Source organism: Azoarcus sp. Soil_N_20 (assembly GCF_057656155.1).
The window spans coordinates 1-54,839 of record NZ_JBDGKX010000022.1 but is presented as its reverse complement, the minus strand read 5'-3'; the positions used below and the strand labels follow the sequence as shown (position 1 = coordinate 54,839).

The following is a 54,839-nucleotide window of genomic DNA, read 5'->3' as shown; positions in this document are numbered from 1 at the left end:
CGAAGCGAAGGTGGCGGAGCAGGTCGATGAACCGCTGATGCGCGCGGATGCCGACTTCGTGCGCGCGGCGACCGGTTATGCCATCGGCGGGGTCGCGCCGATCGGTCATGCGCAGCCGGTCAGGCTGCTGCTCGACGAGGACCTGCAACGCTTCGCCACCGTGTGGGCCGCCGCCGGCACGCCATTTTCGGTGTTTCCCCTCGAACCCGGACAACTCCAGCGCCTGACCGGTGCCGAGTGGGCCGACATCAAGCAGTAGCCCCGGCCGTTCGCGCCGTGCGGGCGCGATGGGCATCGTCCATGACGCCCCGCCGCGGCATTCAGCGGCGATAGTCGCGGTAATCGCGATCCCGCTTTCCATCCCCATGACGCCAGCGTCCGTAGTCGCCGCCGCCGTCATGATGTTGCCTGTCGATGTGGTGCCCATGTCCATGGCCGCTGCGATGGCCATAGCCCAATGGAGCGACGACACAGCCGCCGAGCAGGGCGCTGGCGAACAGCACGATGATGTATCGGGACATGGCGCTTCTCCTCGTCGATCGATGCGAATTCGACCGGATGGCGCGCGCTTCGTCATCGCCGGCGTTGTAAATGTGTGTACTCGGCAAGGCCGCACGGAATCGTAGCGGACAGGGTTGCCGCCACGGCGACGGTCTGCCGATGCCTCATCGCCGGGCCACCCTGTTCGGCGCATGCGCTAGTCCGGAATCTCCGGCTCGACAAGTTTCGCCAGAAAAACGAGCGAATCCTGCCAGCCGAGATAGCACTCCTCGACGGGAATGACGTCGGGGATGCCTTCCTGCACGACGTTCAACTCAGTCCCGCAGCTCACGTCCTTCAGGCTTATCGTCGTTTGCATGTCCCCGGCCAGGTTCGGGTCGTCGAATTTCGCGCTGTAACGGATACGGCTGTGTGGCTCGAGTTCGAGATAGGTGCCGCCGAACGCGTGGACATGGCCCGTGGTGAAGTTGGTAAACGACATCCGGTAGGTGCCACCGACCTTTGCGTCCATCTGGAAAACCTTGGCGGTGAAGCCGTTCGGTGGCAGCCACCTTGCCATTGCGTCCGGGTCGAGGAAGGCGCGGTAGATCTTCTCGGGGGTCGTGCGCAGTACGCGGTGCAGCCGGATGGTGTTCGTGGTCATGAGCGTGTCTCCTTACGTGCTGAGTATGGTCCGCGAAGCGGACGAACGCCTGGAGGGGCATGGGGTCGACGGACGGACAGGTCCGATATCGACAGTCTTGGAGACAGATGTCGAAATCGCAAGGGCCGGATCGTCGTAGGGGTGAAGCACGACTGTTCCGCAACCACACGCAAGGAGAGCGACATGCGATTCATGGTACTGGTCAAGGCCGACCGCAACAGCGAGGCGGGCGTGATGCCCAGCGAACAACAGCTCACCGAGATGGGCCAGTTCAACGAGGAACTGGTCAAGGCTGGGGTGATGGAGGCCGGCGAGGGCCTGCACCCCAGTTCGAAGGGCGCCCGCGTGCGCTTCTCGGGCAAGGACCGCGAGGTGACCAACGGGCCGTTTGCCGAGCTCAGGGAGCTGCTCGCCGGCTTCTGGATCTGGAAGTGCGCGTCGTTGCAGGAGGCGATCGACTGGGTCAAGCGCTGTCCCAACCCGATGCCGGGCGAGTCGGAGATCGAGATCAGGCAGATCTTCGACGCCGAGGACTTCGGCGAGGCGTTCACGCCCGAACTGCGCGAGCAGGAAGAGCGGCTGCGCGCTCAGCTCGCCGCGCAGGCCGACGATCAGTCCATGGCTCCGGGTGCCTGACCGGGAAGGCGATCAACGCGCCTTCGTTTCGCTCGCCTGGGCGACCGCGGCGCCGACGCCGTCGGGGCGGCAAGGACGGGGTGACGGGATGCCGCTCGGGAAGCCTTGGGCGGCGCGCCGTGGCGGACCGGCATGGACTCAGCCCGGAGGCGAATGGCAGGCCACACAGAGCTTGTTGCCGTCGGGATCGCGGAAGTATGCGCCGTAGTAGTGTTCGTGATACTCGGGCCTCATGCCTGGCGCACCTTCCGACGTGCCACCGTGCGCAAGTGCAACCGCATAGACCTCGTCGACGATGGCCCGGCTTTCTGCAAGAAACGCAACCATCTGGCCGTTTCCGCGCTGATGGGGCTGATCGTCGTGGGGTTTGCCAATGAGGAAGAGCGGCCTTGGACCAGGCGTCGACTGCCAGCCCGCCCAGGGACGCTCCCGTTCGCAGAAGCGCGGCTCGATGCCAAGCGCGGCCATCAACGGCTTGTAGAAGGCGAGGGCGCGGTCGAAGTCGGTGACGCCGACGAAGATGTGTGAAAACACGCTGTACGCTCGCAGGGGGTGGTTCGACGCCTGGCGTTCGACCCAGAGGACGTCTCGCCGGCCTGGCGCAAGACGTCCCCGTGACGGACGGGCTAGGTGTTGTCCTTGATCGTCGTGCTCACCCCGCTGGTCTTGACCGAGGCGATGCCGCCTTCGCGCGCTGATTCGGACGCGTACATCTGACTCGTTCCGATCACCTGGCCGTTGCCAGCCTTGAGATTGAAGTAGAACTTGCCGTTGGTGGACGCCTTCTTCTCGTATCGCTCATCGGTGGCGCAATTGGCCTGCACCGATGCGATGCCGCCTTCAACGGAAGCCTTGGTTCGATAAAGTTCACTCGTGAGTATCGTTTCTGCATTTCCCGCCTTGAGAACAAAGCGGAACTGACCATCCGAGCTCTTGCTCATTTCGAAACAACTTGCCATTTTTGTCTCCTCCCTGAATGCGGGTGGCACTCGGCGCCGCTTGAAGAAACCGGGACACCCGACGTTAACGTAAGCGGATGGCAAGATGCGCCGACCTTCAGTGGGTCCGCTCGACTGACTGCAAAGAGACTTCCCGTTTCCGCCGGTGCGCTGTTCAGCCCGGCAGCGAAGTGCCAGGACCGGGTTGTTGACGTTCAATCCGGAAGGGCGAAAGGGCAAGTCCAAATGAATGCTACGACGATTGGAATCGATCTGGCAAAGAACTTGTTTGTGCCGCGCAGCCCGCGTCGTCTACTCCCTGGGAAACGGCAGGTATCCCTTGCGGGCGAGTATCCAGCAGCTAGCGCCGTAGCCGAGTCCCAGTCCTGCGTACACGCACAGCACCCATCCAAAGCCCATGCGCGGTGACAGGGCGCCCACGATCGTACCGGCGAACAAACAGACCACCAACGCGACCGGCACAAAAGCCGACGAGCCCGGGGGGATGGCGGCCTTGAAGTTCTTTTCCGCGGTCGCGGGCGAACGATCGCGCTGCAGAACCCGCAGCACGAGTCTTCGAACCGCAGCAGGGATTGCCGCCCCTGCCCAGGCCATCATGCCGATGACAAATGCGGCAGGGAGGGTGAGGAAGCTGACGAATTCGGCCACTCCCGAGTCAGGGGCCAGCACGCGCGACACCTGTATTCCGAGGTAGCCACCGCCAAAAAAGAGCCCGAAGAAGATTGGCACGGTGAGCCATTGAGAAGGGAGGCTATCGGGACGCATGGATTCTCCGCAATCGTTTCAGGGCCCTCGCTCGCGTTTTGACGCCGGCGGCGACCGTCAGGCGCAGGCCGAACGCCGTTTGCCGGACGGGCTTGCGGTCGGCTTCATTCCGCCCCCAGCGCCTTGCCGCCGTCACCCTTTGCCTGCGCGATGAGGACGATGCCCACAACCCCTGCGACGACGAGGCCGAGGTCTTGCGGTACGCCGAGCAGGAAGGCCGCCTGGCCACCGACCAGAGACCACAGAACCGGCACCAACAGCGGGCTGCGCGGACAGGGACGGACGGCAAAGCTCAGTAGACCGATGGTAAAGATCGTGGTGGGACAGGGCAAGCCGAAGGTCGGCAGTTCCGGATAGCCGTGCCCCACGGAGTACGACCATGCCGGGTAAATGGCCAGCGCGAACACGACCAGCACGAGACCGACCGCCGTGCGCGCATCGGCGCCCAGACGAAACGCGAGGGCGCGGCGCACGACACCCTGCCAAAGGAATACCAGCGAACCCAGCACCGAGACGGCGGCAAACCCGTAGGCCAGGGGATTGATCGCGGTGAAAAACGCGAGGTGATAGGCGACCCCGAGCCAGGCCCACAGAAAGGCAAGGACGAGCGACACGGCCACGCCCGACCATCGCCGCGGATTGGCGACCGCGACCAGGGCCGCCAACGCGAGCACGAGCAGCGCGACCTGGGCCGGCCAGACGGTCGTGTTGTACTCACGGAATACGGCGAAAAACTGCTCGACGGTGAACGGGATCTGCATTGGTGTGACCGACGGCTCGATTATCTGACTCGGAGGCTGTCGGACTTGAGCGATCGTCGCGAGCCGAGTGGGGAAGCGAGGACAGATTCAGCCGTTTTTTGAGGCGCGTAGTCATTCTATGCAACGAAAAAACGGGCGGATATGGACCGCTTCTTTCACTGGCGCAGTAGATCAGCCTCAAGTCCGACAGCCTCCTCGGGAACAGACCATGGCTTGATTCAAACAGGATACTCGATACCGGCGCGTCATCCGGATGCGACACCATGATCGCGTGCCGGATGATCGAAGACGACGGGCTATCCAGGGTCGGTCAAGCGCGTGCTCGGTCTCGTCGGCGGATCGCAAGCGCGCTTCGCCCTCCGGTGACGGCGGACGCCAACCAGGACGTGACGACGGCGGGTCGAAGTCCGCCGCCTGGATGCATCGCCCCTGTCACCGGATGGCGGATTGGGCCACGAAACCGATGGCTGGCAATCCGCTGCGGGAGATCAGAACCTGAGGCTCGCCACGACCGACACCTGATGGGCCTCGTAACTGCTTTGATTCCACTTGTAGTCGTAGAGTCCCTTGACCGTCCAGGGATTCCCGCCGCATTTGCATGAGAGGAAGGAGACGCCTGCGCCGACATTGAACAGATCGCGGTCCTGCTTCACCCCTTCCGTGGTAAATCGTGCGCTGCCGGTGAATGTCGCGTCCTGCTCCATGCTCGTCGATTTGAAATCGTGCATCCAGTTGAAGTGCATTTCGGGGTAGAAGTTGCCCTTGGCCGACCGCATGGTGCGCTCCGCCTTGACCCCCAGGCTTGATTGAAGGAAGTCATAGTCCTGGCTCTTCACGCGCAGATTCAGGTCGCCGGCGCCCTTTTCCGTATAGCCGTCGACATGGATGCGCGTGGCCCGCAATGATGCGGTCGGCGTGACAATGGTCGTTTGATCGACAAGGAAATGCTTGCCTGCGGCGACGATGGCGGAATACTGGTGGCCGTCGTAGTCGACGCTCGCCTTGCGATTGACGCCCGGAAACACGATGGATCGCGAGCCGTCGTATTGGTCTATCCCTGCTGTCACGGCCCCGTTGATGAACCAGGGCTCCGGCGCATGACTGAAATAGCCGGTCACGTGATAGGAGTCGATCTTCGTTTTGCCGCTCGAATGATTCCCGTCGACGGTGGTGTTCGCATAGCCGGCGCCAAAACCGATGCGGGTCTCGTTGTTCAAGGGCCGGTCGTAGGCCAGCATCACACCCAGCGCTTCGGTCTTGTATCCGCTCATGTTGTCTTCGTCGCCCTGGCGACCGAAGTTTCCGAAGCCCTTGGTCCACCACTTGCCTTGCTGCTCTGCGTCCTTGCACGTGTGCGTATTGACCGACGCGGCCGAGCCCTTGGGCTCACAGTTCGTGTCACAACACAGGTTCTGGACCTCGTCGATGCGGGCCATCCACAGATCGTCGAAGAGTCGCGCGGTCTGCCCGGCGACCCGCGGCGCCGCGAGATGTCCTGTGCCCGGCGCAAGCTGCACCAGCGCGCTGTCGATCGCTGCGGTACTGGCCAGCACCGCAATGGCGTCCTGGATGATCTGCAGGTCCGAGCCCACCGGCGCATTCACCTCCAGTACCGGCGCGACTGCGGCCGCAGCCGGTGCGGTCACGAGGGCTGCCAGCGGCACGACGTTGGTCAACAGGATGTTCACGTCGCCGGTGGTGGTCGGCACGCCGGCAAAGGTATAGCGCGGGTTGTTATTGACGACATTCACCACGGCCCCGATCGTGCCGGCCGGCGCATCGACGATCCTGAAATTCGTTCCGTTCGTCAGCACGCCGGTCACGGTCGGGACCACCGTAATTCCGCCGGCATTGATGTTGGAGGTGTCGACGCGGATCTTGCCGAACACGGCATCGCTGACGAGCGTGGTCGAGATCGTCCCGCCGGCGTTGGTCGTCAATGCGCCGGTAATGGTCAGGGTATTCGCGCCGAGACTGAACCCCTGCGCCTGGACTGCGCCGGTGATTGCGGCATTGCCGCCGACCACGTTGATCTGCTTGAGCCCGTTTGCGCCGCCTATCGCACCGGTCACGCTGCTGCCGCCATTGAGCGTCAGGGTTCCGGTATTCGCGGTGGTGGTCGTGATCGCGCCGATCAGCGACCGGCCCGCACCCAGATTGATGAAACCGTCAGCGGTAAAGACAGGGGCACCGATGACGTCGCCGTTGAAGTTGAGCGTTCCCGTCCCGCTGACGCTGATGGTCGTGGAAAACACCGCCCCGTTGAAATCTACCGTCGTTCCGGCCGCTCCGGCGCTGAGATTGAGATAGTTGATTCCGGATTGACCGGTGTTGCCGGTGACCGTCGAGTTGCCGAGAAACAGGATGCTGCCTTCGTTGTTGGTGGAAGTCCTGAAGGCCCCGCCAAGGTCGTTGTTCGTGTTGATATTCTGATTGTTCCCGACGGTCAGGGTCGCGTTACCCGTCGTATCGACGCCATTCAGCTCACCTTCCGCGCCGACGACACCCGGCAGGGCGACCGCTTCGCGGGCCGAGCCGAGCGGTGCCCAGGCTGCAAGAACAGCGCCCACGGACGCCGCAATCATTCTGATTTTCATGGAATATCCGCCTGAGTAATTGAACTGCAACGGCGCGATGGGAATGTCGCGGGCGGAGGTTGCCGGAATATATGCATCGCGTCTGTACGACGGCACACATTCGGAAGCGACCTCGACCGTCGACAACCTGGCGGAATGCGCACCGCGGGACGACAGGGGCGCGAGGCTGGGTTGGACCCAGCGAAATGACACCTATCGTGCGCACGAACATCGTGATCGACGACAAGCTCATGAACGAAGCGCTCCGTGCGACCGGATTGAAGGCCGGCCCTCCGCCTTACTCCACGTAGTGCCTGGTCTCGCGCCGCCGTCCCGGTCTGACCTTCTGGATCACGACCCCACGCACCGGCGCCAGGTCGGCGCAGGCAAGCGCCGGGTAGGCCGGATTGAGCGCGCACAGCAGCCAGCCGGCGCCGTCGCGGACGAGCTGGCGCAGCATCCAGTCGCCGTCGATCCGGGCCAGGACGTAGGTGCCGTCGGTGGCCTTGCCGTCGGGTTCGATGACGATGATTTCGCCTTCGGCGAACTCGGGCAGCATGGCGTCGCCGAGCACCATCAGGGCGAAGGACTCGGCGCCGGTGCAGGCGCCATCCTCGTGCTGTGCGGCGGGCCGGATCGGGATCGTGCGGGCCATCTCAGGCGCCGCTGGCGGCAAGGTCGGGGCGGACCGCCGATGTCGCGCCCGGTGCGCCCCCGATCGCCGTGGCGACGCCATCCCAGAAGCGCAGGCGGGCGGTGATCGCGTCGTGGGCGGCTGCCCGCGCTTCGGCGCCGCGCTGCGCATCGTCGCCGCACAGGCTGTCGAGCAGGCGCAAGGACATGGGGGCGTGGAAGTCCTGGTCGAGGTGGATGTGGCGCTTCAGATAGAAGTGGAAGCGCGGGGCCTGCGCTTCGGCGACACCGAGTTCGCGCAGCACGGCGCGGAACATGCCGGGGATCACGTGCTCGCGGCCGTGGGCGAGGGCGGCGGCGACCACGTGCGTTTTGCCGGTGGCGATGAAGGCAAAGGTGGTCCGCATGAATTCGCGCGCGGGCTCGGGGATCTCGCCTTCATCGAGGGCGGCGGCGATGCCGCGGGCGGCGACCCGTTCGATGAAGCGTAGCGCCGGCCCGGGGTCGGCGCCGATCTCGCGCATGGCCGCGCAATAGAGTTCGAAATGGCTCAGAAAGGTGGTGCCGTCGGCGTCGCCGAGGTCGGATTCCTCTTCGAGCACGATGCTGTTGATGAAGCGGCGCAGCGCCGGATCGCCGCCCGGCCGCCACGGCACCCGGGTCGGCGCCACCGCCGCCTGCAGCGACTTGACCAGCGACATGAAGTCCCACACCGAATAGATGTGGTGTTCCATGAAGCGGCGCAACTCGTCCGTGGTGCGCAGCATCGCGTACACCGGGTGCCCGTTCAGTCGTGTCTGGCGCGCGAGCCCGTCGCTGCGCATCACATCGTCCTGCGTCATGAAACCTCCCGGCCGCCGGCCCGTGGATGGGAAACGATGCCGATTATGGAAGGCGGCTCAGCGGCCGACTACTACCGCTAAGGGTTAGTGTCCGTCGCCGCACGCCCGTGCTCCGCGCCCCTTACCCATGAGGGCTAGGTGGGATTACCCGATGCGGTAATAGACGCAGGCCGCCCCCCGCCAGCCTAATAGCTGCGTGCCCGGCGAGCGCCGAACCGACCGACATGGCGACCGGGCAGGGGATGCCGCCCACGGCACCTGTGCCCAACACTGCGACCCGAATTCAGCTCACTTCATGGAGATACCAGGATGAACCACGACAAGGAACTCGACGCGCGCGGCATGTCCTGCCCGCTGCCCATCGTCAAGACCAAGAAGTTTCTCAACGGCATGACCGCCGGGCAGGTGTTGAAGGTGATCGCGACCGATCTGGGCGCGGTCAAGGACATGGAAGCCTTCGCCAACCAGACCGGCAACGAACTCATTGCATCCAGCGAGGAAGGCAAGGAGTTCTTCTTCTATCTGCGCAAGGGCTGAGCGCCGGGTCCCCGGCGGAATGTGCCGCCGGTCCCGTCGCGGAAGTCAGCGCTAACCGGGTTTGCCGTAACCGACGCAGCGGCCGCATGACGGCCGGCGCGCAAGGAGAGACTGTGGAAGCAAAGAAGATGGCCATCATCGCGACCAAGGGCACGCTCGACATGGCCTACCCGCCCTTCATCCTCGCCTCGACCGCGGCGTCGCTCGGCTACGACGTGCAGGTGTTCTTCACCTTCTACGGCCTGCAACTGCTGCGCAAGGATCTGTCGAGCGTGAAGATCAGCCCGCTCGCCAACCCGGCCATGCCGATGCCGGTGCCGATGCCGGTCATGGTGCAGATGCTGCCGGGCATGGAATCGATGGCGACGATGATGATGAAGAACAAGCTCAGGTCCAAGGGCGTGGCCTCGCTCGAAGAACTGCGCGAGCTCTGCCTCGAGGCCGACGTGAAGTTCATCGCCTGCCAGATGACCGTGGATCTGTTCGAGTTCGACCGCAAGGAGTTCATCGGCGAGGTCGAGTACGGCGGCGCATCGACCTTCATGGAGTTTGCCGGCAAGACGGATATCTGCTTGTTCGTCTGACGCCCGCGACAGAAGTCCCCGCCAACGTAGCGGGAGGCGACGCACAGCAGCAATGAAGACATGGAAGGAGACCGTCGATGAATACGCACTTGCTCACATTCCGCGGCAGCCCGGCGCCTGCCTGTTTCCCGCCACCGTGCCTGTCGCGGACCTTCCGGGGAGCGCGCCATGGATGACATCCAGATCGTGGCGCCGGCCACCATTGCATGGCTCGGTGCCGGCCTCGGTGCGGTGTTCGGCCTCGTCGGCAATCGCAGCAACTTCTGCACCATGGGGGCGGTGGCCGACGTCGTGAACATGGGGGCGTGGATGCGCATGCGGATGTGGATCTTCGCCATTGGGGTCGCCATTCTCGGCACCGGCGCACTGCAACTGAGCGGCGCGATCGACGTCGCCAAGACCATCTATACCGCGCCCCGCCTGCTGTGGTTGTCGCACATCGTCGGCGGGCTGCTGTTCGGGGTGGGGATGACGCTGGCCGGCGGCTGCGGCGCACGGACCCTGATCCGTCTCGGCAGCGGCAGCCTGAAGTCGCTGGTGGTGTTCGTGTTCGTCGCGATCGCCGGCTACATGACGTTGAAGGGGCTGTTCGGGGTGTGGCGGGTGAGTCTGATCGACCCTGTCGCGGTCACGCTGCCGGCCCAGCAGGACCTGCCCTCGCTGCTCGCCGGCACCCTCGGCGTGGAGCGTCCGACCGCGCTGATGTTGTTGATGGCGATCGTCGGCGGCGGGGCGGCGGCGTTCGCGCTTGCCGGGCGCGAGTTCCGCAAGGCCGATCCGCTGCTCGGCGGCCTGCTGATCGGACTGGTGGTGGTCGGCGGCTGGTACGTCAGCGGCCACCTCGGCTACGTCGCCGAGCACCCGGACACGCTGGAGGAGGCCTTCATCGCCACCAACACCGGCCGCGCCGAATCGCTGAGCTTCATCGCCCCCTACGCATTCACGATGGAGCTGCTGACCATGTGGAGCGACACCAGCCGCATCGTCACCTTCGGCATCGCGTCGGCGCTGGGGGTCATCGCCGGCTCGGCGATCTATGCGCTGGCCTCGGGCCGGTTCCGCGTCGAGGGCTTCCGCGATGCCACCGACCTCGGCCGCCACCTCGTCGGCGCGATGCTGATGGGTTTCGGCGGGGTCACCGCGCTGGGGTGTTCGATCGGGCAGTCGATCACCGGACTGTCCACGCTGTCGATCGGCTCGCTGCTCACCGCCCTCGCCATCGTGCTCGGGGCCACGCTTACCGTGAAGTGGGATTACTGGCGGGCGATGGCGGACTGAGGTCGATGCCTGAGGTCGATGCCACAGGCCGCGACGCGGACTCGATAACGACTATGCGGCCGGCGTCGTTCCGGCCGCGCCCCAGGAGGATCGCATGTATCGTCTTGCTTCGACGGGCACGCTGCTGGCCGTCACTTTCAGCCCGCTGTGCCACGCCACCCACGGCATGAACCTCGATGCCTACGGCGCCAAGGCCGGCGGCATGGGCGGTGCCGCGATGGCCTACGATTCCGGCAACTCGGCGGTGATGAACAACCCCGCGACCCTGGGGTTCAAGCCCGCGGGCCGGACCGATGTCGGCATCGGCCTGACGGTGCTGAGACCGGACGTGAAGGCGAGCCATCCGGTCGCCGGCAAGTCGTCCTCCGACGGCGATGCCTACTACATGCCTTCGGTATCGTGGATTCACCGCCAGGAGGATTTCACCTACGGCGTCGCACTGCTGGCGCAGGGCGGCATGGGCACCGAATACGGCGAGGGTGCCGCGCTGTTCGCCGGCGGGATCTCGCTGATGGGGAGCCCGGCGCCGCTGTCGGGCGAGGACATCCGCTCCGAGGTCGGCTTCGGGCGGCTGATGTTCCCGCTCGCGTGGCAGGCCACCGAGCGGCTCATGCTGGCCGCCCAGTTCGATGTGGTGTGGGCCACGATGGACGTGCGCATGGATATCGACGGTCGCACCTTCGGACGCCTGGTCGCCGCGGAACCGGGCATCGGCAGCGCCTCCGGCTCGCTGGTCACCGCCTTCCAGGGCGCGATGGGCGCGGGCATGATCACCGACGTCAATTACGCCCGCTTCGACTTCTCCGACAGCAACGACTTTTCCGGCGAGGCCAGGGGCGCCGGTACCGCGTTCAAGCTCGGCATGGTGTACCGCGCGAGCGACACGCTCAGCGTCGGCGCGTCGTATCACAGCAAGACGCGGATCAGCGATCTCAAGGGCGATAGCGCCACCGTGCAGATGGGCGTCGAGACCCCCGGGGGCACGATGGACGTGCCGGTGAGCGGAAAGATTCGCGTGGTCGATTTCCAGTGGCCGGAGACCTACGGCATCGGCATCGCCTGGAACGCCACTCCGCGCCTGATGCTGGTGGCCGACGTCAAGCATCTGCGCTGGTCCGAGGCGATGAAGGATTTCACCCTGCGCTTCGACGCCGACGCCACCCAGGCCAACCCGCTCGCCGCCGGCCTCGTCGCCATGGGCGGCACCCGGCTGCTGGCGACCATGGTGGAGGACTGGAAGGACCAGACCGTGGCCATGCTCGGCGGCCAATACATGCTCACCCCGACCTTTGCGCTGCGGCTCGGTGCCAGCCACGCCGACAATCCGGTGCCGGCCCACGACCTCAATCCGCTGTTCCCGGCGATCATCAAGACCCACTACACCGTCGGCTTCGGCTGGCGCAACGGCAGCGCCCACAGCTTGTCCGCGGCGCTGTCGATCTCGCCGCGGGTCAAGCAGACCAACTCGGAAACCGGAATCACCGCCACCCACCGCCAGCAGACCATTCGGCTGAACTACAACTACAGCTTCTGATCCGGAGGTGCATCGGCGTCGCCGGTTTCGTAGGGCCGGGTTCATCCGGCCGCCTTTGCGCCGGGGGGGGCGCAACACTACACGAGGCCGTGCCGTTTCCGCGCAGGGGCGCAGACGCGATCAGGGATGCACGACCAGCACCGGTCCTTCGGCGAGGCCGATGACCTTTTGCGCGGTCGCGCCCAGCAGCGGGCGGTCGAGTGCGGTTTCGCCGCGCTGGCCAATCACGATCAGGTCGGCGCCGTTGCCGCTGGCGTGGCCGAGGATCTGTTCGAAGGGCTTGCCGACCAGGACCCGGGTGGCGACCGCGGCGCCGATGGCGGCGACGCCCCGCGCCAGCGCGGCCGCGGCGCGCTCGCGCAGCGCCGGCACGTCCTCGCTCGCCACGCTCACGAGCAGCAGCGGCAGGCTGCAGCGCGTGGCCACCGCGGCCGCCACTGCAGCCACCTGCCCGGTGCAGTCCGATCCATCCACCGCCGCCACCACGCCGCGGCGCCACATCTCGCCATTGCGCGGGGTCATCAGGACCGAACAGGGCGCGTGGCCGGCCACCTTACTCACCATGTCGCCGACCAGCAGGCGGGCGAGAAATCCGCGTTTGCCGCGACGGCGTACGATCACCAGATCGGCCTGGCGTTCGCTCGCCTCGGCGACGATGTCGCGCCATGCCTCCTCTCCCCGGCGCACCCGGACATCGAGGACCACGCCGGCCGCATGAGCGGCCGCACGCAGCGCGGCAATGTGCTCGGCGGCACTGCGATCGGCACGTGCCGACAGGGCGGGGGCAACCGCCTCGTACTCCGGATTGCTCACCACCGGCACCACCGCCATCAGCGGGATCTGGCAGCGATGGGCGAGTTCGAGCGCGACGCGTTCGGCGCCGGTGTCGAACTCCGTATGTTCGGTGGCGAGCAGGATGCGATGGAAGGGATGGTCCAAGGGGAGTCCTCGAGCAGGATCGGGTGCGTCGCGTACGGTAATGGTTCAGTGTGCCGCAGTCAGGATCCCCGATGCGGCCAGGGTGAGCACCAGCACCTCGGCCACGCACACGGCGAGGTAGGTCCGGTCGCGCTGCGCCGCATACAAGGGCATGACCGCGATCAGGCACAGCACCGAGACGCCTGCCAGCATGCCGATGCCGATCAGGTTCGCGATATCGCCCTTGCCGACCAGCGCCAGCCAGCCCCAGCCGGTCGGCACGCCGGAGGCGCGCAGATAGTCGTCGACCGGCAGGCTCCACAGTTGCGCCAGTTGCTCGTGTCCGACGTGCGCCGGCAGCCAACCCGCGACATAGGCCAGGTAGCTTGCGGCGAGCACCATGAAGCCCACCCGCGTGCCCCACTCCAACACCCGCGCATAGCGCAGCTGCTCGCGCGGGGCATAGACGCTGGAGGTGCCGACCGCTCGGTGGTCGGTCCTCGCGGGTTCGTCCTTGGTGTCGGGTCTATCGCTCAGATCCATATGCCCAGCCCCTTGAGGATGGCCCGCAGGCCAGCGAACAGCAGCAGCGTGATCACCAGCCGCCGCACCACCGATGCCTTGAGCACGTGCAGCAGGCGCGCACCGATCCTGGCCCCCAGCATCATGCCCATCACCGAGGGCACGGCGATCGCCGCCAGGACCGCGCCCTTGTTCAGATAGACCCACGCCGCCGAGGAATCGACCAGCGACAGGATGAAGCTCGACGAGCCCGCGGAGATCTTGAGCGGCGCGCCCATCAGCAGGTTGAGCACGGGCACGTTGGCCCAGCCCGCGCCCAGCCCGAACATGCCGGCGAGCATCCCGATCAGCACGAACAGGGCGAGACCGGCCGGCGTCCGGTGCACCTGCCAGGCGATGTCGCGCGACGACGCCACGTCGTGGAAAATGCCGTGCATGCGGAACGCCGTGGCCAGCCGGTCGGGCGCGGGCACGTGCGGAAACTCCGATTTCTTCGCCAGCGCCATCAGCACCACGATACCGAGGATGGTGGTGCCGAGCGCGACGTTGATCACATTGGTCGGCAGCGCCAGCCCGATCATGGCGCCGCCGATCGAGCTCGCCGAGGCCAGCAGGGCGAGCGGCAGCGCAAGGCGCAGGCTGGCCAGGCCGTTGCGCAGCAGCGACGGCCCCGCGGCCAGCGCGCTCGCCAGCGCCACCATCAATCCGGCGCCGCGCACGAAGTCGAGGTGAAAGGGAAAGAAGCCGCCGACGATGGGCACGAACAGCACGCCGCCGCCCACCCCGGCCGGTACCGCAACGATGCCGAGCAGGAAGCACACCACGAACAGGGCGAGAGGCCAGATCCACCACGCGGTCGCGACCGCCGTGGCGGCAAGGGCGGTGGCACCTGGTGCGACCAGCCCCGACACCGTGGTCGCCGCCGCGCCGGTGCCCACGGTAACCGCAACCTTGGTCGCCGCGATGGCTGCGGGGGCGGTGGCCGCGGTGCCGAGCTCGGCCGCCGCTGCCGGCGCGAGCAGCAGGGTCAGCGTCATCAGTGCCGCGCCGGCCAGGGTCAGCGCGCGAGAGGGGGGAGCCGGATTGTTCACGTCAGGCGATCGAACGGTAGTAGATATTCTGCGGATGGTTCGCCTGGGCGAAGAAATACCAGCGCTCGGCGAGCAGGCCGAGGTACTGGACGACGAAGGCGGCGCCGAACAGCGCCGCCGAGGCCGGGGCCCAGCCGAGCGCGAGCAGCAGCAGCGGCAGTGGAAAGGCGAGCAGCAGGAAGGTCCACTTGATCGCACGGACCTTGCGGGCGGTCGCGCCATGGAAGAACTCGCGGGTGTTGTAGCTGCCGCCCATCGCCCCCTGCGCCTTCTGCACGATGCGCGGGTGTTTGATCCCGATCGCGCTTTGCGGCGTGGACCGGGGGCGCAGCCGCGCATTGCGCGCCAGGCTCGCGCCGCGCAGGGCGAAGGCCGCCACCGTGAGCACGCCGGCGGCGATCGCATAGGGCCGCGCGAGCGCCTCCAGCATGAGGCCGGCGAGCGCGGTGGCGAGGGTGAAGCCCGAGGCGGTGCCGAGCACGAAGTAGTTGGCGACGGTGAGCGGGCTGGCCCATTCCTGGATCACCCTGACCGACGCGTAGATCATGCCGGTGCACACGAACAGCGCCGCGCACAGCACGGTCGCCAGCGCGCCCAGCACCAGTGTGCCCGCGGCGCCGGTGTAATGCGCGAGGCCGTAGGCGAACACCGCGGCCATGAAGGCCGGCAGCACGATCACCTCGCGCGACAGCCACGAGGTGCGCCAGCCGGCCGCCGCCCGCCACGCGCGCTCGGGATGGCCGAGGTGGAAGAAGGAGGCGATCAGCCCGAGCCCGTTCAGCAGCAGGGCGAGCGCGCAGCCGGCGAGCACGAAGCGGCGCAGCGCGGGGTCGGGTGCGGCGACCGCGCCGTCGAGCACGCCGAGGAGCTCGGCCGCGTAGCTGCCGAGGAACACACCCTGGCCGGCGCCGATCAGGGTGGTGAGGAAGATGACGGATAGGGCCGGATGCATGGGGTGCTCCTTCAGTGTTCCCTTAGTGTTCCCAATCGGCCCCGAGGGGCTCCAGGTGTTCGTAGTCCGGTTCGCGGCCATCGACCTTGAGCGGGTTGTCGCGGCGCACCAGCTGGTCGTCGCGGATAGCCATCACGGTGGGGCGCCGCGGCAGGTAGTGGTTGGCGGGCTGGGTGCCCCATTCGGGCATCAGGGTGTAGCCGCCGCGCTCGCGGATCGCCTTCGATACTTCGGACTCGGGGTCGTGCACATCGCCGAACAGGCGTGCATTGGCCGGGCAGGCGAGCACGCACGAGGGTTTGCGTTCGGCCTCGGGCAGTGCCGGGTTGTAGATGCGGTCCACGCACAGGGTGCATTTGGTCATCACCTTGCGCACCTCGTCGAACTCGCGCACGCCGTACGGACAGGCCCACGAACAGTACTTGCAACCGATGCATTTGTCGTAGTCGACGAGCACCAGGCCGTCCTCGGCGCGCTTGTAGCTGGCGCCGGTGGGGCACACCGGCACGCACGGCGGATCCTCGCAGTGCAGGCAGGACTTGGGAAAATGCACCGTCTGGGTGGCCGGGAACTCGCCGACCTCGAAGGTCTGCACGCGGTTGAAGAAGGTGCCGCTGGGGTCGGCGCCGTAGGGATTGAGGTCGGCCAGCGGGCCGGCCGCGCCCGAGGTGTTCCACTGCTTGCAGTTGGTCACGCAGCTATGGCAACCGACGCAGACGTTGAGATCGACGACGAGGGCGAGCTGGGTCATTTGGCCTCTCCCTTCCATGCGCCGCTGCCGGCGAAGAACGCGCGCCAGCGCGACGGTGGTCGCTCCATCCCGGGCAGGCGCTGCAAGGCCTCGAACTGGGGCCAGGTGTGGCGGGGCTCGCTTGCGTCCGCCTTGCGGATGCGCACCTTGACGTCGAACCACGCGGCCTGGCCGGTGACCGGATCGGAGTTGGAGAAGCGCTGGCCGTCGCTCCCGGCCGGCAGTTCCTCGCTGATCAGGTGGTTGAGCAGGAAACCCTTCTGCGATTCGTCGGCGTCGGCGTCGAGGCTCCAGGCTCCGCTCGCCTTGCCGATCGCGTTCCAGGTCCACACTGTGCCGGGCTCGACCGCTTCGGAATGGCGGCACATGCAGCGCACCTTGCCCCAGCGCGATTCGGCCCACATCCAGTCGCCGTCGCCGATGCCCTGGGCGTTCGCGGTGCGCGGATTGACGAACAGGTAGTTGTGGCTGTGGATCTGGCGCAGCCAGGCGTTCTGCGAGTCCCACGAGTGGTACATCGCCATCGGGCGCTGGGTGAGCGCGTTGAGCGGGTAGTGGGCGGCATCGGTCTGTTGCGCCTCGATCGGTGCGTACCAGAACGGCAGCGGATCGAAGTAGGTCGCCACGCGTTCGCGCAGGCGCTCCGGCGGTTGCTTGCCGGCGCGTTTGCCCTGGGCGGCGAGGCGGAAGCGCTGGAGGAACTCGGAATAGAGATGGATCACGATCGGGTCGTTGTCGCGGCGCAGTCCGACCTGCTGGGCCCACTCCAGGTAGCCCTTGTTCCAGTTGCGCATGTACTGGTGCGAGGGCGGAAGGTGATGCTGATGCACGCAGTTGTTGGCGGCGTACATCTCCCACTGGCGCGGGTTGGGCTCGCCGCGCATCGACTTGTCGCCGTCCTTGCCGCGCCAGCCGCTGAGAAAGCCGATGCCCGAGCCCGGTGCGGTCTCGTAATTGACGATGAAATCGGGGTAGTCGCGGAACTTGCGGCTGCCGTCGGCATGGGTGAAGGCGGGCAGGCCGAGGCGGCCGCCGAGTTCGATCAGCACTTCCTGGAACGGCTTGCATTCGCCGCGCGGCGCCACCACCGGGATGCGCACCGCGTCCACCGGGCCCTCGAACTCGGAGATCGGGCGGTCGAGCATCGACATCACGTCGTGGCGTTCGAGATAGGTGGTGTCGGGCAGCACCAGGTCGGCGAAGGCGGTGGTCTCCGACTGGAAGGTGTCGCACACCGCGATGAAGGGGATGCGGTAGTGGCCGTCGGCGTCCTTGTCGGCCAGCATGCGGCGCACTTCGCCGGTGTTCATGCTCGAGTTCCACGCCATGTTGGCCATGAACAGGAACAGGGTGTCGATCGGGTAGGGGTCGCCGCGCCAGGCGTTGGTGATGACGTTCTGCATCATGCCGTGGGCCGACAGCGGGAATTCCCACGAGAAGCCCTTGTCGATGCGCACCGGCTCGCCGTTCTCGTCCACGAACAGGTCGTCGGGGCTCTCCGGCCAGCCCAGCGGCGCGCCGTCGAGCGGGGTGTCGGGCCTGACCGCCTGCGGCCCCTTGGGCGGGCGCGCGTTGGGCGGAACCGCGCGCGGGTAGGGGGCGCGGTGGCGGAAGCCGCCCGGACGGTCGATGGTGCCCAGCAGCGACATCAGGATCGCCAGTGCACGGATGGTGTGGAAGCCGTTGGAATGGGCGGCCAGCCCGCGCATGGCGTGGAAGGACACCGGATTGCCGGTGACGCTCTGGTGCTCGGCGCCCCAGCAGTCGGTCCATGCGATCGGCAGCTCGATCTTGTGGTCGCGCGCGGTGACGCCCATCTCGTGGGCGAGGCGGCGGATGGTGGCGGCAGGGATTCCGGTGATCCCGGCCGCCCACTCCGGCGTGCATTCGCGCACGCGTTCCTCGAGCAGCTGGAAGGCGGGCTTGGCCGGGGTGCCGTCGGGCATGGTGAAGCTGCCGAGCAGCGCCGGGTCGGTGCCGTCGGCGTGGTCGGCCACCGCGCGATCGGTGAGCCGGTCCCACCAGTAGAAGTTGTGCGGGCGCAGCGGGTTGACCACGTCGCCGGCGAGGTTGCGCAGCATCAGGCCGAACTCGTCGCTCGCCTCGTCGAGGTTCACCAGCTGCCCGGCGTTGGTGTAGCGTGCCAGGAACTCGCGGTCGTACAGGCCCAGCGCGATGATCTCGTGGATGATCGCGAGCAGCAACGCGCCGTCGGTGCCGGGCTTGATCGGCACCCACTCGTCGGCGATCGCGGCGTAGCCGGTGCGGATCGGGTTGATCGCGACGAAGCGGCCGCCGTTGCGCTTGAATTTGGCGAGCTCGTTCTTGAGCGGGTTGGAGTGGTGGTCCTCGGCGGTGCCGATCATGAAGAACAGTTTCGAGCGCTCGAGGTCGGGGCCGCCGAACTCCCAGAACGAGCCGCCGATGGTGTAGATCATCCCGGCGGCCATGTTCACCGAGCAGAAGCCGCCGTGGGCGGCATAGTTGGGGGTGCCGAACTGGCGCGCGAACAAGCCGGTGAGGGCCTGCATCTGGTCGCGGCCGGTAAACAGCGCAAACTTTTTCGGATCGGTTGCGCGCAGGGTCTTGAGCCGGGTCGCGAGGATGGAGAACGCCTCCTCCCACTCGATCTCCTCGAACTCGGCCGCGCCGCGCGCGCTGCCCGGCTTGCGCCGCAGCGGCCGGGTGAGGCGGGCGGGCGAGTACTGCTTCATGATCCCCGACGAGCCCTTGGCGCAGATCACGCCCTTGTTCAGCGGGTGCTCGGGGTTGCCTTCGATATAGCGCACCTCGCCGTCGCGCAGATGCACGCGGATGCCGCAGCGGCACGCGCACATGTAGCAGGTGGTGATCCGCGTCTCGGTCGCGGCGTCGGGCAGCGGTGAGCGGATGGGGTCGTGCAGGGGAGTCGGGGGCATAGTGTCGTCCGCGTAAGGGAAGTCATGCGCGCGTTGGAATATGAGCAGGCCCTTATTAGGCGCAAGCAGGCGGGGCAGCGTCTATAACCGGATCGGCGTGGCGCCACTCCCCCATCCGGGTAGCTTTGTTCCCCGCGGCGCCAACGCGGTACACTAGGCGCGGATTTCATCTCTGTTAGACAGAGCTAAAGTAGTCAGGCAGTAGTAGCCAGAGCCGTCGCCGTGCTGCGCAACTTCCTGCGCGTGGTGGAGCGCTGCCTGCGGGAACACAGCCCCGGATGCAGCACCTCGGCGCGCATCGGGGCGGTGGCCTTCATCCACCGTTTCGGGTCGTCGCTGAACGAGCATTTGCATTTCCGCTGCGGCATCATTGATGGCGTGTTCGAGCCCGCCGCCGACACGGACGACGAGGAGCGTGTGGCTTTTCATGCCGCGTCTGGCCTTGATGCGGTCGCTATCGCCGACGTGCAAACTCTCGTGCGCAAGCGGATTCTGCGTGCCTTCGTGCGGCGCAGCCTGATCGATCCCCCCAATGCATCCTTGCGGGCAGCCGTCACGGCCCTGGGACCGGTGGCGGTGATCGTGCCATCACCTGGACCGGCCACCAACGCCGCCGCGACCGAGGAACCACCGCACCGCGCCGCGGCCCGATATCTGTGGGCGATGTTGCTGGCGCGCATCTATGAAGCCCTGCCGCTGAGTTGCCCGATCTGCCCCAGTCAGACGCGCATCATCGCCTTCATCAACGAGGTCGGCACAGTAAACAAGATCCTAGACCACATCGGCGAATCCACTCGGCCGCCGAGAATCGCCCCAGCGCGTGGGCCACCGTTGGGGAGGTGGCAGCGGCGGCTGAACAGGCGCGCGACGACCCGCAGTGGGATTCGTCCGCCCAGCCTGCACCCGAGATCGAGTTCGATCAGCGCGTCGCCTGGTAGGCGAAAACAAGACGAGCTGCCGCTTGTCATGGGGTGACTCATGCCTGTGGTGCCATTCGGGGGGTTTCTGCAAAACTTGACGCATGGCGGCCCGAAATCGACGGTTGACTGCGGCCCCCGGCGTCAGCCCTACTCCTCCCCCGAAGGTCTTTTGGATTTCCTATCCTTCCCAAGGCATTGTCGTTTGATCTGGCGCGTCCGGAAATCATCAAAATGAGCGGTACGCAATTCGATCCGGTGGTGGTGCAGGCATTTCCGGCAGAAGAGACTATATTGCGTGAAATGGTCGCAGCCAAATGCATGCAGCCGAACGTTCCCGATATTTTCGAAGGAACAGAGCACTTGATTCACACACTTGAAAGGAATAAATCATGAGCGTCAGCACCGATCCGGTATGCGGCATGAAAGTCGACAGCGATTCTGGACGCAGCATGGAGTATGCGGGTGAGCGCTATTATTTTTGTTCGCAACATTGCCTGGAAAGATTTCAGGAAAATCCCGCTGAGCACCTCAAGGCGGTTGTGGCGTTCACCGCGACCCAAGCAGCAGGGATGTACACCTGCCCGATGCATCCAGAAGTGCGTCAGACCACACCCGGTTCGTGCCCGAAGTGCGGCATGGTTCTTGAGGCAGTATCGGAAGTATCGCCAGATGGAGTGGCAACGCAAATCGCCGGGCCGCTCCTGTTTGGAACCGGAGCGCTGGTGTTATTGCTCGCCATCTATTTCGGGGTGGTCAGCCTGATTTCCGGGATGGAATTCGCGCTCGGGCAGTTCGCAACGTTCTGGTATTTCATTATTCCTCTTGCGCTGGGCTTCGGCATTCAGGTCGGGCTTTACACCTACCTCAAGAATCTTGTCGGGCGACATGGCGCGTCAGGCAAGGTGGTCGCGGTATCCGGCACGACATCTACAGTCGCGATGGTTTCATGCTGCTCGCATTACATGGTCAATCTCTTGCCCGTACTGGGGGTCACCGGCTTTCTTGCGGTGGTTGCGGAATATCAGATCGAGTTGTTCTGGGTTGGCCTGGCATTTAACGCTGCCGGGATTTTGTATGTTTCGTCGAAAGTCGTTAAAGCTACCAGGGAGCATAAAAATGCGTAAACAATTCATAATCGGTTTGTTCTTTGCGGCAATTTCCGCTTATTCCTGCATCGACGGCATTGAGTTCATTGCGGTGAGCAACGCTGCGGAGCCTGGGTATGCCCCACAGGTGAGCAATGAGCGGGAAATAAAAGTTACGGCCACATTGCAACGCATCCCGAACGAAGCGAAAACATGGGACTTCGAGGTGGTGCTGGAAACCCATACCAAGGCCTTGAACGATGACATGGCCAAATCTTCGGCGCTTATTGCGGATGGCAAAAAATACATGCCCTTGGGATGGGAAGGCGCGCCGCCGGGTGGCCATCATCGCAAGGGCAAGCTCCGCTTCAAGGCGATTTCCCCGTCACCGGCGGCAGTGGAATTGCAGATACGTCTGGCAGGCGACCCGTCCCCGAGACGTTTCAAATGGTTGTTGAAGTGAGCGTGGGGCCAAGCGGCATGTTTGTCCACCATTTGAAAGGAGCATGAAATGGCAACCGATCCCGTGTGTGGTATGACGGTATCCCCCGATAGCCGCTTTCGCCATCTGCATGATGGGCAGGCCAGGGCAATCGAACCTACTTTGCATAGCATCACATGAAATCCTGTTAACTTTCCTTATCTTGCGAAGCCCCTTTTCACAACGTTATAAGTTGTGTAGTTTCCTACCTTTTTTTTGGGCATCCCATGAAGGCAGGAAACGTCAGCATAAAGACCAAGCGGCTGCTTGCCGCCACCTCTGACGAGTATCGCGACGAGTTGCTTGGCTTCGACATCGAGAAAGAGGACGACGATGATTGATGTCATGTGCGTAGCTGCGGGAGCCCTGTGTTCCCCTGCTGATTTCTCCATACAGCTACTCCACCTATCACGGTAGCTGACCACGACAGTACGCGGCGGAAGCTTCTCAGGCGCTACGCTCGCTGCTCAAGGCCAAAGGACACGCGACCGCCGTCGGTGATGAAGGCGTATTCGCCCCCAAGCTGCCCTGCAATGCGGCCGCTTGCGAGCTGATCGTGACTGCAATCGAGCGGGCCGGTTACCCATCTTATGGAAAGCTTTCCATAAGATGGAGTTATGTCATCTCGCATCGATCGGGGGATACCGAAAACACGTTCATAGCCGACTTCGTCGTAGCCATGCCCGGTAGGCAGATTAAAGCAGGCTCGCTTTGTCGAGGCGAGCGGATTGCCAAGTACAATCGTCTTCTCGAGATCGAATGGCAGCTTGGCAGCGCCGCCGTGTTCGGAAACCTGCTCGTGCAGCACCATGCTTGATTTCGACACGTCGCGGCCGCGCGGGCGGCTGAACGTGGTGCCGATTGAGTCGGCGTGCTGCTCGTGGGCTAATATATAAATGGCCCACATGCTTAATCGAGATTAAATAAAGGGATAGAGCGCGGCTGCGATCATCTTCTGGCAACGACCTCGGCATGACGGGCAAACGGCGCCGCTCCCGCGGAGCCAAGCAGTGACCACGTCTGCGGCAACGGTGTGCACCCGTGCCATATGCGGCGTCGAACACTGGGAGGGAGGACCGTATGACCGCCGACGCTCCACACGTGATCTGGTTCGAGGCCCTAGGGCGCGGCGACGTGGCGCGCGTCGGCGGCAAGAATGCCTCTCTCGGCGAGATGGTGGGCCATCTCGGCGCGGAAGGCGTCAGTGTGCCGCCCGGATTTGCGACCACGGCCGACGCCTATTGGCGCTTCGTCGAGGCGAACCGGCTCAAGGAGACGATCGAAAGGGCTCTGGTCGACTTCAAGGCAGGCAAGGCGTCTCTCCAAGAGACCGGCCAGGACATCCGGCGTGCCTTCCTGCGCGGCGACTGGCCCGACGCGACTGCCCAGCAGATCCGCGAGGCCTATCGGCAACTCTCCAAGCGCTCCGGCGCCGCCGACACGGACGTGGCGGTCCGCTCGAGCGCGACGGCCGAGGACCTGCCGGACGCGAGCTTCGCCGGCCAGCAGGAGTCCTTCCTCAATATTCACGGCGAAGCGGCACTGCTCGATGCCTGCCGGCGCTGCTACGCCTCGCTGTTCACCGACCGGGCGATCAGCTACCGCGAGGCCAAAGGTTTCGAGCACCTCAAGGTGGCGCTGTCGGTCGGCGTCCAGAAGATGGTGCGGTCGGATCTCGGCGGCGCCGGCGTCATGTTCTCGATCGATACGGAGACCGGTTTCGACAAGGTCGTCGTCCTGGATGCCGCCTGGGGGCTGGGAGAGAATGTCGTGCAAGGGACGGTCGACCCGGACGAGTACCAGGTGTTCAAGCCGCTCCTCGGCGATGCGGCTCTCGCGCCGATCATCGAGAAAAGGCTCGGCGGCAAGACGCTCAAAATGCTCTATGCGACCGGCGCCGAGCACGCCACGCGCAACGTGCCCACCTCGAAGGCGGAACGCGCGTCCTTCGTGCTGGACGATCAGGAGATCCTCCAGCTCGCGCGCTGGGCATGCACGATCGAGGCGCATTACGGCATGCCGATGGACATGGAGTGGGCCAAGGACGGCAACTCAGGCAAGCTTTACATCGTCCAGGCTCGGCCCGAGACCGTTCAGTCGCGCAAGGAGGCGGGGGTCCTCAAGTCGTACCGCATCAAGAGTAAGGGAGCGAAGCTCGTCGAAGGTCTGAGCATTGGCGACGCCGTCGTCACCGGGAAGGCCTGCCTCATCCGCAGCGCCCAGGAGATTGAGCGGTTCGTGGACGGCGCCATCCTCGTCACCGAGTCGACGGACCCCGACTGGATGCCGATCATGAAACGGGCAGCCGCGATCGTCACCGACCACGGCGGGCGTACCTCGCATGCGGCGATCGTCAGCCGCGAACTCGGACTACCGGCGATCGTCGGCACCGGCAATGCGACCGAGATCCTGCATGACGACCAAGACGTGACGGTTTCCTGCGCCGAGGGCGATGAGGGCTTCGTCTACGCGGGTATCGGCGAGTTCGAGGTCAAGACCCTCTCGCTCGACGACATCCCGAAAACCCGCACCGCGGTCATGCTCAACCTGGCCAACCCGGCAGCCGCGCTCCGCTGGTGGCGGCTACCGGCCGACGGTGTCGGCCTGGCCCGGATGGAGTTCGTGGTGAGCAACCACATCAAGGTTCACCCGATGGCGCTTGTTCGCTTCGACACACTGCGGGATGAAGAGGCCAAGCGCCGGATCGCCGAGCTGACGCGCGGCTACGCCGACAAGACCGAATACTTCGTCGACCGGCTCGCACGCGGGCTGGCGCGGATCGCGGCCGCCCATCATCCGAAGCCGGTGATCGTGCGTATGAGCGACTTCAAGACCAACGAGTATGCCAATTTGATCGGCGGCGCCGAGTTCGAGCCCAAGGAGGAGAACCCGATGCTCGGCTTTCGCGGCGCCTCGCGCTACTACTCGCCACGCTACCGTGAGGGCTTCGCGCTGGAGTGCCGTGCCATTCGGCGCCTGCGCGAGGCGATGGGCTTCACGAACGTCGTGGTGATGATCCCCTTCTGCCGCTCGACCAAGGAAGCCGACCGGGTGCTCGAGGTGATGGCGGAAAACGGGCTCAGGCGCGGGGAGAACGGGCTCGAGGTCTACGTCATGTGCGAGATCCCCTCCAACGTGGTGCTGGCCAAGGCGTTCGCCGAGCGGTTCGACGGCTTCTCCATCGGCTCCAATGACCTGACCCAGCTCACGCTCGGCGTCGACCGCGACTCGGTCGAGCTCGCCGAGCTGTTCGATGAGCAGGACGAAGCGGTCAAGTGGATGATCCGCACCGTGATCGAGGCCGCGCACCGCTCCGGCGCCAAGGTCGGCCTGTGCGGTCAGGCGCCCAGCGACCACCCGGCCTTCGCCGAATTCCTCGTCGAATGCGGCATCGACTCGATGTCCGTGAGCCCCGACAGCTTCATGGCCGTCAAGCGCCGCGTCGCCGCGGCCGAAGAGCGACAGGACGCGCAGGCTGGCTCGACGCAGGCGCCAGCGTCGTGAAGAAGTCGGCCCGACCCTCACCACGGCGCTGCGCGACTATTGCCCGCCCGTCTGCCAAGGCGCCATCCGCTCGGGCCGCGGGGCGGCAGGGCGTGCCTGGCGCCGATACCGGCGTGCGTGTGGAGGATTTCGCCGCCGCCATCTTCGACCTCGACGGGGTCGTGACGCGGACCGCCCGGGTGCATGCCGCAAGCTGGAAGCGCCTCTTCGACGAGTACCTCCGCCAGCGCGCCGCGAAGACCGGGGAGCCATTGCGCCCGTTCGATATCGAGCGCGACTACCGGCGTTATGTCGACGGCAAGCCGCGCTACGACGGCGTCGAGAGTTTTCTGCAGGCCCGCAGCATAACCCTGCCGAGAGGAGAGCCGTCCGACCCGCCCGACCGCGAGACGGTCTGTGGCCTCGGCAATCGCAAGAACCAGTACTTCCACGAGAGCCTGCAACAGGATGGGGTCGAGGTCTTCGACAGTGCCGTTGTGCTCATCCAGCAGCTGCGCAATCGGCGCATCGGCACGGCGCTGGTGTCGTCGAGCCGCAACGCGCGCGCGGTGCTCGAGGTCGCCGGCCTGGTGGATCTGTTCGACATCTGCCTCGACGGCAACGACGTCGCGCGACTCGGTCTGAAGGGCAAGCCGGCGCCGGACCTGTTCGTCAAGGCAGCCGAGCTCCTCGGCGTCGATCCGCAGCGCGCCATCGTCTTTGAAGACGCGGTCAGCGGCGTGCAGGCGGGACGCGCCGGCGGCTTTGGCCTGGTGGTCGGCATCAGTCGCGCAGACCAGGCAACCGAGCTCAAGGCGAAGGGGGCGGACATCGTGGTCGCTGATCTCGCCGATCTCGCCGATCTGCACCTCCATGTCCCTCCGCACGCGGTCTTGCGCGCCGTGGCCGTGGTTCCGCGGGCGCTCGAACAGTATGCGCAGATCGAGCGCGAGCTGAGCGCCAGGCGGGCGGCGGTGTTCCTCGACTATGACGGGACGCTGACACCGATCGTCGAACGGCCGGATCTGGCGGTTCTATCCGAGGCTATGCGGGCGACCGTCAAGGCACTTGCCGGCCTTTGTCGCGTGGCCATCATCTCTGGGCGTGACCGTGCCGACGTCAAGCGGCTCGTCGGTCTCGACGAACTGGTCTATGCCGGCAGCCACGGCTTCGACATCGCCGGGCCTGACGGTCTCGAGCTCCAGCACGAGCAAGGCGAGGCGTTCGCGGCAGTCGTTGATCGCGCTGCCGAGCGCTTGCGTGAAGCGGTCGCGCCGATCCAAGGGGCGCTTGTCGAGCCGAAGCGCTTCGCGGTTGCCGTTCATTACCGCCAAGTTGCCGAGGGCGAGGTAGCGAGGGTCGAGGCCGCCGTCGACCAGTTGCTCGCCGAAACGCCCGATCTGCGCAAGACCCTCGGCAAGAAGGTCTTCGAGCTCCGCCCTCGCTTCGACTGGGACAAGGGCAAGGCCGTGTCCTGGCTGCTGGAGGCGCTCGGGCTGCACGGCCCCGACGTGCTGCCCTTCTACCTCGGCGACGACACGACCGACGAGGACGCCTTCGTGGCGCTGGCCGAGCGCGGCATCGGCATCCTGGTGGGGTGCTCGGCGCGTGAGACCGCCGCCCGCTACGTGCTGGACCGGCCCGCCGACGTCCAGCGCTTCCTGCGTAATCTCGTCGGCACGCTGGAGGGCAGGCGCCATGGTGGATAGCGGCTGGAAACTCGCCTATGAAGGATTCGAGCCCGCGCAGGAGGGACTCCGTGAGGCGCTTTGCACCCTGGGCAACGGCTACTTCGCGACGCGCGGCGCAGCGGGAGAGGTCGAGGCGGACGACGTCCACTACCCCGGCACCTATCTCGCCGGCGGCTACAATCGGCTGCAGACCGATATCGCCGGGCGAGTCATCGAGAACGAAGATCTCGTCAACCTGCCGAACTGGCTGCCGCTGACCTTCCGCCCCGAGGACGGCGACTGGTTCAACCACCGGCGCATCGAGATCCTCGCCTACAGGCTGGAGCTCGATCTTGAGCGCGGCCTGCTCGAGCGACGCATGCGGGTCCGCGATGCCCAAGGCCGGGAAACATCGCTTGTGAGTCGCAGGCTCGTGCACATGGGCCTACCCCACCTCGCGGCGATAGAAGTCACCCTGTGTCCGGAAAACTGGTCGGGCAGGATCGTGGTGCGAACCGCGCTCGACGGGCGAGTCATCAATGCCGGGGTCGAGCGTTACCGGCAACTCAACAACAAGCACCTGACTGCGCTGGAAAGCCGCACGTTGGGCGAAGACGCGATCCTGCTCGTCGTCGAGACAAACCAGTCGCGGCTGCGCATCGCCGAGGCGGCACGTACCCGTATTGTGCAAGGCGGCGAACCGCTCGCAGCCACACGCGCGGTACTCGAAGAGGAGGGGTTCGTCGCCCAGGATATTACGTTCGCCGCGACGAAGGGGCAGGCGGTCACGCTTGAGAAGGTGGTCGCGCTCTTCACCTCGAGGGACCGCGCGATCTCCGAGCCTCTCGACGCGGCGGCCAGAGAAATCAGCGAAGCGGGATCTTTCGATGATCTCCTCGGCTCCCATGTCCGAGCGTGGCTGGCGTTGTGGGATCGGTGCGACGTGGTCATCGAAGGCCACGCGCGCACGCAGATGATCCTGCGGCTGCATATATTTCATCTTCTGCAGACGGCTTCGCCCCATACGGTCGACTGCGACACCGGAATTCCTGCCCGTGGCCTGCATGGCGAGGCCTACCGTGGTCACATCTTCTGGGACGAACTGTTCATCTTCCCGTTCCTGAACTTCCGCCTTCCCGAGATCACAAGGGCGCTGCTGCTCTATCGCTACCGACGCCTCCCCGAGGCGCGGCGGCTCGCGCGGGAGGTGGCCTGCCGCGGCGCGATGTACCCCTGGCAGAGTGGCTCCAGCGGGCGCGAGGAGAGCCAGGTGCTGCACCTCAATCCCCGCTCGGGTCGCTGGACGCCGGACAGTACGCACCTGCAGCGGCATGTGAGCGCCGCCGTCGGCTACAACGTATGGCGCTACTGGCAAACGACTGGCGACCGGGAGTTCCTGTCTTTCTACGGCGCCGAGATGCTCGTGGAGATTGCCCGCTTCTGGGCGAGCGTCGCGTCCTACAACGAGGAACTTGGCCGCTATGAGATCCGCGGGGTCATGGGCCCCGACGAGTTCCACGACCGCTACCCGTGGCGGGAAGAGCCTGGCCTCGACAACAACGGCTATACCAACCTCATGGCGGCCTGGGTGCTGCTTCGCGCGGCGGAAACCCTCGACAGCCTTGGGGGCGAGCGCCGTCGTGAGCTCGAAGTCCTGCTGGGCCTGCAGGTAGAAGAGATCGCCCATTGGCAGAACGTCAGCCGCAGGATGCGGGTCGACTTTTTGGACGACGGCATCATCGCCCAGTTCGAAGGTTACGACCGCCTGGAGGAGCTGGACTGGGACGCCTACCGCGAGAAGTACGGCGATATCCACCGGCTCGATCGCATCCTCGAGGCCGAAGGCGATACGGTCAACCGGTACAAGGTGTCCAAGCAGGCCGACGTGTTGATGCTCTTCTATCTCTTCTCCTTCGAGGAACTGCGCGAGCTGATGAGCGAGCTCGGCTATCCCCTGGAGGCGGATACCGTTCGCAAGACGATTGATTATTACGTGCCACGGACCTCCGATGGCTCTACGCTGAGCCGCGTCGTTCATTCCTGGGTGGAGGCCCGCAGTAACCGGCCCCGGTCGTGGTCGCTGCTTGCCGAGGCGCTGGAGAGCGACATTGCCGACATCCAGGGCGGCACGACCCCCGAAGGAATACACCTTGGGGCCATGGCGGGCACCATCGACCTGATCCAGCGGGGCCAGACCGCACTCGAGTTCCGCGATGACACGATCTGGATCAGCCCGTGCCTGCCGACGGAACTGCAAGGGCTTCACCTCAAGCTGCTTTATCGCGGCTATTGGCTTTACCTGGACATCGGCTGCGACAAACTGACTGTTTCCGCGCCGCACGGATGGGCCGGACCGGGCCGCATTGGCGTGCACAACCAGGTGCGTCTGTTCAAGGCAGGCGAAGTCCTGGAGTTTGGCTGTCACCTCGGCGAAGGCGGCTGGCGCCCGGGCTCACGGGCGCCTACGCATGCCCCGGCCGGCGCATCGGACGCGGATGTCGCGCCCGCGCGCAACGATACGGGAGACGCCGTGCCATGAAGATCGCCGTGTTCGAAGCAGAGGCGCTCCGATACGCCTTCGTCGGTTCCGGCGAGACCGGCTTGCCAACGCTGAGGATCGCCTGGAAGAACAGGGACGGACGACGCCGAAGAGAAGACGAGGACAGATGCAAGCGCGCCCACCAACCACGGCGTGGCCGGCATCAAACCGAGCGTCTCGCGGTACAGGAACAGTGAGCCGGCAAGCCCCCCGAGACCCGTTGCGCTTGAGGCGGCGATCCATAGTCCTTGCGCATGGCGTACCGCCTGCGGCGAGTAGCGCCCTACGGGTCTGGCCGCCCTGCGGGCGCGGAAAGGTTCGGTCGCCTCAGCGCGTGGCCATCCAGATCAGCAAGCCGGCCTGGAACATGAAAAACGCCACCAGGCAGGCGATGGTGAAGCGCAGGCTGCTGTCTTCGCGGCGGAACAGTTCGAGGCGCAATTCCAGCTTGCGCAGCCTGACGTCCTGCCCGCGCAGGTTGTGGTCGGCTTGTTGCAACATGGCCGCGGCATCGAGCAGGTCGACAACCTTGACCTTTGAAGCCCTTGTCGATGCGCACCGGCGCTCGCCGTGCTCGTCCACGAACAGGTCGTCGGGGCTCTCGGGCCTGACCGCCTGCGGCCCCTTGGGCGAGCGCGCGTTGGGCGGCACCGCGCGCGGGTAGGGGGTGCGGTGGCGGAAGCCGCCCGGACGGTCGATGGTGCCCAGCAGCGACATCAGGATCGCCAGCGCGCGGATGGTGTGGAAGCCGTTGGAATGGGCGGCCAGCCCGCGCATGGCGTGGAAGGACACCGGATTGCCGGTGACGCTCTGGTGCTCGGCGCCCCAGCAGTCGGTCCACGCTATCGGCAGCTCGATCTTGTGGTCGTGCGCGGTGACGCCCATCTCGTGGGCGAGGCGGCGGATGGTGGCGGCGGGGATGCCGGTGATCCCGGCCGCCCACTCCGGCGTGCATTCGCGCACGCGCTCCGGATCGGCGTGACGCAGCTCCCCCATCCGGGTAGCTTTGTTCCCCCCGCGGCGCCAACGCGGTACACACTCGGCGCGGATTTCATCTATATTAGACAGAGCTAAAGTAGTCAGGCAGTCTTAGCCAGAGCCGTCGCCGTGCGTCGCACGAGCAAAGCGGCCAGCGTGGAGGAGATGATCGATGAGCATCCGGCTGCAACCTGGGCGGGAGATTCGGCCGCCCGCCGAGCATGTGCACGCCGGCGATCCGCTGGCGTGCATGGACGGTGAAGCGGAACTGCGAGGGCCGCTCGAACAGCTGCTCGGTGCCGTGGTCGCACTGTGCGGCGCGAGCGCTGCGAGCGTGCGCGTGCTCGAAGACGACACTCACCAGCTCCGGCTGGTGGGCGCGGTGGGCATCCCCGCGAGCCTGTGGGAGTGCAGCCGCAGCGTGGCCGACTCCTGTGGCGTGTGCGGCGACACCATCGACAGCGACGATGCGCGCTGGTCGCCCGCGGCCTGCGACTGCGTGCGCGAGATCCGCAAATGTGCCGGTGCCGGGCAGGGCCATCGTCATCGCGTGTTTGCCGTGCCCCTGCACTACCGGGGCGGCGCGTGCGGCGTGCTGAACCTGTTCCTGCCCGACGAGCGCGAGCCGCCCGCCGCGCTGTCGCCGCTGCTCGCCGCCCTCGGCAACATGCTCGGACTGAGCCTGGAAAACGCCCTGCTGACGCAGAAGAACCTGCAGGCGAGCGTCACCCACGAGCGCCAGATGCTCGCCAACGAGGTGCACGATTCGCTGGCGCAGAACCTCACCTCGATGCGCATGCGCACCGTCCTGCTGCACGATGCCATCGAGCGCCACGACGACGGGCGTGCGTTCAAGTACCTCGGCGAGATCCATGATGCGCTGGCGGTTTCACATCGGCGGGTGCGTGAGCTGATCACGCATTTCCGCAGCCAGATGGATCCTCGGGGCCTGCTTCACGCGCTGCATGAGGCGGGCGCCGCACTCGAGGAACCCGGTGGCACCGAGTTCCGTTTCGACAACCGGATCGACCAGCTGCAGCTGTCGTCCGAGCAGGAAATGCAGGTCTTCCATATCGCCCGCGAAGCGCTGGCCAACATCGCCAAGCATGCGCGCGCGCGCCACTGCCGCTTGAGCCTGGAAGAGCAGCGCGGGGTCTTCCTGGTCACCGTGGAGGACGACGGCGTCGGCCTCGTGGCCAATCGCGACGCGCTCGGCGAGCAGGGCCATTTCGGTCTCAACATCATGCAGGAGCGTGCCGAGCGGCTGGGCGGACGCATCGACATCGACAGCCCCGGGGGTGCGGGCACCCGGATACGCCTGAGCTTTCCCGTCGCGACATCCCACAGGAGGCAAGACCATGAATGAACAGATCGGCGTCGTACTGGTGGACGACCACGGGCTGTGCCGCCGTGGCTTGACGGAGCTGCTGGAACGGCGTGCCGACATCCGCGTGCTGGGCGCCACCGGCGACCCGGCGCAGGCGATCGAGCTCGTCCAGCAGCAGACCCCCGACCTGGTGGTCATGGACCTGCGCATGCCGGCGATGGACGGCATCTCGCTGCTGCGCAAGCTGCGCGACGAGGGCTGCGACGTGCCGGTGGTGATCCTCAGCATGAGCGACGCCCAGGAGGACATGGCCAATGCGCTGCGCGCCGGCGCGCGCGGCTACCTGCTCAAGGACATGGACCCGGACGACGTGATCGACTCGATCCGGCGCGTGGCGCGCGGCGAAATGGTGGTGGCGCCGGTGATGTCGGCGAAGCTGGCCAAAATCCTGCAGGGCGGCGAGCCCGCCCGCCACGGCGAGAAGACGGTCAAGCTCACCGCGCGCGAGCAGGAGATCCTGCAGTACCTCGCGAGCGGCAAGAGCAACAAGGTCATCGCCCGCGACCTCAGCATCAGCCACGACACGGTCAAACTGCACGTGCGCCACATCCTGGCCAAGCTCAACTTCACCACCCGGGTCGAGGCCGCGGTGTTCGCCGTCGAGCACGGCGTCGGCAGCTGTCCGGGCGCGCCCGGCAGCGGGCGCGCCACCGAGTATCCGATGCCGACTGCACGGCACACCGCCGCCGCATCCGGCTGAGCCCGCCCGGCGCCGGTCGGGCTCCCCGCATGCCGACCGCGGTCGCGGATCAGCCGAAGGTGTCGGCAGTGATGTTGCGGAACCAGGAGTGGGCGTAGGCGACCTCGCGCCGCATCGCCTCGTCGCTGGCATCGGCCGGGGTCAGGCCGCCCGCACCCTTCACCGCGGCAATGGCGCCGTCGCCGCCCAGTTGATATACGGCCGCGACCGAGATCGCCTGGTCGGGGGTGACCATGCTGTAGCAGGTATTGACGTAGGCCGGCTCCGGCACCGGCTTGCCGTCGAGCAGGGCCACGATCGCCGCCGCGCAGACCTTGGCCTGCGAATTGGCCGAGTAGCCGGATTTCGGCATCGGCCCGGCCATGCTGGCGTCGCCGATGACGTGGATGCCGGGGCGGATCGTGGATTCGAAGCTGGCCTGATCGACCGGGCACCAGCCCTTGGCATCGACCAGCCCCGCCGCAAACGCGATCCTGCCCGCCTTCTGCGGTGGAATCAGGTTGATCACGTCGGCCTGGTAGCGCTCGACCGTGCCCTGCACGCTGCGCCCGGCCACGTCCACCGACTCGATCCGGCCGCCCTTCGAGGCGCTTACCCACTCGATCATGTCCCCGTAGTGCTTTTTCCAGCCGGCGACGAACAGCCCCTGTTTGGCGAAGTCGTCCTTGCCGTCGAGGATGAGGATCTTGGACCGCGGCTTGTGTGTCTTCAGGTAGTGCGCGATCAGCGACGCGCGCTCGTACGGCCCGGGCGGGCAGCGGAAGGGATTGGCCGGGGGGGCGACGATCACCGTGCCGCCATCGGCCATCGCCTCGAGCTGTTTGCGCAGGAGCAGGGTCTGCGGGCCGGCCTTCCAGGCGTGGGGCAGGGTCTCGGCCACCTTCTCGTCATAGCCGTCGATCGCATCCCAGCGGAAATCGACCCCGGGCGAAACCACGCAGCGATCGTAGGCGAAGCTGTGCCCGCCGGCGGTGGTGACCGTGCGCGCGGTGGCGTCGATCGCGGTGACCGTGTCGGTGACCACCCGCACGCCGTGTGCGGCGAGCGCCGTGTAGTCGAACCTGAGCGACTCCAGCTTGCGCTCGCCGCCGATCACCTCGTTGCTCATGAAGCAGGTGAAATAGTCCTTGTTGGGCTCGATCAGGGTGACCTCGATCGACGCGTCGGTGCGGCGCAGGTATCTGGCCACGGTGGCGCCGCTGATGCCGCCGCCGACCACCACCACCTTGCGTACCGCGCCGCCATGGGCGACGAACGGGAAGCCCAGCGCGCCGAGGGCGACGGTGCCGCCGGCGATCCGGATGAAATCTCTGCGATTGATGTGACTCATGATCTGCCTCCTCCCCGTGCTCACTTCTGGCTGCCGTAGAAATGGACGAGCTGTTCGATGCCGTCCGTGCCGGTCTTCTGCAGCATCTCGTCCACCTTGGTCTTCATCTTCTCGGGCATTTCCCGCCGGCCACTGGTGAAGTCGTCGAAGCTGTAGCGCAGATAGGGCATCCACTGCCCGGCGAGGATGCCGCCGTCGTCGGCCTGGCGCCCGCCGTCCTCGTGACACTTCTCGCAGTAGCGTTCGTGCACGCGTTTGCCCTGGCGTACCAGTTTGGTATCGGTGTCCTGATCGACGCGGACGAACTTCTGGCCGGCGAAGAAGTCCGCCATGCGCTTGATCTCGTCGTCGCCATAGCCCTTGGCGATACGGCTCATCACTGTTGCCGGCCGTCCGCCGTTCTTGTAGGCGGTCATCGACTCGATGAAGTATTCGCTGTTCATGCCGGCCAGCGACGGCGTCGCCGGCCCCAGGCTGGCGCCGTCGGTGCCGTGACAGCCCGCGCAGGTGTTGCCCAGCATGGCTGCGCTCGGGCCGGCGGCCACGGCGGCACCCCCGCTCGCGACGGCGCCTGCCAGGGCCAGCTGGCCCAGGATCGTGTTCAGTTTCATGTCACCTCCTCCGTTCTGCTCTTGTTGTGAAGCTTCCATCGCACTGCTCGTCACCGCCCCGTTGCCGCCGCACACCCGGCACCTGCCGGTCCGACAGCCTCCTAGGCCTCGTCGTCCTGCGCTTCGTCGCCGTCCGCGACCTCGCCGTCCGTTTCATCGGGCTCGTCCGGCAGTTGATGCACGACGCCCTTGTGGCAATCGATGCAGGTCTTGCCGTTCGCCGGTGCCTGCTCGTGGCGCTTGCGTGCGCTGCGGCTCTGCTCGCCCAGCGCCATGTTCTGCAGCTGGTGGCAGCTGCGGCATTCGCGCGAGTCGCTCGCCTTCATCCGCGCCCACACCCGGTTGGCCATGTCCCAGCGCCGCGCTTCGAACTTGTCCCGGGTGTCGACCGTGCCCACCAGCTGGTGGTAGATGTCCTTGACCGCATTGACCTTGGCCGCGAGCCGGGGCAGGAAATCGACCGGAACATGGCAGTCGGCGCACTGCGTTTGCACGCCGGACCGGTTCTTGTAATGGACGGTTTCCCGATACTCGTCGTGGTTGCCCTGCATGGTGTGGCACGAGATGCAGAATTCCGTCGTATTGGTATGGACGAAGAATCCGTTGACGCCGGCCAGGGCGAGGGCGCCGGTGGCGAGGAGGGCGAGCCCGACCAGATACTTCTTCATGCGTGCCCGCTCGTCGCGGCCACTTCTTCCGACCCGAACCAATGCAGTTTCTCGCGCAGGCGCACGACCTCGCCGACGATGATCAGGGTGGGCGACTTCAGGTGCGCCCGCGCCACCAGGTCCGGCAGCGTGGCCAGGGTGCCGGTGACCACGCGCTGCCTGCAGGTGGTGCCCTCCTGCACCACCGCGGCCGGCATGTCCGGTGACTGGCCGTGTTCGATCAGCCGCGCGCACAGCGTCGGCAGGCCGAGCAGGCCCATGTACACGACGACGGTGTGATGCGGGCGGGTCAGCGCGGGCCAGTCGAGGTCCATGCTGCCGTCCTTGAGGTGGCCGGTGACGAAGGTGCACGCCTGGGCATGATCGCGGTGGGTCAGCGGAATGCCGGCGTACGAGGCCACCCCCAGCGCCGCGGTGATGCCCGGCACCACCTGGAAGGGGACGCCGTGGGCGGACAGGGTTTCGATCTCCTCGCCGCCGCGACCGAACACGAAGGGGTCGCCGCCCTTGAGCCGCAGCACCCGCCGGCCGGCGCGCGCGAGGCGCACCATCATGTCGTTGATCGCCTCCTGGCGGAAGGTATGGTGGTTGCGCTCCTTGCCGACGTAGATGCGCTCCACCCCGGGTGGCAGCAAGTGCATGATCGGGTCGGCCACCAGATGGTCGTACAGCACCACGTCGGCCTGCTGCATCAGGCGCAGCGCGCGGATGGTCAGCAGCTCCGGATCTCCGGGGCCGGTGCCGACCAGGAAGACCTCGCCGCGGCGCGCCGGGTCCGCAGGGCCGTTGAGGAAGTTCAGTACCGTGCTCATGTCCATTTGGTCACTCCTGGTGGTCGCTCCGGGTGGTCGGGCCGTGGGGTGTCGCGGCGGTCGTTCAGCGCGTGCCGCTGCAGCCGCTGCAGCCGCCGCCGGCGCAGGACGAATGCGGCGCGGACGCGTCCTGCGCGTCGGACGGGATGAAGATGAAGCGGAAGTCGCCGGGTTCGTACTCGACGTAATCGAGCACGGTGCCGACCAGGAAGACACGGCTGGGCGCGCCGATCAGCAGGTCCACGCCCTCGACGCAGAGGGCGAGGTCGCCCTCGCGCTCCTCGTCGAAGCCCATGCCGTAGTCCACCGAGCCGTCGGGCGCCGGCCACGCCGCGACGCGCAGTGCGAGTTCGTTTTCGGCGGCGGCGTCGTCATGGTCGCGATCTTCGCCGTGGTGGCGGGCGGCGAGCTGGATCTGTCGTGCTGCGGCCGGGGTCAGTTCGATCATGGGGAGGCTCCTTCAGAGGGTGGTAACTGCCGCGGGCAGGCAGCAGGCGAACTCGGGGCAGGCCTGGTCGTCGCGCTGCTGCCGGACCTGGCGCGCGAAATCGACGAAGCGCCGGGCCCAGTCGCAGCCGCCGACGCTGCGCAGGTGGGTGTAGGAGGCGAGCACGTTGCGGTGGATCAGTCCGTCGTGGTGACCGTCGATGCCGTGACCACGCGTGACCCGCCACGCGAAGCGCACCTCCGGGCCGAGGTTTTCGAGGCTGGAGTAGTGGAACTCGTGGGCGCGCACGCGCGCGTCCGCGTCCGAATCTGCCCGGCGCGGCCACGGCGCGGCGGCGGTTTCGACCAGCTCGACGTAGCCGCGCCCGACCGGGCGGCGGTGCATCACCACGTCGCCCGGGATCGCCCCGACCATCGCGTGGCGGCGGCCGTCGGCCTCCAGTGTGCGGGCGAGATATATCAGCCCGCCGCATTCGGCATACACCGGCAGGCCGTCCTCGACCGCGGCGCGGATCTCGGCGCGCAGCACGGCGTTCGCTTCCAGTTCGGCGGCGCAGGTTTCGGGAAAGCCGCCGCCGATGAAGAGCGCGTCGACCTCGGGCAGTCGCCGGTCATGCAGGGTGTCGAAGGGCAGCAGCTCGGCGCCCGCGGCGCGCAGCGCGGCGAGATCGTCGGCGTAGTAGAAGCCGAAGGCGCGATCCATCGCCACCCCCACGCGCACCCGGCGCGCGTTGCGTTGCGGCAGTTGCGCGATCGTCGCGGTGGGCGCGAGCGGCGCCGAGTGACAGGCGACGTCGAACAGGCGATCGACATCGACCTGGTCGGCGATCGCGCTGCCGATGGCCGCGATCCGCGCCTGCGCCTCGCCCGCTTCGTTGGCCGGGATCAGGCCGAGATGGCGTTCGACGATCGCCAGGCGGTCGTCGCAATGCACCGCGCCCAGCACCGGGATGTCGGTGTAGTGCTCGACCACCGCGCGCAGCTTGGCTTCGTGGCGCGCACCACCGAGCCGGTTGAGGATCACCCCGGCGATGCGGATGGTCGGATCGAAGGCCTGGTAGCCGAGCAGCAGCGGCGCGATCCCGCGGGTCATGCCCTGGGCGTCGATCACCAGCACCACCGGCAGCCCGAGCTGGGCAGCGAGCGCGGCGTTGCTGTTGCTGCCGTCGAGCGCGAGGCCGTCGTAGAGCCCCTTGTTGCCTTCCACCAGGCACAGGTCGCTGCCGGCGGCGTGGCGGCGGAACAGGGTGTCGATCTCGCAGGCGCGCATCAGGAAGGGATCGAGGTTGTAGCAGTCGCGCCCGCAGGCGCGCGTGAGCCACATCGGGTCGATGTAGTCGGGGCCCTTCTTGAACGGCTGCACCGCCAGCCCGCGTGCGGCGAGCGCGGCGCACAGGCCGATGCTGACCGTGGTCTTGCCCGAAGACTTGTGTGCGGCGGCGATCAGCATCCGGGCCATGGCGGCATCCTCCGGTGGGGGTCAGGCAGCAGATTCGGCTACGGCGGCGGCAGGGGCGGCGGGGAGGTCGGCCAAGCCGGCGCCCCCGGCGCTCGCACGTTGCCGCCACAATTCGCGGGCGAGCGCCTCGGCCGCGGCGACGGTGGTGGCCTTGCCGAGGGTGCGGAGCGCGATCGCGGCGCTGCCGATCACCGCCGCCTCGCCGTATTCGTCGCTGCACTCGCCGCGCCACACCGCGGCCAGGTGGCGCACGTCCATGGCCTCGTCGCGCAGGTGGCGCGGACCGTCGAACATCGGCGGCCATTCCTCCGCCTTCATGTGGCCGTCGATCACCGAGCGCACCACGCACGCGCCGTCCGGATTGCGCTCCGCCTCGCCGCCCTCGCCCTTGAACACGGCAGTGCGACCGATGCCGAGCAGGCTCGCCGCACCCTGGTGGATGTCGGCGTAGCCGGGGTGGAAGATGCCCTGCAGCACCGCCCGGGCGCGCAGCGGATTGAGCATGCGCACCACGCTGTGCACCGGCGAACGCAGGCCCAGCAGCGGGCGCAATTGCATCAGCCGGTCCAGCGCCGGGCTCAGGTCGGTAAGTGCGATAAAGGCAAAACGGTGGGTGGCGATGCGCTGTGCAGCTTCGCCGAGCGAGCGCGATTGCGCCACCCCCAGCGCGTCCAGTGCCTGCGGCACGAACACCCGGCCGGGGTCGAAGCCGGCACTGCCATGCATCAGCACCGGCATGCCGTGGGCCGCGAGCAACAGCGCGGAGAGCACGAACCATGGCAACTGGCGGCGCTTGCCGGCATAGGCGGGCCAGTCCAGGCGCACCGCCGGGGCTTGCGGCGGCAGCGCGATCGAGGCCTGCGCGGCGCGCGCGAAGCCGGCGAGCTCGGCCGCGGTTTCCTCCTTGACCCGCATCAGCATCAGGAAGGCGCCGATCTGCATCGGCTCGGCCTCGCCGGCGAGGATCATGCGCATCGCCTCGAAGGCCTCGACCTCGCTCAGTGCGCGGGCGCCGTTGCGGCCCTTGCCGAGGGCGCGGATGTAGGGAGCAAAGGGGTGTTCGACTGGATGTTCAACAGGATGCACATTGTTCATGGCGGGTCTCGGTGGGGAGTCGGTGGTTCGTCGATGCGGCTCTGCGATCAGTGCCCGTCCGCCGCGCCGGCTGGGGACCGGACGTCGGGCTGTACGTCGTGCCGAACGTCGTCCTGCGGCATGAAGCGGAGGACGCGCACGCCCACCGCCGTGGCCAGAAAGGCGAGGCCGAGCCCACCCACGCCGAGCAGGATCTCGGGCAGGCTGGGGCGGTAGCCGGTCACCGCGCCGTCGAAGAAGCTGCTGCTCGCGCTGAAGCCGGGAAAGAGTTCGAGCGGCCAGGCCTGCCCGCCGATGATGAAGACATACAGCTGGGCGAAGGCGCCGAGCACCACCAGCGCGGCGGCGGCCACGGTCGCGCGCGGCCCGGCGAGCCGCGGGTGATACAGCAGCGCGAGCGGCAGCACGCTGCCGGCGAGCACATAGCCGCCCCAGAACAGCAGCGGGTGGACGCCGCCGTCGACCAGGATGAAGCGCTCGAATTCGGTTTGCTGGGCGAAGTACAGGTTGGTGAGGTGATGGACCGCCACCAGGTACATGACCCCGGCCACGAACACCCCGAGCAGCCGCGCCATGCGGCGCTCGATCGCCGGGTCGGGCTCGATCCGGTTCCACGCGAACAGGGACGCCTGCACGATCAGGAACACCGCCAGCCCCCAGGCGAAGGACATGACGATGAACAGCGGCGCCAACAGCGCGCTGTGGTAGGCCTGGCGTGCGACCAGGAAAGCGAAGATCGAGCCGGTGCCGGTGGTGAGCACGAAGCGCCAGACGAAGGTGGCCAGCCCCGCCGCCTTCGCGTAGCGGTGCATGCGCCGCTCCATCAGCGTCCACAGGTACACGCCGACGATCGCGAACAGCCCGGAGTAGAGGAACACGTTCCAGGCGAACACCGAGCTGAAGTTGAAATGGGTCGCGGCCACCATCACCCGGTCGGGGCGGCCGAGGTCGAGCATCAGCACCATCAGACCACCGGCCAGCAGCGCGAGCGACAGCAGGCCGGCGAGCGGCGCACGCGCCTTGTACGCCGGCTTGCCGAATACCGAGCCGATCGAGGCCACGTTGAGCACGCCGGACGCGGCCACGATCATGAAGATCGCAAACACGTGCGGCACGCCCCATACCACCTGGTTGTTCATGCCGGTCACGACGTGGCCGTGGGTCTCCATGTAGTGCGCGGCGGCGAGGCCGATCGCCACCAGCACCGCGCCGAGCGCGGCCACCAGGTAGAAGTTGCGGGTTTCCGCGGCGGGGCGGGAAAGCGGAACGAAGCGGGATGCATCGAGGGCGGGCATGTTCATATCCCCTGGTAACGGACGCCGGAGTCGAGGCGCAGGTCGGCGCGCACCTGGGTGCTGGCTACCGCGCGGATGCGGCGGGAGATTTCGCTGTGCGGGTCGTTGAGGTCGCCGAACACGATGGCGCCGTGCCCCGCCTCGGCGCAAGCCTCGACGCAAGCCGGTTGCTCGCCGCGGTCCACGCGATGCACGCACAGCGTGCACCCTTCGACGCAGCCCTTGCCGCGCGGCACCTCGGGGTTCTGCGCGGTGAGCGGCGCATGCACGAAGGAGCGTGCCTTGTACGGGCAGGCCATCATGCAGTAGCGGCAGCCGATGCAGATGTGGCGATCGACGAGCACGATGCCGTCGGCGCGCTTGAACGAGGCCCCGGTGGGGCACACGTCGACGCAGGGCGGATGGGCGCAGTGCTGGCACATCATCGGCGCCGACACGGTGCGCCCGGTGCGCACCTCCTTCAGTTCGATCTTGCGCAGCCACTGCGGCCGCTGGGCCTCGCCGACGTTCGCGGCGGTGGCGGACTCCAGGGCGTTCTCGCGCTCGCAGGCGCTGATGCAGGCGGTGCAGCCGGCGTCGCAGCGCGTGGTGTCGATCAGCATGCCCCAGCGCACCGTGTTCGAGGCCGCTTCACCGGCGGGGCGTGCCGCGGCGATTTCGACCACGCGGATGCCCGGTGCGATCATGACCCCGGCCAGCGCCGCGACCGACGCGGCGAAGAAGGCGCGCCGCGACGGCACCGGCGCCTGAGGGGGGTTCGTGTCGGGCGTGCTCATTTCGCCCCTCCCGAAGTGGGGCGGAAAGGCGCAGCGCCTTCCGCCGCATTGCCGATCGCGCCCGCCGACTTTCCCGCGCTCTTTCCCGGCGTCGCCTGGTGGCACTCGAAGCAGTCGAGCTTCACCGCGGCAAAGCTGTGGCAGCTCTGGCAGAAGTTCTCGCCGGTGCCGATCACCGAGCCGTTCTTGCTGCTCGCATGGCAGGAGATGCAGCCGTTGAGGCTCACCGGTGCGCCGCGCACGCCCTCGCGCAGGGTCCGGTCGCGCTGGTGCGACAGCAGGTCCATGTGATTGCGGCGCATCTCGGCGGGCGAGGCGACGCAGCCCTCCTGCTTCTCGATCACCACCGCCGGCTTCGGCGTACGCCCGCCGTCGAAGGCGAACGCCGCCGCGGCGGCGGTGCCGAGCAGCACGGCGAGAAGGAGGTGGCGGGGTCTCACTCGCCGAGCCCCATCTGGATGTAGCCGGTCGGGCACACGTCGTGACAGATGTGGCAGCCGATGCAGCGACTGTAATCCGTATAGACGTAGCGCCCGGTGGTCGCTTCCTTCTTCGGCACGCGCTTGACCGCGGTCTGCGGGCAATACACCACGCAGTTGTCGCATTCGAAGCACATCCCGCAGCTCATGCAGCGCTTGGCCTCGCCCACTGCCTCCGCTTCGCTCAGCGCCTCGATGCGCTCCTCGAAGTTGCCCAGCGCCTGCTCGCGGCTGAGGGTGACGATCTTGCGCCGGAAGCGCGGGGTGTAGGCGAAGTGGCCGAGGAAGAGCTCGTCGTGCGGGATGATGTAGCGGTCGGAGCGGTTCTCGTAGTTGTGGATGCCGACGTCGCTGTCGCAGGTGCCGCGGATCGGCTCGGACACGCCGGAAAACGACAGACCCTTCTCGACCATCTTGCGCCGCAGGTCGAAGGCGTGGACGTCGATCTTCGGCCGCTTCTCGAGGTCTTCGCTGCGCACGTAGCGGTCGATGCCGTCGGCGGCGATGGCGCCGTGGCCAATCGCGGTGGTGAGCAGGTGGGGGCGGATCACGTCGCCGCCGGCGAAGGTGCCGGGTTTGCCCTGCACCTGGTAGTTGCGGTCCGCGGTGACGGTGCCGCGGCCGTTGTCGAATTCCTCGAGGCCGGTGAAATCCACCGCCTGGCCGATCGCGGACACGATCAGGTCGGCTTCGATGTCGTGCTCGGTGCCCTCGATCGCCTTGATCTCGAGCTTGCCGCCGGCCAGCGTTGCCTCGCATTCGACCACCCGCAGCGCGGTGGCGCGGCCGTCCGCATCGCGAACCAGTCCGGTCGGCATCAGGCCGCCGCGGATCGCGATCCCTTCGGCCAGCGCCTGCTCGATCTCGTGGCGGTTGGCCTGCATCCGGTCTACCGGGAAGACCGAGGTCAGGGTCACTTCCGAACCCTGTTTGGCCGACACCTCGGCCACGTCATGGGCCATCCGCCCGCCGATCGCCTCTTCGAAGTCGGTCGGCTTGGCGTGCTCGATATGGCCCAGGCGGCGGGCCACGGTGGCGACGTCGATCGAGGTGTCGCCGCCGCCGACCACCACCACGCGCTTGCCCACGTATTGCAGCCGGCCGTCGTTGAACGCGCGCAGGAAGGCGGTGGCGGTGACCACGTTGGGCGCCTCCCCGTCCTGAAGCGGCAGCGCGCGGCCGGATTGCGCACCCATGCCGAGGAAGACCGCGTCGAATTCGTCGCGGATCTGCTCGAGGCTGAAGTCGCGGCCGACGTGGCAGTTCATCCGCGTGTGCACGCCGAGATCGAGAATGCGCTGGATCTCGGCGTCGAGCACATTGCGCGGGGTGCGGAAACCCGGGATGCCGTAGCGCATCATGCCGCCGAGCAGGGCGTGCTCGTCGAAGATGGTGACCTCGTGGCCGCGCAGCGCGAGCTGGTAGGCGCACGACAGGCCGGCCGGGCCGCCGCCGAGCACCGCCACCTTCTTGCCGCTGCGGGTCTGCGGGGCGACAAACTTCAAGTTGTTGGCGATCGCATACTCGCCGAGGAAATGCTCGACCGAATTGATGCCGACATGGTCCTCGACCTCGTTGCGGTTGCAGCCGGTCTCGCACGGCGCCGGGCACACCCGGCCCATCACCGCGGGGAAGGGATTGGCCGCGGTCAGGCGACGCCAGGCGTATTCCTGCCATGGCACGCCTGCGGGCGGCTTCTCGGTACCGCGCACGATGGCGAGGTAGCCGCGGATGTCCTCGCCGGCCGGGCAGCTGCCCTGACAGGGCGGGGTCGACTGCACGTAGGTCGGGCACTTGTGCGAGTAGCTCGCCTGGAAGATCTTGTCGCGGAAGGACTCGACCGCCGCATCGCCTTCGCGGTAGCGGCGGAACGTCAGCCTGTTGTCGGGGGTTTCCGTAGTACCTGACATCGCTTGTCTCCGAATGCGCGTGTGCGGGTTAGTCGTTCGCGTCCAGCCGGATGGCGGTGCTCACCAGCTGGTGCACACCGCCGACCATGCTCATCTTGAAACCGTAGTAAGGCAGCACCTTGCTGAACTGCGCCTTGCAGATCGCGCAGATCGTGGCCATGAAGTTCACGCCGTGGCCGTCGACGACCTGCTGCAGCGTTTCCATGCGCGGCAGCGCGCCCTTGACCCGCAGCTCCATCAACTCGTCGGTGAGCAGGCCGCCGCCGCCGCCGCAGCAGTAGGTCTTCTCGCGGATCGCCTCGGGCGCCATCTCGACGTAGTGGTTGGCGACCGCGCGGATGATGTTGCGCGGGATCTCGAACTGCCCGCCGGGCAGCTCGCCCATGCGCGAGCCGCGGGCGACGTTGCACGAGTCGTGGAAGGTGACGATGCGGTGGTCGTTCGCCGCCTTGTCGAAGCGCAGTGCGCCGCGCTCGATCAGGTCCCAGGTGAATTCGCAGATGTGCATCGGCTGGCGGTAGCGGCCGTCGAGCTGGCGCTGCAGCTGCACCGCGAACGGGTCGTTTGCGCCGGCGCCGATGCCGACCAGGGTGTTCCAGAAGCTGTAGGCGACGCGCCAGGCGTGGCCGCATTCGCCGACCACGATGCGCTTGACGCCCAGTTCGAGCGCCGCCTCGCGGATGCGCAGCGCGATCGTGCGCAGCTGCTCGTAGTTGCCGATGAACATGCCGAAGTTGCCGGCTTCCGAGGCCTTCGACGACAGTGTCCAGCTCACCCCGGCGGCGTGGAAGACCTTGCCGTAGCCGATCAGGCTCTCCACGTGCGGCTCGGCAAAGAAGTCGGCCGAGGGCGTGATCAGCAGCACCTCGGCACCCTTCTGGTCGAGCGGGTAGCGCACGTCGGCGCCGGTCTCTTCCTTGACGTCCTCTTCCAGCCCGAGCAGCGTGTCGAGCAGCGCCGGTCCGGGCAGGCCGAGGTTGTTGCCGATACGGTGCACCTTGCCGATGATCTCGTTGGAGTACTTCTGGCCGATCCCGACCGTGGCGAGGATCTCGCGCCCGGCCATGGTGATCTCGGCGGTGTCGATGCCGTAGGGGCAATACACCGAGCAGCGCCGGCACTCGGAGCACTGGTGGTAGTAGTTGAACCACTGGTCGAGCACTTCGCGGGTCAGGTCGCGCGCGCCGACCAGGCCGGGCACGAGCTTGCCCGCCAGGGTGAAATGGCGGCGATAGACGCTGCGCATCAGGTCCTGGCGCGCCACCGGCATGTTGTTCGGATCGCCGGTGCCGATGAAGTAATGGCATTTGTCGGTACAGGCGCCGCAATGCACGCAGGCGTCCAGATAGACCTTGAGCGAGCGGTACTTGCCCAGCAATTCGCCCATCTTGGCGATCGCCTTGTCGTGCCAGTCGTCGACCAGTTCGCCCGGAAAGCCGATCGCGGTCTGGATCTTGTCGCTGGCGAGGTAGGGCCGGGACGCCTCCATCGCACCCGGCTGGAGGGTCGGGACGACGGGGAATTCGCGCAGCGCGGGGGCTTCGACCTTGGCTGCCATCTCATTTCTCCGTATCGAGGCGTGCCGCCCACGGGGCGAGGTGACGTGCCTCGCGCGGGTTGTCGGCCTGGTTGCGGGTGGGCGAGAAGAAGATGCCCGGGGCGTGGAGGAGCTTGCTGAACGGGAACACGATCATCAGCGCCGCCACCAGGGCGAGGTGCACCAGCAGCGCCGTGTCGCCCGGCAGCGGCTGCAGTTCGAAGCGCAGCAGGCCGAGGAAGAAGATCTTCACCGCGACGATGTCGGTGTGGGCGACGAACTTCATCATCAGCCCGGAGACGCCGATCAGCAGCAGCAGGACCAGCATCAGGTGATCGGACGGGGTCGAGATGTAGCGGATCCGGGCCACCGCGAGGCGCCGCATCCACAGCCCGGCGAGGCCGGCGACCATGGCGACACCGCCGACGATGCCGAAGGGCTGAAGGAAGGCGACCCAACCCCACACCGGCTCGGTGAAGTAGCGCAGATGGCGCACCAGCACCAGCGCCAGGCCGACATGGAACAGCCAGCCGAAGGCCCAGATCCACAGATTGGCCTTGAACAGGCTCTCGAATACCAGCACTTCGCGCGCCAGGCGCAGGGCCACGCCGCCGCGGGTGATCGGCGCTGGGGTGGTCGGAATCTTCAGTGGTGCAGGGGTGCGCGCGTAGTCGGCAATCCTGTACGCCAGCGCGCCCACCAGGATCAGGGTGGCGGCGTAGTACAGCAGCGCGTAAGCGTAACTGGCGACGGTCATGGCTCTCTCGTTCGGGCTTCGGGTGCTCGGCTCCCTTCCATTCAAGGGCGCGGAGCAGGGAATTCGGCGAGCATCGCTCGCCGCCTGCGCAGCGGCGTAGCGCAGCGGAGATTCCCGGGTTGGGGTGGGGATGGGTTTCGACGGGCGTCAACGACGGGCGTCAACATCAACCCATCCCCCTCCTGTCCGAGCAGTGCTGGCTTCGCCAGCCCGTTCGGTCGGCGCAGAGCAGTGCTCTGCGAAACCCCGCCCTCACCCCCTTGAAGGGGAGGGAGAGGTCAGGGCCCTACGGGCCGTTCGATCACACGCAGCCGGTCGGCTTGGGCAGGCCGGCGATCTTGCACGCCTGCTTGGCCGGGCCGTAGGGGAACAGCTCGTAGAGGTACTGGTTGTTGCCCTTGTCCGCCCCCAGGGTCTTGCCGATGGCCTTGGTCAGCACCCGCACCGCGGGCGCGATTTGGAATTCGTCGTAGTACTGGCGCAGGAAGTTGACCACCTCCCAGTGCTGTTCGCTCATCTCGATGCTCTCGGTCTGGGCGATGTGGTCGGCGACCTCGGCGTTCCAGTCGGCGAGGTTGAGCAGATAGCCTTCCTCGTCGGTCTCGTAGTTCTTTCCGTTCACTTCGATGGTGGTCATGATGTCTCCTCGGTTTTATCGTGGCAGCGGCGTCATTGCCGTGCGGGGGGCAGGTGGATCGGGGGCGTGTTGGTAGGGGGGCTCAGATGAGGGTTCTCAGAGCCACGAATGGCAGGCCGGGTGCTCCGCGACCAGACCGACGAATCCGCCGTAGTCGACCGCGGTGACGCCGTCGATCAGGCGATCGCCGATGCCGCGTGCATCGAGGTCGGCCTGCAGCGCGAACACCTTGAAGCGGCCCAGGGCGTCCTCGATCCGCGCCGCGCTCGCGTGGCCACGGGTGGCGGCATAGACCGCGTCCTCGATCAGCAGGATGCTGCCGCTGCGGGCGACCCGCAGGCAGGATTCGAGCGCGTTTCGTTCCAGTGGCGACTTGTTGATGATGTGCAGCATGTCATGCCTCCTGCAGGGCCGCCCCAAGGGAGGCATGCGCCCCCTTGGGGGGCAGCGAACGAATGGGAGCGTGGGGGTTCATATTTCCTTGGTCAGAAGCTCAGGACGACGTTCTGGCTTTCCATCAGCGCACCCATTTCGGCGTGCGACAGTACCGTGACCGGCACCAGCAGATCGTCCTCGGTGAGCGCTCGGGCCTCGAGCGATTCGCGCTCGACGTAGAGCTTTTCGATGTCGTAGCCGTCGAGCGCGCGGTAGGTCGGCGAGAAGTTCTTGGTCTCGATGCCCTTGGTCTGCTGGCCGCGCTTCAACTGGTACACGCCGTCGTCGAGGAAGGCGAGCGACACGTCCTGGTCGAAGGCGGCGCTGATCAGCACCACTTCCAGCGCTTCGAGGGCGTAGATCGTGCCGTGGGGTGCCTTGCGATTGACGAACATGAATTTCTTGACCTTGCCGGGTGCGTTCATGTCGTCCTCCTCAGTCGCCGAACACCACCAGTCGATCGGCCTTGATGCCCGAATCGACCAGTTGCCCGAGGCCGGCGATGCGAAAGCCCGGCGCCAGGTTCTCGTCCTTGATGCCGCGACGCAGGGCCGCGGCCACGCACACCACCAGATCGGTGCCGTGCTCTTCGGCCAGCGCGCTCCAGCGCTGCACGATGTTGCGGTCGTCCTGCGGCGGTTCGGTGAGCTTGTTCGCGTTGTTCACCCCGTCGTGATAGAAGAACACGCGCTGCAGCTCGTGCCCCGCCGCGAGCACCGCCTTGCAGAACTGGAAGGCGGTGTCGCTGGCCTGGTGCTGGTAGGGCCCTTCGTTGATCATGATGCCGAACTTCATGGCTCCTCCTTGCTGCGGCTCAGAAGCGGATGTGGGTCGACGCGTTGAGGTTGGCGCGCGCACCGCGCCAGTCGTCGATCAGGTACTTGGTGAAGGGCAGCCCGGTCTTCTCGAAGAAGCGCGGCCAGCCGATGCGCTCGACCCAGTCGGACAGGCGCTCCCACGGGCGGGCGTCGTCCTTGTAGGTGTACAGGATCTTCTTCACCGCCTCGGAGACTTCCGGCCAGCGCGGCGGGTTGTTGGGGATGCCGGCGGCGACCATCTTCATGAAGGTGGGCTTGCCGCGCGCGTTGGAATTCTTGCCCCCGACCCAGATCGCGAACTTGGAGTGCTCGGGGTCGTTGATCTGCATCGGCGGGCACGGCGGATAGCACGCGCCACAGCAGATGCACTTGACCTCGTCGACCTCGAGCGAGGGCTTGCCGCCGACCAGGGCAGGGCGGATCGCCGCCACCGGGCAGCGCGCCACCACCGTGGGCCGCTCGCATACGTTGGCAACCAGGTCGTGGTTGATCTTGGGTGGCTTGGTGTGCTGGATGATGATCGCGATGTCGGCCTGGCCGCCGCAGTTGATCTCGCAGCACGAGGTCGACAGGTGCACCCGGTTGGGCATCTCCTCGCGCCGGAACTCGTCGTAGAGCTCGTCCATCAGCGCCTTCACCGCACCCGAGGCGTCGGTGCCGGGGATGTCGCAGTGCAGCCAGCCCTGGGTGTGGGCGATCATCGACACCGAGTTGCCGGTGCCGCCGACCGGGAAACCTTCCGCCTCGAGCTTCGCGATCAGCGGACCGACCTTGTCGTACGACGACACCATGAACTCGATGTTGGAGCGGATGGTGAAGCGCACATGCCCTTCGGCGAACTGGTCGGCGATGTCGGCGAGCTTGCGGATGGTCCACACGTCCATCTGGCGCTGGGTGCCGGCACGTACCGACCACACCTGGTCGCCGTCGTGCGCGGTGTGGTGCAGCACGCCCGGGCGCGGCCGATCGTGGTGCTTCCAGTTGCCGTAGTTCTTCGCCAGCAGCGGGTGCAGGTACTGCTTGTTGTCGGGTACGCCGCACTCGATCGCGCGGCGCATGGGGGCTTGGGCCATTGTTAAGGTCTCCTCAGGCGTGCAGCTTCTTCGCGTTGATCTTTGCCACTTCCTCGTCCCAGCCGTCCATGCGGACATAGGGGTTGGTGCGCGGGCAGGCCACCATGTTGGCGTCGACGTCGAGCTCCAGCGCCTCGAGGAAATTCACCAGGCCGATGCGCTCGATCATCTCGCCGGTGCGCTCGTGCTCGAGCGCGTTCTCGGCGAAGAAATCGATGATCTTCTGCGCCAGTTCGACGAGGCGGTCGAAGTCCTCGTCGCTGGCGAGCTTCATGAACGGCACCACCACGGTGCCCATCAGGTCGCCGATCTTGAGCGTGCGCTTGCCGCCCACCAGGATGGTCGCGCCCTTGTCGACCCCCGGCGCGAGCCCGCCGGTGATGACGTTGATGCAGTGCATGCAGCGCACGCAGTCGCGGTTGTCGATCTCGAGCGCCTGGCTGTCGTTGACCTTCACTGCCGAGAGGTGCGGGCTCGCATCGACGTCGGCGGCGTCCTTGATCCGGATCGCCTTGGTCGGGCAGCGCGCGACGACGTCGTTGACCAGGTCGTTCATGCCGTGGCGGTCGAAGTACTGGCGTACCAGCGCCTCGTCGGTGCGGATGTTGTCACGCCAGGTGCCGATGATCGCCATGTCCGAGCGCTGGATCGAGTTCATGCAGTCGTTCGGGCAGCCGGAGAACTTGAACTTGAACTTGTACGGCAGCGAGGGGCGGTGGATGTCGTCGAGGAAGTTGTTGATGATGGTGCGATGCGCCCGCGCCTCGTCGTAGCACGACTGCTCGCAGCGCGCCGCGCCCACGCAGCTCATCGCGGTGCGCACCGCGGGGCCGGCACCGCCGAGGTCGAAGCCCATCTCGTTGATCTCGTCGAAGGCCTTCTGCACGTTCTCGGTGGTGCAGCCCTGGAACATGATGTCGCCCGACTGGCCGTGGAAGGCGATCAGGCCGGAGCCGTGGCGCTCCCACACGTCGCACATCTTGCGCAGCAGCTCCGAGGTGTAGTGCATGCCCGGCGGCGGCATCACGCGCAGGGTGTGGAATTCCGCGGCGTCCTTGAACACCGGCTGGCCATGCTCGTCCTTGAGCTCGGTGAAGCGCGGGATCACTCCGCCGCCGTAGCCGATCACGCCCACCGTGCCGCCTTTCCAGTAGCCTTTGCGGGTGCGGTACGAGGTTTCGAGCTGACCGAGCAGATCGACGACATAGTCCTTGTCCTTCGCCAGCCGTTTCAGCCCGGTAACGAAGCTGGGCCAGGGGCCGGACTCCAGCGCGTCGAGCATGGGGGTGGGGTGAGCCTGTTTTGCCATTTTTTGCGTCTCCTCGTCATCCGGCGCCGGCGCCGGCAATGCCGTTCGGGAGGACCGGGTCGCTGCCCGGATCCGCCCACCGACTTTCGACGCAAATGCTACGGATCGCCGCCGTGCTCCACTATCCCTCCGGTCGGTAAGCCTGCCCAAGCCATCCGGGGGAGTCCGGCAACTACCCGGAGGGGGTAGTGTTTCATCCCTCCCCGCGGCTATAGACCTGGCCGCCGCGGCGCGCGCTAAATGGCGCATCCCGACACCGATCGGGGCGCTCCTGCAGGCGGCCGGATCCAGGGCCGGGGGCACGACACGCAACGAGGAGACATCTATGGCGCACATCGTCATCATCGGCGCCGGCATCGGCGGCTTGCCCATGGCCTACGAGATGCGGGAGCTGGCGCGCCCGAGCGACCGGATCACCGTCATCGGCAACTCGCCGCGCTTCCATTTCGTGCCCAGCAACCCGTGGGTGGCGGTCAACTGGCGCCGCCGCGAGGACATCGAGATTGACATCGAGCCGGCGCTCGCCCGCCGCGGGATCGGCTTCACCGCGGCCGGGGCGAAGCGCGTGCATCCGGCCGAGAACCGCGTCGAACTGGGCGACGGCAGCAGCCTCGACTACGACTACCTGGTGATCGCCACCGGTCCCAAGCTCGCTTTCGACGAGGTGCCCGGCCTCGGTCCCGCCGCGGGTGGCGGACACACCCAGTCGATCTGCCACGTCGATCACGCGGTCGAGGCCGAACGCCAGTGGCGGGAATTCGTCAAGGCGCCGGGGCCGATCGTGGTCGGGGCGGTGCAGGGTGCGTCGTGCTACGGCCCGGCCTACGAGTTCGCGATGATCATGGATACCGAGCTGCGCAAGCGGAAGATCCGCGACCAGGTGCCGATGACCTTCGTCACCGCCGAGCCCTACGTCGGCCACCTCGGCCTGGGCGGGGTGGGCGACTCCAAGGGTCTGCTCGAATCCGCGCTGCGTGAGCGCCACATCAAGTGGATCTGCAACGCGAAGACGACCCGGGTCGAGGCCGGCAAGATGTTCGTCACCGAACACGACGACGGCGGCCAGCCGAAGAAGGAACACGAGCTGCCCTTCGCCTATTCGATGATGCTGCCGGCGTTCAAGGGGGTGGACGCAGTGTTCGGCATCGAGGGCCTGACCAATCCGCGCGGCTTCATCCTGATCGACCCGTTCCAGCGCAACCCGCGCTTCAACAACATCTACTCGGTGGGCGTGTGCGTCGCCATCCCGCCGGTGGAGGTGACGCCGGTGCCGACCGGGGCGCCCAAGACCGGCTACATGATCGAGTCCATGGTCACCGCCACCGCGCACAACATCCGCGCCGTGCTCGACGGCCACGAGCCGTCCAAGAAGGCGACCTGGAATGCGGTGTGCCTGGCCGATTTCGGCGACTCCGGCGTGGCCTTCGTCGCCCTGCCGCAGATCCCGCCGCGCAACGTGAACTGGATGGCCGAGGGCAAATGGGTGCATCTGGCCAAGGTCGGCTTCGAGAAGTACTTCCTGCGCAAGATGAAGAACGGCACCTCGGAACCGGTGTACGAGAAGGCGGTGCTGAAGATGCTCGGCATCATGAAGCTCAAGGCCTGAGGGCGCGCGCCATGAGCGACACCATCGCCACCCTGACCGTGCCCTGGGGCCGGCAGCAGATCGAGCTGCAGGAGCAGGCCTTCGACGGCACCGGGGTCAGGTTGCTGCGGGTGCGCATCCGCGAAGGCAAGCGCTTCACCATCTTCGACATCGATGCCGTCACCGCGCACGCCTGGGCCGAGGCCATGGGTGCCTGGGCGCTGCGCCAGGGCGCGGTTGCCGGCCACGGCGACTGAGGGCGCACGGCGATGGACGCGAACGGCACGCCGGCGATGATCGACCTGGCCTTCGACGTGGACGGCATCGAGGTGCCGGCCGACTATCGCTACGCGCTGTGGGACGCGCTGCGCCGGGCGCTGCCATGGCTCGACGACGAGCCCGCCGCCGGCATACACGGCATTCGGACGGTGGCCACCGACTACGGCATGGCACTGCTCGCCCGCCGCGCCCGGATGACCCTGCGCCTGCCGGTCGGGCGGGTGGCGGCGGCGCGGGCGCTCGAAGGAAGGCAGATCGACGTGGCGGCAAACCGGCTGATGATCGGCGCGGCCCACGTTCGTGAGCTGCCCGCGGCCAACACCCTCCATGCCGACTTCGTCACGACCGGCGCGGACGACGAACTCGCCTTCGGCAAAGATCTGGCTGCCGCGCTGGCGCAGCTCGACGCGCCGTGCCGCTACATCTGCGGTCGGCGCCGGACGCTGTGTGCCGACGGGCGCCAGCTCACCGGCTATGCGGTGGCGGTGCATGGCCTCGCCGCCGCGCCCTCGCTGCGCCTGCAGCACGCGGGCCTGGGGGCGGCACGCAAGCTGGGCTGCGGCATCTTCGTCCAGCACAAGGCGATCAGCGGACTCGACTGAGCGCCCAACATCGCGCATCGGCGCCGCGGGCGCCCCGAACGGAAACGGAGGAGACACCCATGAACTACACCATCGACGGCATCGAACTGGAGGCGGACGACCAGGGCTACCTGATCGAAGCCAACTACAGCGACGCGGCGGCGCGCGCGATTGCCGCCGCCGAGGACGTCGAACTGACCGACGCGCACTGGGACGTCATCGCCTACCTGCGCGACAGCTACCGCGAGCACGGTCACAGCCCGAACTTCCGCGCCATGCTCAAGGACCTGCAGGGCATCAACCCGGCAGTGGACAGCAAGTATCTGTACGACCTCTTTCCGCTCGGGCCGGCGAAGCAGGGCGCACGCCTGGCCGGCCTGCCGCAGCCGTACGGCAAGGGCGGATATTGAAGAGCCCCTGGCGGGCAAGACCCGGTTGGCGAGGGGCCTCGGCCCCCGTTGCGGACGACCCGGGCGAAGGCGGGCATGTCCGGTGCAGGTTTCGAGTGCCCCCGTTGCGGGGGCGGGGAGGCGGATCGTGCGGATCAAGAGCCAGTGGTTCAGGAGCGAGCGGGCGAGGAGCACCGTCGAGATCGCCGGCGCATCGGCCTTCATCGCCTGGCGCCTGGCCCAGCACGTGCTGCGTAACATGCGCCGGGCCGATTTCGAGATCGAACCGGGCGCGCAGTACTTCGACTTCCTCGCCGAATGGCTGGTCTTCCTGGTCCTGGTCGCCGACCGCATCGCCTATGACGGCCTCGGGCCGGAGCAGCGCGCGGCCTTCATCGGCGCGATGGCCAACCGCGTCGGCGAGATCCTTGCCGACAACCGCGACGAGCTGCTCGGCGCCCCCGACGACAGCGACGACGAGGGCGAGCGCGAAACCCACAAGGGCCGCTTCATCGACCTGCTCAACCTGCGCGCGGCCGACTATGCCGATTTCGATTTCAGCGAGCGCAGCATCGACTACGGTTTCCTGCGCTACCTCGCCGACCGGCTCGGCCATGTGGTTGGCGAGCGCGATGCGCTATGGGTGCGCGACCAGGTGATGGAGATCGAGGCCCCCGACGCGGTGGCCCTGATCCGCAAGGGCATGCGCGGTCTGTTCGACGACACGCCGCGCCCCGCCGCGCGGCGCATGTCGATGAGCGGAGACTGAGCATGAGCTTCGTCGTCGCACCGCGCCCGGCCGCCCTCGGCCCCGGGGGACCCTTCGATCTCGCCGACCACGAGGCCTGGCTGCGCTGGCGCGAGCGCAAGCTGCGCGAGCACCCGCGCAGCGCCGCCGAGCTGATGGTGGAGGTGGCCGACCCGCGGCGCCTGAGCGCCGCCGAGCGTGGGGCGATCGCCGAGCGCTGCCGGCGCGCCAACATGGCGATCTACGTCAGCCCGGTGCGTGACGCCGACAAAGACATCCCGCGCGCACTCGGCCGCCAGTTCGGCCTCACCCGCCTGGACGGAAACTGGCTCGCCGACGAGGACGGCGTCAGCAGCCTCGAAGTGAGCGCGGGCGGCACCCGGGGCGACTACATCCCGTACACCGACCGCCCCATCCGCTGGCATACCGACGGTTACTACAATCCGCCGCAGCGGCGCATCCGCGCCATGGTGCTTCACTGCGTGCGCGACGCCGCGCGCGGCGGCGACAACGCGCTGCTCGACCACGAGATGGCCTATCTGCTGCTGCGCGAGCGCGATCCCGGGCATGTCCGCGCGCTCATGGCCGACGATGTGATGTGCATTCCGGCGCGCACCGACGCGCGCGGCGCGCTGCGTCCGGCCGAAACCGGACCGGTCTTCCATGTGCTCCCCGGCGGCCGCCTGCACATGCGCTATACCGCGCGCACCCGCAGCATCGAATGGAAGGACGACGCGCCCACCCGGGCCGCGGTCGCCGCACTGGAGGAGATCCTCGCCGGCGCGTCACCCTTCATCTTCCGCACCCGTCTGGTGCCGGGCGCAGGCCTGATCTGCAGCAACGTCCTGCACGACCGCTCCGGCTTCGAGGACGATCCCGCGCGCCCGCGCCTGCTCTATCGCGCCCGCTATTACGATCCACTCGTGTGCGTCTGATGTTCCTCGCGATTTAAGTCGAAAACGCCTTCGTTCCGCGACCGCAGCACCTAGCCGATCGACCCGCCACACCTACGATGGCCAACCGAAGCAAACGCAGACTTCCGCTTACGACCCCAAGCGGAAGTAGCGACTGCATGAAAGCTGCCGCTCAACGACGGTGTAGAAAAACCCGATCTCCGGGCATGCGGTTCCTGTCGGCGATAACCGACGATGTCTTGTTCATCATA

At 66.8% G+C, this 54,839-nt stretch carries 57 protein-coding genes and 1 pseudogene (1 of these 58 running past the window's edge); 23 read left to right on the top strand and 35 right to left on the bottom strand.

Annotation, left to right across the window (positions count from 1 at the left end):
- Positions 1–259, top strand: partial view of a YbaK/EbsC family protein gene (locus AC3A35_RS25750; protein ID WP_487439398.1) — the 3' portion only. The gene continues 224 nt to the left of window position 1, outside the view; only the last 259 of its 483 coding nucleotides appear in the window; its start codon lies beyond the left edge, outside the window; it ends in the stop codon at positions 257–259.
- A gap of 61 nt (positions 260–320) precedes the next feature.
- On the opposite strand, the gene AC3A35_RS25745 is transcribed toward AC3A35_RS25750, so the two are convergent.
- A complete protein-coding gene (locus AC3A35_RS25745) occupies positions 321–521 on the bottom strand; it encodes a hypothetical protein (RefSeq protein WP_487439397.1) in 201 nt (66 codons plus the stop codon).
- A 176-nt stretch (positions 522–697) separates the two neighbouring features.
- Positions 698–1,144 carry an SRPBCC family protein gene (locus tag AC3A35_RS25740; RefSeq protein ID WP_487439396.1) on the bottom strand — a complete coding sequence of 149 codons (447 nt, stop codon included), beginning with the start codon at positions 1,142–1,144 and terminating at the stop codon, positions 698–700.
- A gap of 183 nt (positions 1,145–1,327) precedes the next feature.
- On the opposite strand from AC3A35_RS25740, the gene AC3A35_RS25735 reads away from it, so the two are divergent.
- Entirely contained in the window at positions 1,328–1,780 is a 453-nt protein-coding gene (locus tag AC3A35_RS25735; RefSeq protein WP_487439395.1) for a YciI family protein, read from the top strand.
- Positions 1,781–1,918: 138 nt separating this feature from the next.
- On the opposite strand, the gene AC3A35_RS25730 is transcribed toward AC3A35_RS25735, so the two are convergent.
- The 7 genes from AC3A35_RS25730 to AC3A35_RS25700 form a co-directional block, all read right to left on the bottom strand.
- Positions 1,919–2,314, bottom strand: a complete 396-nt coding sequence (locus AC3A35_RS25730; protein ID WP_487439394.1) for a VOC family protein — start codon at positions 2,312–2,314, stop codon at positions 1,919–1,921.
- Positions 2,315–2,406: 92 nt separating this feature from the next.
- On the bottom strand, positions 2,407–2,739 hold the full coding sequence (locus AC3A35_RS25725; RefSeq protein ID WP_487439393.1) for a YegP family protein: 333 nt from the start codon (positions 2,737–2,739) through the stop codon (positions 2,407–2,409).
- Positions 2,740–3,030: 291 nt separating this feature from the next.
- Positions 3,031–3,504 carry a hypothetical protein gene (locus AC3A35_RS25720; RefSeq protein WP_487439392.1) on the bottom strand — a complete coding sequence of 158 codons (474 nt, stop codon included), beginning with the start codon at positions 3,502–3,504 and terminating at the stop codon, positions 3,031–3,033.
- Between the two features lie 104 nt (positions 3,505–3,608).
- Positions 3,609–4,265: a DUF6064 family protein gene (locus tag AC3A35_RS25715; RefSeq protein WP_487439391.1), complete on the bottom strand. Its 657-nt coding sequence runs from the start codon at positions 4,263–4,265 to the stop codon at positions 3,609–3,611.
- A 488-nt stretch (positions 4,266–4,753) separates the two neighbouring features.
- The gene (locus tag AC3A35_RS25710) at positions 4,754–6,850 is read right to left on the bottom strand and encodes an autotransporter family protein (protein ID WP_487439390.1); all 2,097 of its coding nucleotides are present in this window, start codon (positions 6,848–6,850) and stop codon (positions 4,754–4,756) included.
- A 289-nt stretch (positions 6,851–7,139) separates the two neighbouring features.
- On the bottom strand, positions 7,140–7,496 hold the full coding sequence (locus tag AC3A35_RS25705) for a S24 family peptidase (RefSeq protein WP_487439389.1): 357 nt from the start codon (positions 7,494–7,496) through the stop codon (positions 7,140–7,142).
- 1 nt (position 7,497) lies between these two features.
- Positions 7,498–8,316, bottom strand: a complete 819-nt coding sequence (locus tag AC3A35_RS25700) for a DUF3050 domain-containing protein (RefSeq protein ID WP_487439388.1) — start codon at positions 8,314–8,316, stop codon at positions 7,498–7,500.
- Positions 8,317–8,625: 309 nt separating this feature from the next.
- Here AC3A35_RS25700 and AC3A35_RS25695 point away from each other — a divergent pair, with 309 nt between their 5' ends.
- From AC3A35_RS25695 to AC3A35_RS25680, 4 genes are all read left to right on the top strand, one after another.
- Entirely contained in the window at positions 8,626–8,853 is a 228-nt protein-coding gene (locus tag AC3A35_RS25695) for a sulfurtransferase TusA family protein (RefSeq protein WP_487439387.1), read from the top strand.
- A 113-nt stretch (positions 8,854–8,966) separates the two neighbouring features.
- Positions 8,967–9,437 carry a sulfur carrier protein DsrE2 gene (gene dsrE2 / locus AC3A35_RS25690; RefSeq protein WP_487439386.1) on the top strand — a complete coding sequence of 157 codons (471 nt, stop codon included), beginning with the start codon at positions 8,967–8,969 and terminating at the stop codon, positions 9,435–9,437.
- Positions 9,438–9,605: 168 nt separating this feature from the next.
- A complete protein-coding gene (locus tag AC3A35_RS25685) occupies positions 9,606–10,715 on the top strand; it encodes a YeeE/YedE family protein (RefSeq protein WP_487439385.1) in 1,110 nt (369 codons plus the stop codon).
- A 94-nt stretch (positions 10,716–10,809) separates the two neighbouring features.
- A complete protein-coding gene (locus AC3A35_RS25680) occupies positions 10,810–12,249 on the top strand; it encodes an OmpP1/FadL family transporter (protein WP_487439384.1) in 1,440 nt (479 codons plus the stop codon).
- 120 nt (positions 12,250–12,369) lie between these two features.
- Here AC3A35_RS25680 and AC3A35_RS25675 read toward each other — a convergent pair whose 3' ends face one another.
- Genes AC3A35_RS25675 through AC3A35_RS25650 form a run of 6 tightly spaced genes read right to left on the bottom strand, consistent with a single transcriptional unit; the run spans position 12,370 to position 19,401 of the window.
- Positions 12,370–13,188 carry a universal stress protein gene (locus AC3A35_RS25675; protein WP_487439383.1) on the bottom strand — a complete coding sequence of 273 codons (819 nt, stop codon included), beginning with the start codon at positions 13,186–13,188 and terminating at the stop codon, positions 12,370–12,372.
- A gap of 45 nt (positions 13,189–13,233) precedes the next feature.
- Positions 13,234–13,710 carry a hypothetical protein gene (locus AC3A35_RS25670; protein ID WP_487439382.1) on the bottom strand — a complete coding sequence of 159 codons (477 nt, stop codon included), beginning with the start codon at positions 13,708–13,710 and terminating at the stop codon, positions 13,234–13,236.
- On the bottom strand, positions 13,701–14,780 hold the full coding sequence (locus AC3A35_RS25665; protein ID WP_487439381.1) for a sulfite exporter TauE/SafE family protein: 1,080 nt from the start codon (positions 14,778–14,780) through the stop codon (positions 13,701–13,703). Before AC3A35_RS25665 ends, AC3A35_RS25670 begins: the two co-directional genes overlap by 10 nt.
- Before the next feature lies 1 nt (position 14,781).
- Entirely contained in the window at positions 14,782–15,732 is a 951-nt protein-coding gene (locus AC3A35_RS25660; protein ID WP_487439380.1) for a dimethyl sulfoxide reductase anchor subunit family protein, read from the bottom strand.
- Between the two features lie 22 nt (positions 15,733–15,754).
- Positions 15,755–16,483, bottom strand: a complete 729-nt coding sequence (locus AC3A35_RS25655; protein ID WP_487439379.1) for a 4Fe-4S dicluster domain-containing protein — start codon at positions 16,481–16,483, stop codon at positions 15,755–15,757.
- Complete coding sequence (locus tag AC3A35_RS25650) at positions 16,480–19,401, bottom strand: molybdopterin oxidoreductase family protein (protein ID WP_487439378.1); 2,922 nt, start codon at positions 19,399–19,401, stop codon at positions 16,480–16,482. The genes AC3A35_RS25655 and AC3A35_RS25650 overlap by 4 nt, the downstream gene beginning before the upstream one ends.
- Positions 19,402–19,623: 222 nt before the next feature.
- On the opposite strand from AC3A35_RS25650, the gene AC3A35_RS25645 reads away from it, so the two are divergent.
- The 9 genes from AC3A35_RS25645 (at position 19,624) to AC3A35_RS25605 (ending at position 29,776) form a co-directional block, all read left to right on the top strand.
- Entirely contained in the window at positions 19,624–20,376 is a 753-nt protein-coding gene (locus AC3A35_RS25645; protein WP_487439377.1) for a transposase, read from the top strand.
- Positions 20,377–20,552: 176 nt separating this feature from the next.
- Positions 20,553–20,714 (top strand): hypothetical protein, encoded by a 162-nt coding sequence (locus AC3A35_RS25640; protein WP_487439376.1) that lies wholly within the window; start codon positions 20,553–20,555, stop codon positions 20,712–20,714.
- The gene (locus tag AC3A35_RS25635) at positions 20,711–21,445 is read left to right on the top strand and encodes a YHS domain-containing protein (RefSeq protein ID WP_487439375.1); all 735 of its coding nucleotides are present in this window, start codon (positions 20,711–20,713) and stop codon (positions 21,443–21,445) included. Before AC3A35_RS25640 ends, AC3A35_RS25635 begins: the two co-directional genes overlap by 4 nt.
- Positions 21,438–21,869: a hypothetical protein gene (locus tag AC3A35_RS25630; protein WP_487439374.1), complete on the top strand. Its 432-nt coding sequence runs from the start codon at positions 21,438–21,440 to the stop codon at positions 21,867–21,869. Before AC3A35_RS25635 ends, AC3A35_RS25630 begins: the two co-directional genes overlap by 8 nt.
- 481 nt (positions 21,870–22,350) lie before the next feature.
- Positions 22,351–22,704, top strand: coding sequence for a hypothetical protein (locus tag AC3A35_RS25625; RefSeq protein ID WP_487439404.1), 354 nt, complete (start codon positions 22,351–22,353; stop codon positions 22,702–22,704).
- A gap of 263 nt (positions 22,705–22,967) precedes the next feature.
- The gene (ppsA, locus tag AC3A35_RS25620) at positions 22,968–25,391 is read left to right on the top strand and encodes a phosphoenolpyruvate synthase (protein ID WP_487439373.1); all 2,424 of its coding nucleotides are present in this window, start codon (positions 22,968–22,970) and stop codon (positions 25,389–25,391) included.
- Positions 25,388–27,079 carry a trehalose-phosphatase gene (gene otsB / locus AC3A35_RS25615; RefSeq protein WP_487439372.1) on the top strand — a complete coding sequence of 564 codons (1,692 nt, stop codon included), beginning with the start codon at positions 25,388–25,390 and terminating at the stop codon, positions 27,077–27,079. Before ppsA ends, otsB begins: the two co-directional genes overlap by 4 nt.
- Positions 27,069–29,579, top strand: coding sequence for a glycoside hydrolase family 65 protein (locus tag AC3A35_RS25610; RefSeq protein ID WP_487439371.1), 2,511 nt, complete (start codon positions 27,069–27,071; stop codon positions 29,577–29,579). Before otsB ends, AC3A35_RS25610 begins: the two co-directional genes overlap by 11 nt.
- Positions 29,576–29,776: a hypothetical protein gene (locus AC3A35_RS25605; RefSeq protein WP_487439370.1), complete on the top strand. Its 201-nt coding sequence runs from the start codon at positions 29,576–29,578 to the stop codon at positions 29,774–29,776. Before AC3A35_RS25610 ends, AC3A35_RS25605 begins: the two co-directional genes overlap by 4 nt.
- A gap of 341 nt (positions 29,777–30,117) precedes the next feature.
- Here the strand turns inward: AC3A35_RS25605 and AC3A35_RS25600 are convergent.
- Positions 30,118–30,548: pseudogene (locus tag AC3A35_RS25600) on the bottom strand (formate dehydrogenase); the annotation flags it as partial.
- A 181-nt stretch (positions 30,549–30,729) separates the two neighbouring features.
- On the opposite strand from AC3A35_RS25600, the gene AC3A35_RS25595 reads away from it, so the two are divergent.
- Together AC3A35_RS25595 and AC3A35_RS25590 are read left to right on the top strand one after the other, a co-directional pair.
- The gene (locus AC3A35_RS25595; RefSeq protein WP_487439369.1) at positions 30,730–31,923 is read left to right on the top strand and encodes a sensor histidine kinase; all 1,194 of its coding nucleotides are present in this window, start codon (positions 30,730–30,732) and stop codon (positions 31,921–31,923) included.
- Positions 31,916–32,644 (top strand): response regulator, encoded by a 729-nt coding sequence (locus AC3A35_RS25590; RefSeq protein WP_487439368.1) that lies wholly within the window; start codon positions 31,916–31,918, stop codon positions 32,642–32,644. Before AC3A35_RS25595 ends, AC3A35_RS25590 begins: the two co-directional genes overlap by 8 nt.
- A 49-nt stretch (positions 32,645–32,693) precedes the next feature.
- Here the strand turns inward: AC3A35_RS25590 and AC3A35_RS25585 are convergent, their stop codons facing one another.
- From AC3A35_RS25585 to AC3A35_RS25495, 19 genes are all read right to left on the bottom strand, one after another.
- Positions 32,694–33,974 (bottom strand): NAD(P)/FAD-dependent oxidoreductase, encoded by a 1,281-nt coding sequence (locus AC3A35_RS25585; RefSeq protein ID WP_487439367.1) that lies wholly within the window; start codon positions 33,972–33,974, stop codon positions 32,694–32,696.
- Between the two features lie 20 nt (positions 33,975–33,994).
- Positions 33,995–34,585 (bottom strand): c-type cytochrome, encoded by a 591-nt coding sequence (locus AC3A35_RS25580; RefSeq protein WP_487439366.1) that lies wholly within the window; start codon positions 34,583–34,585, stop codon positions 33,995–33,997.
- 101 nt (positions 34,586–34,686) lie between these two features.
- On the bottom strand, positions 34,687–35,253 hold the full coding sequence (locus tag AC3A35_RS25575; RefSeq protein ID WP_487439365.1) for a NapC/NirT family cytochrome c: 567 nt from the start codon (positions 35,251–35,253) through the stop codon (positions 34,687–34,689).
- Positions 35,250–36,071: a uroporphyrinogen-III C-methyltransferase gene (cobA, locus tag AC3A35_RS25570; RefSeq protein ID WP_487439364.1), complete on the bottom strand. Its 822-nt coding sequence runs from the start codon at positions 36,069–36,071 to the stop codon at positions 35,250–35,252. Before cobA ends, AC3A35_RS25575 begins: the two co-directional genes overlap by 4 nt.
- A gap of 58 nt (positions 36,072–36,129) precedes the next feature.
- Positions 36,130–36,513: a HesB/IscA family protein gene (locus tag AC3A35_RS25565; protein ID WP_487439363.1), complete on the bottom strand. Its 384-nt coding sequence runs from the start codon at positions 36,511–36,513 to the stop codon at positions 36,130–36,132.
- Between the two features lie 12 nt (positions 36,514–36,525).
- Positions 36,526–37,971, bottom strand: a complete 1,446-nt coding sequence (locus tag AC3A35_RS25560) for a cobyrinic acid a,c-diamide synthase CobB (protein ID WP_487439362.1) — start codon at positions 37,969–37,971, stop codon at positions 36,526–36,528.
- Between the two features lie 21 nt (positions 37,972–37,992).
- Positions 37,993–39,066 carry a glycosyl transferase family protein gene (locus AC3A35_RS25555; protein WP_487439361.1) on the bottom strand — a complete coding sequence of 358 codons (1,074 nt, stop codon included), beginning with the start codon at positions 39,064–39,066 and terminating at the stop codon, positions 37,993–37,995.
- A gap of 47 nt (positions 39,067–39,113) precedes the next feature.
- A complete protein-coding gene (gene nrfD, locus AC3A35_RS25550) occupies positions 39,114–40,361 on the bottom strand; it encodes an NrfD/PsrC family molybdoenzyme membrane anchor subunit (RefSeq protein ID WP_487439360.1) in 1,248 nt (415 codons plus the stop codon).
- Positions 40,362–40,363: 2 nt separating this feature from the next.
- Positions 40,364–41,137, bottom strand: coding sequence for a sulfate reduction electron transfer complex DsrMKJOP subunit DsrO (dsrO, locus tag AC3A35_RS25545; protein ID WP_487439359.1), 774 nt, complete (start codon positions 41,135–41,137; stop codon positions 40,364–40,366).
- On the bottom strand, positions 41,134–41,577 hold the full coding sequence (locus AC3A35_RS25540) for a hypothetical protein (RefSeq protein WP_487439358.1): 444 nt from the start codon (positions 41,575–41,577) through the stop codon (positions 41,134–41,136). Before AC3A35_RS25540 ends, dsrO begins: the two co-directional genes overlap by 4 nt.
- On the bottom strand, positions 41,574–43,526 hold the full coding sequence (locus AC3A35_RS25535; RefSeq protein WP_487439357.1) for an NAD(P)-binding protein: 1,953 nt from the start codon (positions 43,524–43,526) through the stop codon (positions 41,574–41,576). Before AC3A35_RS25535 ends, AC3A35_RS25540 begins: the two co-directional genes overlap by 4 nt.
- A gap of 28 nt (positions 43,527–43,554) precedes the next feature.
- Positions 43,555–45,084: a sulfate reduction electron transfer complex DsrMKJOP subunit DsrK gene (dsrK, locus tag AC3A35_RS25530; protein WP_487439356.1), complete on the bottom strand. Its 1,530-nt coding sequence runs from the start codon at positions 45,082–45,084 to the stop codon at positions 43,555–43,557.
- A gap of 1 nt (position 45,085) precedes the next feature.
- Positions 45,086–45,820, bottom strand: a complete 735-nt coding sequence (locus AC3A35_RS25525; RefSeq protein WP_487439355.1) for a respiratory nitrate reductase subunit gamma — start codon at positions 45,818–45,820, stop codon at positions 45,086–45,088.
- 301 nt (positions 45,821–46,121) lie between these two features.
- Positions 46,122–46,457 carry a TusE/DsrC/DsvC family sulfur relay protein gene (locus tag AC3A35_RS25520; protein ID WP_487439354.1) on the bottom strand — a complete coding sequence of 112 codons (336 nt, stop codon included), beginning with the start codon at positions 46,455–46,457 and terminating at the stop codon, positions 46,122–46,124.
- 96 nt (positions 46,458–46,553) lie between these two features.
- Positions 46,554–46,850 (bottom strand): sulfurtransferase complex subunit TusB, encoded by a 297-nt coding sequence (gene tusB, locus AC3A35_RS25515; RefSeq protein ID WP_487439353.1) that lies wholly within the window; start codon positions 46,848–46,850, stop codon positions 46,554–46,556.
- Between the two features lie 92 nt (positions 46,851–46,942).
- Complete coding sequence (gene tusC, locus AC3A35_RS25510) at positions 46,943–47,317, bottom strand: sulfurtransferase complex subunit TusC (RefSeq protein ID WP_487439352.1); 375 nt, start codon at positions 47,315–47,317, stop codon at positions 46,943–46,945.
- Positions 47,318–47,327: 10 nt separating this feature from the next.
- A complete protein-coding gene (gene tusD, locus AC3A35_RS25505; protein ID WP_487439351.1) occupies positions 47,328–47,687 on the bottom strand; it encodes a sulfurtransferase complex subunit TusD in 360 nt (119 codons plus the stop codon).
- A gap of 19 nt (positions 47,688–47,706) precedes the next feature.
- Positions 47,707–48,783 carry a dissimilatory-type sulfite reductase subunit beta gene (gene dsrB / locus AC3A35_RS25500; RefSeq protein WP_487439350.1) on the bottom strand — a complete coding sequence of 359 codons (1,077 nt, stop codon included), beginning with the start codon at positions 48,781–48,783 and terminating at the stop codon, positions 47,707–47,709.
- A gap of 13 nt (positions 48,784–48,796) precedes the next feature.
- Complete coding sequence (locus AC3A35_RS25495; protein ID WP_487439349.1) at positions 48,797–50,092, bottom strand: hypothetical protein; 1,296 nt, start codon at positions 50,090–50,092, stop codon at positions 48,797–48,799.
- A 325-nt stretch (positions 50,093–50,417) separates the two neighbouring features.
- Between AC3A35_RS25495 and AC3A35_RS25490 the strand changes: the two genes are divergently transcribed.
- The 6 genes from AC3A35_RS25490 to AC3A35_RS25465 all read left to right on the top strand — a co-directional run bounded on the left by AC3A35_RS25490 (position 50,418) and on the right by AC3A35_RS25465 (position 54,609).
- A complete protein-coding gene (locus AC3A35_RS25490; protein ID WP_487439348.1) occupies positions 50,418–51,698 on the top strand; it encodes an NAD(P)/FAD-dependent oxidoreductase in 1,281 nt (426 codons plus the stop codon).
- 11 nt (positions 51,699–51,709) lie between these two features.
- Positions 51,710–51,934, top strand: a complete 225-nt coding sequence (locus tag AC3A35_RS25485; RefSeq protein WP_487439347.1) for a DUF6967 family protein — start codon at positions 51,710–51,712, stop codon at positions 51,932–51,934.
- A 12-nt stretch (positions 51,935–51,946) separates the two neighbouring features.
- The gene (gene cas6 / locus AC3A35_RS25480; protein ID WP_487439346.1) at positions 51,947–52,558 is read left to right on the top strand and encodes a type I-MYXAN CRISPR-associated protein Cas6/Cmx6; all 612 of its coding nucleotides are present in this window, start codon (positions 51,947–51,949) and stop codon (positions 52,556–52,558) included.
- Positions 52,559–52,617: 59 nt separating this feature from the next.
- Positions 52,618–52,947, top strand: a complete 330-nt coding sequence (locus AC3A35_RS25475) for a TusE/DsrC/DsvC family sulfur relay protein (RefSeq protein WP_487439345.1) — start codon at positions 52,618–52,620, stop codon at positions 52,945–52,947.
- Positions 52,948–53,074: 127 nt separating this feature from the next.
- On the top strand, positions 53,075–53,695 hold the full coding sequence (locus tag AC3A35_RS25470) for a hypothetical protein (RefSeq protein WP_487439344.1): 621 nt from the start codon (positions 53,075–53,077) through the stop codon (positions 53,693–53,695).
- Between the two features lie 2 nt (positions 53,696–53,697).
- Positions 53,698–54,609 carry a TauD/TfdA family dioxygenase gene (locus tag AC3A35_RS25465; protein WP_487439343.1) on the top strand — a complete coding sequence of 304 codons (912 nt, stop codon included), beginning with the start codon at positions 53,698–53,700 and terminating at the stop codon, positions 54,607–54,609.
- The last annotated feature ends 230 nt before the right edge of the window (positions 54,610–54,839 follow it).

What these genes read in the sequence shown, in the direction of transcription:
- AC3A35_RS25745 (WP_487439397.1), bottom strand. Translation starts at nt 521, where the DNA reads ATGTCCCGATACATCATCGTGCTGTTCGCCAGCGCCCTGCTCGGCGGC.
- AC3A35_RS25740 (WP_487439396.1), bottom strand. Translation starts at nt 1,144, where the DNA reads ATGACCACGAACACCATCCGGCTGCACCGCGTACTGCGCACGACCCCC.
- AC3A35_RS25735 (WP_487439395.1), top strand. Translation starts at nt 1,328, where the DNA reads ATGCGATTCATGGTACTGGTCAAGGCCGACCGCAACAGCGAGGCGGGC.
- AC3A35_RS25725 (WP_487439393.1), bottom strand. Translation starts at nt 2,739, where the DNA reads ATGGCAAGTTGTTTCGAAATGAGCAAGAGCTCGGATGGTCAGTTCCGC.
- AC3A35_RS25720 (WP_487439392.1), bottom strand. Translation starts at nt 3,504, where the DNA reads ATGCGTCCCGATAGCCTCCCTTCTCAATGGCTCACCGTGCCAATCTTC.
- AC3A35_RS25715 (WP_487439391.1), bottom strand. Translation starts at nt 4,265, where the DNA reads ATGCAGATCCCGTTCACCGTCGAGCAGTTTTTCGCCGTATTCCGTGAG.
- AC3A35_RS25710 (WP_487439390.1), bottom strand. Translation starts at nt 6,850, where the DNA reads ATGATTGCGGCGTCCGTGGGCGCTGTTCTTGCAGCCTGGGCACCGCTC.
- AC3A35_RS25705 (WP_487439389.1), bottom strand. Translation starts at nt 7,496, where the DNA reads ATGGCCCGCACGATCCCGATCCGGCCCGCCGCACAGCACGAGGATGGC.
- AC3A35_RS25700 (WP_487439388.1), bottom strand. Translation starts at nt 8,316, where the DNA reads ATGACGCAGGACGATGTGATGCGCAGCGACGGGCTCGCGCGCCAGACA.
- AC3A35_RS25695 (WP_487439387.1), top strand. Translation starts at nt 8,626, where the DNA reads ATGAACCACGACAAGGAACTCGACGCGCGCGGCATGTCCTGCCCGCTG.
- AC3A35_RS25685 (WP_487439385.1), top strand. Translation starts at nt 9,606, where the DNA reads ATGGATGACATCCAGATCGTGGCGCCGGCCACCATTGCATGGCTCGGT.
- AC3A35_RS25680 (WP_487439384.1), top strand. Translation starts at nt 10,810, where the DNA reads ATGTATCGTCTTGCTTCGACGGGCACGCTGCTGGCCGTCACTTTCAGC.
- AC3A35_RS25670 (WP_487439382.1), bottom strand. Translation starts at nt 13,710, where the DNA reads ATGGATCTGAGCGATAGACCCGACACCAAGGACGAACCCGCGAGGACC.
- AC3A35_RS25660 (WP_487439380.1), bottom strand. Translation starts at nt 15,732, where the DNA reads ATGCATCCGGCCCTATCCGTCATCTTCCTCACCACCCTGATCGGCGCC.
- AC3A35_RS25655 (WP_487439379.1), bottom strand. Translation starts at nt 16,483, where the DNA reads ATGACCCAGCTCGCCCTCGTCGTCGATCTCAACGTCTGCGTCGGTTGC.
- AC3A35_RS25650 (WP_487439378.1), bottom strand. Translation starts at nt 19,401, where the DNA reads ATGCCCCCGACTCCCCTGCACGACCCCATCCGCTCACCGCTGCCCGAC.
- AC3A35_RS25640 (WP_487439376.1), top strand. Translation starts at nt 20,553, where the DNA reads ATGAGCGGTACGCAATTCGATCCGGTGGTGGTGCAGGCATTTCCGGCA.
- AC3A35_RS25635 (WP_487439375.1), top strand. Translation starts at nt 20,711, where the DNA reads ATGAGCGTCAGCACCGATCCGGTATGCGGCATGAAAGTCGACAGCGAT.
- AC3A35_RS25630 (WP_487439374.1), top strand. Translation starts at nt 21,438, where the DNA reads ATGCGTAAACAATTCATAATCGGTTTGTTCTTTGCGGCAATTTCCGCT.
- ppsA (WP_487439373.1), top strand. Translation starts at nt 22,968, where the DNA reads ATGACCGCCGACGCTCCACACGTGATCTGGTTCGAGGCCCTAGGGCGC.
- AC3A35_RS25610 (WP_487439371.1), top strand. Translation starts at nt 27,069, where the DNA reads ATGGTGGATAGCGGCTGGAAACTCGCCTATGAAGGATTCGAGCCCGCG.
- AC3A35_RS25605 (WP_487439370.1), top strand. Translation starts at nt 29,576, where the DNA reads ATGAAGATCGCCGTGTTCGAAGCAGAGGCGCTCCGATACGCCTTCGTC.
- AC3A35_RS25595 (WP_487439369.1), top strand. Translation starts at nt 30,730, where the DNA reads ATGAGCATCCGGCTGCAACCTGGGCGGGAGATTCGGCCGCCCGCCGAG.
- AC3A35_RS25590 (WP_487439368.1), top strand. Translation starts at nt 31,916, where the DNA reads ATGAATGAACAGATCGGCGTCGTACTGGTGGACGACCACGGGCTGTGC.
- AC3A35_RS25585 (WP_487439367.1), bottom strand. Translation starts at nt 33,974, where the DNA reads ATGAGTCACATCAATCGCAGAGATTTCATCCGGATCGCCGGCGGCACC.
- AC3A35_RS25580 (WP_487439366.1), bottom strand. Translation starts at nt 34,585, where the DNA reads ATGAAACTGAACACGATCCTGGGCCAGCTGGCCCTGGCAGGCGCCGTC.
- AC3A35_RS25575 (WP_487439365.1), bottom strand. Translation starts at nt 35,253, where the DNA reads ATGAAGAAGTATCTGGTCGGGCTCGCCCTCCTCGCCACCGGCGCCCTC.
- cobA (WP_487439364.1), bottom strand. Translation starts at nt 36,071, where the DNA reads ATGGACATGAGCACGGTACTGAACTTCCTCAACGGCCCTGCGGACCCG.
- AC3A35_RS25565 (WP_487439363.1), bottom strand. Translation starts at nt 36,513, where the DNA reads ATGATCGAACTGACCCCGGCCGCAGCACGACAGATCCAGCTCGCCGCC.
- AC3A35_RS25560 (WP_487439362.1), bottom strand. Translation starts at nt 37,971, where the DNA reads ATGGCCCGGATGCTGATCGCCGCCGCACACAAGTCTTCGGGCAAGACC.
- AC3A35_RS25555 (WP_487439361.1), bottom strand. Translation starts at nt 39,066, where the DNA reads ATGAACAATGTGCATCCTGTTGAACATCCAGTCGAACACCCCTTTGCT.
- nrfD (WP_487439360.1), bottom strand. Translation starts at nt 40,361, where the DNA reads ATGCCCGCCCTCGATGCATCCCGCTTCGTTCCGCTTTCCCGCCCCGCC.
- dsrO (WP_487439359.1), bottom strand. Translation starts at nt 41,137, where the DNA reads ATGAGCACGCCCGACACGAACCCCCCTCAGGCGCCGGTGCCGTCGCGG.
- AC3A35_RS25535 (WP_487439357.1), bottom strand. Translation starts at nt 43,526, where the DNA reads ATGTCAGGTACTACGGAAACCCCCGACAACAGGCTGACGTTCCGCCGC.
- dsrK (WP_487439356.1), bottom strand. Translation starts at nt 45,084, where the DNA reads ATGGCAGCCAAGGTCGAAGCCCCCGCGCTGCGCGAATTCCCCGTCGTC.
- AC3A35_RS25525 (WP_487439355.1), bottom strand. Translation starts at nt 45,820, where the DNA reads ATGACCGTCGCCAGTTACGCTTACGCGCTGCTGTACTACGCCGCCACC.
- AC3A35_RS25520 (WP_487439354.1), bottom strand. Translation starts at nt 46,457, where the DNA reads ATGACCACCATCGAAGTGAACGGAAAGAACTACGAGACCGACGAGGAA.
- tusB (WP_487439353.1), bottom strand. Translation starts at nt 46,850, where the DNA reads ATGCTGCACATCATCAACAAGTCGCCACTGGAACGAAACGCGCTCGAA.
- tusC (WP_487439352.1), bottom strand. Translation starts at nt 47,317, where the DNA reads ATGAACGCACCCGGCAAGGTCAAGAAATTCATGTTCGTCAATCGCAAG.
- tusD (WP_487439351.1), bottom strand. Translation starts at nt 47,687, where the DNA reads ATGAAGTTCGGCATCATGATCAACGAAGGGCCCTACCAGCACCAGGCC.
- dsrB (WP_487439350.1), bottom strand. Translation starts at nt 48,783, where the DNA reads ATGGCCCAAGCCCCCATGCGCCGCGCGATCGAGTGCGGCGTACCCGAC.
- AC3A35_RS25495 (WP_487439349.1), bottom strand. Translation starts at nt 50,092, where the DNA reads ATGGCAAAACAGGCTCACCCCACCCCCATGCTCGACGCGCTGGAGTCC.
- AC3A35_RS25490 (WP_487439348.1), top strand. Translation starts at nt 50,418, where the DNA reads ATGGCGCACATCGTCATCATCGGCGCCGGCATCGGCGGCTTGCCCATG.
- AC3A35_RS25485 (WP_487439347.1), top strand. Translation starts at nt 51,710, where the DNA reads ATGAGCGACACCATCGCCACCCTGACCGTGCCCTGGGGCCGGCAGCAG.
- cas6 (WP_487439346.1), top strand. Translation starts at nt 51,947, where the DNA reads ATGGACGCGAACGGCACGCCGGCGATGATCGACCTGGCCTTCGACGTG.
- AC3A35_RS25475 (WP_487439345.1), top strand. Translation starts at nt 52,618, where the DNA reads ATGAACTACACCATCGACGGCATCGAACTGGAGGCGGACGACCAGGGC.
- AC3A35_RS25465 (WP_487439343.1), top strand. Translation starts at nt 53,698, where the DNA reads ATGAGCTTCGTCGTCGCACCGCGCCCGGCCGCCCTCGGCCCCGGGGGA.